Below are 41419 nucleotides of genomic sequence, written 5' to 3'. Positions count from 1 at the left end.
GGGCGCGGCGGGGCGACCGGGGCGGGACGGGGCGCAGGCTCGGCCGCCTTTTCGCGCGGCGGCGCGGCCGGGCGGGGCGGGGCTTCGGCGCGCACCGGCTTGGGGGCCGGGGCGGCGGGCGCTTCGCCCTTTTCATTGGCCTTGACCGGGGAGGGGCGGGCCTTCAGCCCGAGGCGGTGCGCCTTGCCGATGACCGCGTTGCGGCTGACGCCGCCGAGCTCATCCGCGATCTGGCTGGCGGTGGCGCCGCCTTCCCACATCTTGGTCAGCTTTTCGATGCGTTCGTCGGTCCAGCTCATACGTCCAATGTTCTTCCCGCTGTCACGCCCGCCCGCGGATGCGGCGGCGCTTGCCATGAGGCCGTGGTGCCGATAGTCGCCACCGGATGGCCGATCAACCCCAGCTTGCCGTTAACGCCGCGCCGGACAATGCCGGCGGGCGCCACCTAGAATTCCCGGCGCAAGGCGTGCCGGTGATCCACCGGATCAACCGGCTGGGGCTGTGGACGCTCTATATCAAGGAAGTGCGCCGCTTTTTCAAGGTCCAGACCCAGACGATCTGGGCCCCGGCGGTGACCACGCTGCTTTATCTGATGATTTTTACCGTGGCGCTGGGCGGCGGCAACCGGCTGGTGCTGGGCGTGCCTTTCGCCGCCTTCGTCTCGCCCGGGCTGATCGCCATGGGAATCATGAACGGCGCTTTCGCCAATTCGAGCTTCTATTTTCTTTCGGGCAAGATCCAGGGGACGATCGTCGACTACCTCATGCCGCCGCTCTCCGAGCTGGAACTGATGATCGCGCTGATCGGCGCGGCGATCACCCGCGGCGTACTGGTCGGGCTGGCACTGACCGGGGCGATCCTGCTCTGGCCGGGGACGAACCTGGGCATGGCGCACGGCTGGGCGATCGCCTGGTTCGGGCTGATGGGCGCGGCCTTGCTTGCCCTGGTCGGGCTGATTTCGTCGATGTGGGCGGTAAAGTTCGACCATAACGCGGCCGTCACGAACTTCGTCATCACCCCGCTCACCATGCTGTCCGGCACGTTCTACGTGATCGACAACCTGGCGCCGGTGTTCCAGTCGATCAGCCGGCTCAACCCGTTCTTCTACGTGATCTCGGGCTTCCGCTTCGGCTTTCTGGGCGAGAGCGACATCGGCGATACCAACATGGCCGTGCTGCACGGCGCCATCGCGCTGGGCCTGCTCAACCTCGTGCTGGGCGGCGTGACCTACGCCCTGCTCAAGCGTGGCTGGAAGCTGAAGAGCTGAAACCGGGCTGGCCGGGACGGTTCTAGTGAGTCAGGCCGCGGCGCAGGCGATAGCGGCCGGCCTTGAAGTCGTCGAACAACTGGCTGACCGAGGGATGCTCGACCGGACCGCTTTCGCCGTCGGCGAGCAGGTTCTGCTGGCTGACATAGGCGATGTAGCTGTTCTCCCCGTTCTCGGCGAGGAGGTGGTAATAGGGCTGGTTGCGTTCGGGGCGCAATTCGGCCGGGATCGCCTCGTACCATTCCTCGCTGTTGGCGAAGACGGGATCGATATCGAAGACGACGCCGCGAAAATCGTATTCCCGGTGGCGCACGATATCGCCGATGGCGAAGCGCGCGTTGACACGGCGCGGGGCTTCGACCAGGCGCCCCGCCTGGGGTGAGAAGAAGCTGGCGCGTTCGATCGGGTCCATATGTGCAATATAGGCGCCCGCTGCCCTGCGGCAAGGCGCGGCGGCCCGGCTTCCCCGCCTTTTTGCAGGCGATGTGCAATGGGGGCTTGGCAAGCCTCGCTGCATCGGCTACCGGCGCGCTTCCTTCGACCGGATGGCCCTCGCGGGTCACTCAAGGACGCTTCGCGGAGAGGTGGCAGAGAGGTCGAATGCGCCGCACTCGAAATGCGGTGTACGGGCAACCGTACCGTGGGTTCGAATCCCACCCTCTCCGCCACGCAGTCTGTCTCTGACGACTGACCTCGCCCACTTGGCCTCAAATCCCCGCAATTCCGCGCGCCTTGGCGGTGCATTCCGTACCGGGAGAATCCCGGTTGCCAGCAAATCTGGCAATTTTGGCCGGTCGTTCTCTGCGGCCTTGGCCCGCAGTACCGTTTGGCAAAATTGCCCATGATGGCCCCCTCAGACCGGCCGTGTTCCGGGGCACGGCGCACGCCCCGGATTCCCAGCAAACGTTCGATCTACTGGGAATTTTTCCCCCGCACTGGGAATCCGGCGCCCACCCGGCGCTCCCACAGCGTTGGTTTTGGGGGCTTTCCGGGCAAATTCCCAGCAGACGCTTGCTGGGAATTTGCTGGGTGCTGCTGGGAATCCGGCGCCAGCGGTATCGCAGGTCTGGGAAGTCACTGCTGGGCCCTCCCAAGGCATGGAGGCAATTTTCGTTTTCTCGGGCTGAAGGCCCTGCTATAAGGCGGGCACCAGGCAGCACCTGAGCGCCTGCAAACTTGCCGTGGCAAGTTTGCGCATAGCTCCAGGGGCATTCTGCCACCGGCCGCATCCGCGTCTGGTGTCGCATAATGTCACCTTCGGAGCTTCATCATGCAAACGCCCCAGATCCGTCGCCGCGAGCGCATCAGCCCGGCTGCGATCACGCCCGCTGCCACCAGCGCGCAGCCCGACAACAAGCCCCATAGCGAGACGCGGCCTTCGCTCGCGCCGGTGCGCACGCGCTGGCGGCCGGGCAGTGCTGTGTCTCCTCCCATCACCGATGCGGTCCCGTCGCCTGCCGATGAGCCGGTGATCGTTGTGCAGGTCCCGGCTCCCACCTGCCGCCCACGCCGCGAGCGCTACACTGCCACTCCGGTGGTCCCGGCCGGCAGCGAGGTGCTGCCGCTCACCAATCGCCCCGATGAGAGTCTCGCGGTCGAGGTCACCTACCGCACGATCGAAGAGGTGAAACCGCCCAGGCGCCAGCTGCGGACCCACAGCCCCAAGCAGGTCGAACAGATCATATCCTCGATCCGGCGCTTGGGGTTCATCAACCCGATCATCGTCGATGCCGAGGGCACCATCATCTGCGGGGTCGGGCGCTATCTCGCCGCGCGTGAGATGGGGCTCAGCCGCCTGCCGACAATCATGGTCGACCACCTCAGCGAGGCCGAACGCAGGGCCTATGCCATTGCTGACAACAAGCTGGTCCTGAACGACACCTGGGACGAAAAGCTGCTCGCGGTCGAGATCAGGGAACTGATGGTCGAGGACATCGACCTGCCGATCGAGCTGACCCAGTTCGACATGATCGAGATCGACGCCCTGCTGCACGAGAAGGCACAGAACGACGATGCCCCGCCCGAGCCCGACGATGGCCCCCCGATCAGCCGGCTGGGCGATCTGTTCGATCTGGGTGGCCACCGGCTGCTGTGCGGGGATTCGCGCGAGGAGGAGAGCTACCAGATCCTGCTCGGCGAAGAACGGGCGCGCTGCGTATATTCAGATAATCCATATAATATCAAGATCTTGGGCAATGTCAGCGGGCTCGGCAAGGTCAAGCATTCCGACTTCGTGATGGCCTCGGGCGAGATGTCGCGCGAGGAGTTCACCGCCTTCCTGACCTCGGTCTTCACGCTGTGCGCGCGCTACAGCGTCGATGGGGCGATTCAATTCCAATGGATGGATCACAGGCACATGCGGGAGATGCTTGACGCCGGGGATGCGGCCTACGGCGAACTGAAGACGCTTGTCGTATGGGACAAGCAGGTGCCGGGGATGGGGTCCTTCTATCGCAACCAGTTTGAACTGGTGTTCGTCTACAAGGTTGGCAAGGCCCCGCACCGCAACAACTTCGGGCTTGGCCAGTGGGGGCGCAACCGCAGCTCGATCTGGTCTTATCCCGGCGCTAACGCCATGCGCCGCGGCCGCCTCAACGATCTGGCGCTGCATCCAACCGTCAAAAATTTACCGATGACGATAGACGCCATCCGCGACGTGACCCACCGCGGGGAGATTGTGCTCGATCCCTTCTCGGGCGCGGCCACCACCATCCTGGCGTGCGAGAAGTCGGGGCGGATCGGCCGGGCCATCGAACTTGATCCCAAGTATGTGGATGTCGGAATAATGCGGTGGCAGAAGGCGACTGGCAAGCAGGCCGTGCATGTGGCGACCGGCCTGACCTTCACCGAACTCGCGCTCGCCCGCATGGCCGGGAGCGACGAGGATGGCGGCGACCTGCCCGATGAGAAGGACAAAGAGGCCAGCGGCGATGACGACGCCGTCAGCCTGGACGATCCCGACGACGAGGACCCCGACGAGTGATCCCGGCGGCCGCGCTCTCCGCCAGCGGGAGCGCGGTCGGTTCGTCTGTGTCCCGTTTCTTCCATCTTCCTGTCAGGACGTTGTGCCATGACCCAGAAGTCCGCCTCTTCCGATCAACCCGTCCGGCCGCCGGTGCGCCAGCGGGTCCGTCCCGTCCCTTCGGCCCCGGCGACCGAGCCCCGCCAGACGCCCCGCCAGCCCGTGCCCCCGAAAGGGAGCGGACAGACGCCTGCCGCATCGGGCAATGCCGCCAGCGATGAGGCAGTCGGCTACTGCAACCCGCCGAGGCACAGCCGGTTCAAGCCCGGCTTCGACGCGCGCCGTCCCCGGGGGCGCAAGCCGGGCTCGAAAAACAAGGCGAGTGCCATCGTCGCGATGATGGAGAGCCCGACCGTGCTGCGCACGCCCGAGGGCGGGATCAAGACCGTCTCGACCGCCGAGGCCCTGGCCCGCAAGCTGCGCGAGCTGGGTCTGACCGGCCAGTTGCCGGCGATCGCCAAGGCGTTCGAACTCTACCACAAGGCCTTGCCCCCGGCCGCGGTGGAGCCGGGTGCCTCGGGTGGGCCTTCGGTGCAGAGTCCTGACGAGATCTCGGCCGCCGACCAGGCCATCCTCGCCGCGTTCGAGGCGGAGATTGCGGCCCGCATCAGCAAGGGAGAAAAGAAGTGAGCGCGGCGCTGAAGCTCCGCGCCGATGCGCTGTGCCGCGCGCGCATGTTCCCGTTCCTGATGCGGGCCTTTGCGTTCATGCATCCCGATGAACCACCGCTCGAAGCGGCCTGGTACCTCAAGGCGATGTGCCACTGGCTCGAACGCGCCGATGCGGGCGAGCTGCCGCGCTCCATGATCTGGATCCAGCCGAGAACGCTCAAGTCGTTCACCGTGGCGATCGCCTTCCCTTGCTGGTTGCTCGGCCGTAACCCCGGAGCGAGGATCATGGTGGCGACCTATGGTGAGGCGCTCAGCGCCGAGCACGCCGAGGCCCGGCGCCGCATCATGCTGAGCCCGTGGTACCAGGCGCTGTTCCCCGGAACCCGCCTTGCGCCGAGCGGCAACAGCGGTGGCAAGCTCACTACGACCCGCGGCGGGGCGGTGCGGGCGGTCTCGGTCGGCGGGCCGGTAACCGGGCGCGGGGCCGATGTCATCATTCTCGATGACTGCATGAAGGCTGACGCGCGGACCAGCGAGCCGGCGCGCAACGAGGTCAAGACCTGGTTCTCGACCACGCTGACCTCACGGCTCAACGACAAGCGCGCCGGGGTCATTCTCTCGATCCAGCAGCGGATCTGCGAGGATGACCTGCCGGCCCTGCTCGCGGAGAAGGACTATGTCTGCCTCAACCTGCCGGCGCGGGCCGAGTGCGATCTGGAGGTCGGGATCGGGCCCGGCCTCGTCCATCGCTGGAAGCGCGGCGAACTGCTCGATCCGGTTCGCTTCCCGGCCGAGGTCCTCGAGCAGGAGCGGCTTAACCTCGGTCCCCAGGACTACGCCGCCCAGTATTTGCAGAACCCGGTGGCGCCGGGCGGAAACCTGCTCAGGATGGAGCAACTGCGCCGGTTCGGACAGCCAATCGAACGCTGCCGGTTTGACCGGGTGATCCAGAGCTGGGATCCCGCGGCCACGGCCCTTCCGACCAGCGATTTCTCGGTCTGCACGACCTGGGGCATGGTCGCGGGGCGGTACTTCCTGCTCGATATCCTGCGCTCGCGTCTCGAGTACCCCGAGCTCAAGCGCGCTGTGATCGCGCAGCGGGCCAGGTGGCGGGCCGATCACGTCATCATCGAACATTCGAGTAACGGTCTGGCCCTGGTCCAGCAACTCGCGGCCGAGGGACCGTTCCGTCCGGTCGCCTGGCCGCCGCCGGGTATCAAGCAACTCGACAAGGCCGAGCGGCTGCTGGCCCAGACCGGGCAGATCGAGGAAGGCAGGGTCTGGCTCCCGGCCAGCCTCGACGGGCTCGACACCTTTCTGTCCGAGCTGCGGGCCTTTCCCAACGGGAAGTATGACGACCAGGTCGACAGCATGACCCAGATGCTCGAGTGGTCGTTCTGGCACTGGCGCACCCTGCTGGAACAGCGCAACGCCAAGGGACGGCTCAAGGACAAGGTCCGGGGGCCGCGGCCGCCGCTGCCGGAACTCCCCGACTGGATCGTGTGAGCGCTGCGCCGATCGCTGCGGTCAGGGTGGTCATTCGGCGCCGGCTCGTTCGGCGGCAGTCCAGCGGCCGAACGAGAACGAGGCGAGGGCGGTGTCGGGCAGGGGTTCGAGCTGGTACGAGGTGATCCCGTCGCCGGGATAGGTGCGGAACTCGGCCCGGCGGAACCGGGTTGCCAGCGCCTCCACATGAACCTTCTCCATCACCGCCTTGATGTTGCGGTTGGCCGCGAACAGGTAGCCGGTGAAGCGCAGGGTCGCGTTGCCCGGGCCGGTGGCCTCGACCGTGATGTCGTTCTCCCACAGCTTCCCGGAAAGGGCCTTGGCGTGGATCACACGCAGGCGCGGAAAGGCCTTGGCCTGCAGTGCGGCGGTCTCGCGGCGCCAGGCTTCGCGGTGGGCCTGCACCGCGGCGTCTTCGGCGAACCTGTTGCCTTCGGTGTAGAGATCGCCATCGGTTCCTATCGCCTGAACCGAGACCTGCCAGGTCGTCTCAGGCTGGTCCTCGTGATAGATCATCCCGGTCTCCCTGCTCTCCTCCAGCGCGGCGTCGAGTGCCTCGATATAGGACCTTACGGCCTTCTCCCTCGCGGCACGCCCGGCGAGGATGGCGGCCATTTGCCCGCTGGTGGGCTGCGCCAATGGCGCCGGGCTTGGCCCGGAGGTCGGGGCCGCCGGTCCCGCCACCACCCTGGTCTTGGCCGGGTGCATCCCCGCAGGCAGATTTGCCGCGACGATAAGGAGCAGCCCGGCCCAGCCGAACCCGGCAGCCCGCGCCGCCGGGCTGTGGCCCTTGCGCAGCAGGAACCAGATGAAGATGCCGGGCAGCAGGGCGATGCCGGCGAGCAGGGCCGGGCTGACCTTGCGCGGCGGTACGTCGGGCGAGCCGGGCACGGGGCCCCCGGCCGGGATAGCGGATGCGCGGGGTGCGGCGGCGTCGGGCTGGGTCATGGGTGAGCCTTCCGTGTCGACGATCAGTAACGACACGAACGCTTCGCGGCCGCCGCAAGTCAAGTGCAAATGACACTGATCGTCTGTAGATCAATCGGCGACAGCGGGCTCTCTATCCGCGGGTGGAGATCTGTGTTCGCCTTGGCCGCAATGTCCGGCGCCTGCGGGAAGCGCAGGGCTGGAGCCAGGAAGACTATGCCGACCGCGCCGGCATCCACCGCACCTATGTCAGCGACATCGAGCGCGGGCGGCGTAACCCCACGATCACTGTGGTCGAGAAGCTCGCCGTTCCGTTTGCGGTGCCGGCCGGAGACCTGCTCGCCTGAGGTGAACCCCGAGAAAGCTGCGTCTGGACTTCACGGCGGTGTCACGGCACGCCGTGCCTCATGGACGAACGCGTTGATCAGGCCGGGATCTTGCTGGCGATCGTGGCCGGTATCCTCGAGGATGCCAGTGCGCTTGCGGCCAGTGCCGACACGGTGAGGGATCCCGCCGGCCTCGATGCGATCCAGCGGGCGTTGGTCGATGCCGGGACGCTGATGGCGGCGGTGCGGGTGCTGGTCAGGGATGCGGCGTTAGCGGCGTAATTCAGGTGCCGGGATAAAGGACCGCGAATGGCCGGTCATCGCTGGCCATGTCCGTCATCGCCTGCTCGATGTTTTTGGCAAGGCGCTGCAGGGCGGCGCGCGCGCCGGCCGGGTTCCGCGTGCAGATCGCGTCGATGATCGCGAGCCAGTAAGGCAGCGATACCCGAGCTCTTCCCGGCCGGTAGGTCTGCCGGAACCGGTGCCGGGCATTGCGGGCGCGCAAGCGGTTCAGTTCGTCGGTGGCAACCGGAAGGTCGGCAATGGCAGTATAGAGCTGAAATACGGCCCCGGTGCATTCCGCGTATCCGACGGCATCGCCGCCCTCGGCCCGTTGCTTGAGGTCTTGGGCCAACTGGCGCATGCGTTCGACGTCCGTGTCGGTGATCCGTTCGGCAGCTCGGCTGACGCAGAGGCTTTCGATGGCCATGCGCACCTCGAGGAGCTGCAGCGCTTCCGCCAGTTCGACGACCCGCACGCGTGCTCCCTTGTTGGGAACGAGCTCGACCAGACCGTCCCGATCAAGTTCCCTGAGGGCAGCTCGGACCGTGCCGCGGCTCGCGTGAAGCAGTTCGCACAGTTCGATCTCCACCAGCCGCTGCCCGGGCACGAGGTCGCCGCGCACGATCCTTTCGGTGACAGCCTTCACGACGTCATCCTGGCCGACCGGCTTTTGTCTGTTCTGCGTCAATGTCGCGGTGCTCACACAAGGTCCCGGTTGAAGATCGTGGAAGGGGGATCCCTTGGGCCAACCTACGTCGCCGGGTAGGCCGATGGAACAGAAATTAATCGGATTGTCCAAAAATTCGAGACAATCCGTTGAGGTGGTGATCGCTTTTTTCGGCGGTCAGAGTTTGGCTTGCCTGGGCCGGGATGCCCAACCAGATTCATGTGGGCGAGGGCTTCGACCAACGCGTTGGAAGCGCGGAGGCTGTCTGCGATGATTTTGCGCGTCCACCATATTGTCAGTCGATATTCTGCGGGGCAGGAATGTCGGCGGTCATGCCAAGTGCCCGAAGAGGCGCGTGGCACCTGGTATGGCTTTGGATCGGGTTGTTGGGCGAGTTGGTCGCCGAAGCCAGTGCCATACGCTACCGCGTTGAAGGCAGCGGCGCCGGGCGGGCCCGGCGTCGCAGCGGGTCAGCCGTTGAGCCGGTCCTTCACCGCCTTGGCCGGGCTGAAGGCGAGCTTGCGCGAAGCCGCGATTTGCATGGGCTCGCCCGTCGCGGGGTTGCGCCCCTCGCGCGCTGCGCTTTCCTTGACCTTGAACTTGCCAAAGGAATTCAGGGAGATTTCTTCGCCCTTGGCGGCTGCCTCGGTGATCACGGCAAACACCGCGTCCACGACCTTGCGGGCGTCGGCCTTGGTGAGGCCAGCGGCAGAAGCAACGGTGTCGGCGAGATCGGACGTGTTCATGTGCGTGGTGCTCCAGTAATTGCGCGGCCTGACTAAGGCGCCGTACCGGCAGCGTCCAGCGGGATGCGGCGGAGATCCACGAGACTGTTCGGTCGGACCGTGGTTATCCCCTCCGTCAGACCGGATCTGCGACCAGGTCCACGGTGCGGCGCAGCTGGGCGCTGTCCAGGCCGGCCTGTATCACGGTCATAACCTGGATTGCATCCTCGGCCGGCACCGGATTGGCGCCTTCGCCATGGATCGCGGCGACCAGCTGGCGCCAGAACAGGCCATAGTCGCCATTGCGATTGGCGATATATTCTGGCTTATCAGAATTTTGGCCCGAGGTCAGGCGGCCGTGGTCCGGATCGTGACCCCAGACCGCGCCGCCAGGAATGGCACCACCCACGATGGCAGGCTCCTGCGGATCGATCCCATGCTTGAGCCAGGTCCCCGTTGTGCCGTGAACCGCGAAACGCAGCCGGTGATCGGCGGCGAGCTTGCTCGAATGAAGCGTTACCCGCATCGCCTCATAGTGGAGGATGACCTCGAACCAGTCCGGTGCCGGTGCCCCGTCGCGCAGGACCGCCAGGTCCGCGGTCACCGCAGTGGGCATTCCGAACAGGACCAGCGCCTGGTCAACCAGATGGGGGCCGAGATCGAGCCACGAGCCGCCGGCCCGCGCCTCCTTCCAGGTGGCACCCGGTTCGGGACGCCAACGGTCGAACCGGCTCTCGAAATGGACAATTCGTCCTAACCGCCCGCTGGCGATCAGGTCCTGCAGCGTGAGGAAGTCGGCATCCCAGCGGCGGTTGTGATGGATGGTAAGCATCTTCCCGCTGCGTTCCGCCGCCTCGACCACCCGCCGCGCGTCGGCGAGGCTGGTCGCAAACGGCTTGTCGACCACCACGTGCTTGCCGGCGGCCAGCGCCGCCAGGGCATGCCCGGCATGGAGCTCATCCGGACTGGCGACGACAACCAGATCGATATCGGGCCGCGTGAGGAGCTCATCGACGTGCGGCACGACCGCGACCTCGGGATGATCGTGGTGGACCTTGGCTGGATCACGGGACACCACTGCGCGCAGGCGCATGCCCGCGGTGCGCGTGATGAAGGCTGCGTGGAATACCTTGCCGCCGAGGCCGTAGCCGATCAGTCCTACCCCGATCTCTTGCATGGAATCCTTCGTCAAGTCTTCAATCGCGCGAGGCCCGCCCCAAACCACCCCAATTCTGACTGTCGCATTCGGAGACGCGTCCAACAAGGGTGCGGCGCTGTCGCATTCATGCAATCGCCACCGCTATGTTCAATCCTATACAGCCGCCGCGAACCGAAGGGCTCAGGGCACCTGGTGCCACGAGTTCCTTTTCTTCAAGGTGGCGAGGCAGCGCATGGCGCGGCCGTTGCCGCCCATTTTTGCCAACGCGGCGGTGGTTTCCTCGTGCTTTTGCGCTGCAATGTTGGGCTGTCTGGAAAGGCCGGTTCTGAACTGGGCAAGGCCGAAGCTACCCCTCGTTCACTGCTCGATCTAGAGCAATGGAACGGCGGCTAGGTCGGACGATCCGGAGCATCAGGTTGCGGCCCTGATGAGGATAACGCCGATCTCTTGAGCCAGCTCGAGACGATCGCAGTCCCTGACCGGCCCAAGCTCAGCGTTACCAAGAAGATGCCGGGCATTGGTGGGGCGGCCCGGTTCGTGCCGCGCGACTTCAAGAAGCTATCGCTCGGCCAGCAGCAATCGGTGCTGCTCGCGCTGATGATGACCAGCGAGAGCCGTGCGCCGCTCATCGTCCATCAGCCCGAAGCGGTATTCGATTGGCCCGGCTCGGGTAAGCTCGGGTCGTGCTGCGGCTTAACCGTAACGGCCAGCTCGGTCCGCGACGTCACATCGCGCTGGATGATCAGGGGACTCTGGGCAGTGGCCAGGCTGGCGATCGAGCGCCTCGTGCGATCGATCGGGTCGGTATAGACGGAGAGGGTCCACGCAGCGGCAGAGGTGGCAATGAGCGTGAGCATGGCCGCACCTAAACGGAAAGGGCCGCTCCTTTCGAAGCGGCCCCCTGACCGACCCTCTTTTTCGCTGGCTGCCGCTGGACGCTCGCCTTTCGGCACTGGTCGCTGGGTTTGCGCGGGTGGGAGAGAGATCCCCAATTGCGGTCGAGCAATATGTCGCATCGAATCGACCGCGGGTCAAGCCCGCGCCGTTCGCTACGGGCAGAATACGGTCGGGTAAGCCCGGCATCACCTTGGCCTCGCGCCGGACAAGGTTCGCCGGATTTAGCCACCTTTCTCTCAGATTGTTAAGGTGAGCCGCCGCAGCACCAATCGCGTCGGTGGCGAGATTGGAAGCTCTCGCCAAAGCACACACGCACGTCTACAGCCGCTCTCGATCGTCCATTTCTGTTCCGGCCAAGCTTCGAAAATGCGCGTCTGAGTGAAGACCCGCGGCATCACCGGTAGGTTGGCATTCTTCCGAATTGAGTTGGTGGCGACAAAGCCGGCGCGGCGCGTCGCGGCTGAATGTCTGAAAAGTTGGGCGGTCCGGAATGACTGCTTACAGCCGTGAAAACGGGATAGCTGACATACAAATCCGTCAGCGTCGATTTCCGGGGACGACCCAAGCCGGTCACTCAGATCAGTTGCCGTGAACGTCGGCTTCAGACAGTAGCGGCCGATGGAACGGCGCGAAGCAGACTGTCCACAAGGTGCCCGACGCTCGTGCCCTTCCACAAAACCCTGCCTGCACCTATATCGTGGGCTAGTTAAATTGGGGGTATGCGTGACTGATTTTTCTCTGCCGGGTCCGGCAGAATCGACCCTTTATCTCACAGTCGATTCAGCCCATCCACTTTTCATCGTCGGTCGCAACGGGACGGGCAAGTCTGCTCTCATGCACCGCCTCCGGCAGAAGCCCGAATTAAATACCATCTACCTGCCCGGGAGCAGGACAGCCCTGTTCGACGGTGAAAGCCTATCACTTACACCCAAGAGCCGAAGGGATCTCGCGGACAATCTGCCAGCATGGGACAATTCAGCAAAAGCGCGGTGGAAGAACTTTTCCGGCAATCAACGAAACGAAAAGGCGATCCACGACCTGACGGCGGCTGAACATCAATATATCAACGATTGCGCAAAGACGATCGCGAGGAATTCGGATTCCTCCGAAACGGCTGGCGCGATTGCGAAACTTCAATCGAAAGAGTCCCCGCTCGACAGGGTCAACCAGGTCCTCCAACAGGCAAACATACCCGTTCAGATGCTCATCGCCGACAACGAGCTCAAGGCGACGTCGGGCGATAACATATTCAGTTATGCGCGCATGTCCGATGGAGAGCGCATTGCGCTCATCCTAATCGCGGAGGTGATCGCGGCAAAGCCGGGCGTGGTTTTCCTAATCGACGAGCCGGAATTGCACCTTCATCGCTCAATCGTCGTCCCACTGATCGCGACGCTCATCAAGTCGCGTCTCGACTGCGAGTTCGTTATCAGTACCCACGAGCTGGATCTACCAACGTCCTTCGCAAAGTCGCGCGTGTGCATTGTGCGCTCGGTTGCCTGGCAAACCAGCGGGGAGGTGAAGCATTGGGACTTCGACGTAGTTGAACAGACGGACCGCCTTCCCGAGGGGCTCGTCACCGATATCCTCGGTTCACGGCGTCGCGTTCTTTTCACCGAAGGTGCCGCCACCAGCCTCGATACCCCGATGTACTCAGTTCTGTTTCCGAAGGCCTCGATTAGGCCCAAAGGCAGCTGCAAGGATGTGCAGCATGCAGTAATCGGTATCCAATCGACAACCGGCCTGCATCACACCGAAGCCTTTGGCCTAATCGACAATGACGGCATGACCGAGCAGGCCATCATCGATTTCCAAGCGGGGAGCATCTATCCTCTCCCGTTCTTCTCGGTGGAGTCGCTTTACTATGACGCGGATGTCTTGGCAGCGGTCGTCAAGAGGCAGGCCGCCACGTACGAGTCGGATGAGGAGAAGCAAGCCGATCTGATGGCGGGCTTTCTTGCCGATATTGTTGTTGAGGGAATCGGCGCAGCTGCCAAGCAAGGGACGGCAGAGCATTTGGCTGGGCGGCTCGCCGAGCGGCGAGTGCGAGACGCACTTCTGGCCCAGATGCCGAAGCGAGACGAACTCGTCGCGGCGGCTTCGTCGACCATCCAGATCAGCGGACAATCCGCCTATCCGGCAGAACTCGTGCGTTTCCAGACAATGCTAGCCGAGCAGGACATCTATGGCATCATAGCGCGCTACCCCGTCCGACATTCGGGCATCCTCGGCGCCATAGCGAAGGCGCTCAAGTTCCAAGGTCGTGCCGACTATGAGGCGGCGGCTGTCGCCCGAGTGACTTCGGATGAGGCGTTGCGCAAAGTGCTGCTCCTGAAGCTTGCTCCTTTGTCGACCATCATCAACGCATAGACGCCGCCGACTGGACCCTGACCTGAAGGCGCGATTAGCGGTAGGGTGAGCGGCCGCTATCCCTGATCGACTATCCGGAAGCTAACCCTATTGAGGCGTCCCAGCTGCGGTCGCAATTCTCGCCCCGCGCACCGTTCGCTGTGATTCAGGTTTTCAGCATTCAGACACACAATCTTTCCGCCCACCAAGAAGGAGCAATACGAATGCCAAAGGGAACCGAAGCCGATATCAACGAGGCTCTGAAGGGTTACTATGAGGCGGCCTGCAAGTTATCCAAAGTGACTCCAGTTTCGGCGCCGACCTGCCAACGTCTTTCTCAACCCGACGCGCAAGGGTTTAGCTGGACAGCTACCGGAAAGCCGGGCGATACGCTCGAAGAATCGCTCAAGGCGATCGTAGAGGCGCGTGTTGCCGGCTGGGATTTGATTTAGGCCTAGACATAGAGGAGAGGGCGTTCGCGCGTTCACGAATGACCGGTTTCGGTAACTAGTTGGTCGCTCCCAGCAGCTGCAGCGATCGGCAGGAAAGTCCCACTTGTCACTCTGGCGCGCCGCGAGCGACGAGATCCAACGACCGGTTACATCGCCCTGATCCGGCACCGTGAATGTCGACAATGTCAGCGGTTCCCGAGGCCACCAAGCGGTAGCGCGCCCAGTCAGTCTTAAGTCAGTCACCTCCGTGACGGATCTCCTTCAGCGGTACGGCGCCTTGGACCGACGGAAGCTCAGGCCAGTACCATACCTTGCAAACGCGACGGTCGTTGATATGCCTCGAGCATGGATAGAAGGGGGGTCACTGCAACACTTTGCGCGACTGTGGCTGGCGGAGGATTCGCGGCCATGATCGGCGCAACCGCCTTGCCTTCTGGCTCCCCGTATTTTGTGACGCTGATCGATTTCGGCATGGCGGGCGTGTTAGTAGGGGGCGGGGGGCTTGGGATCATGCTCCTCACAGCGGGTGGTGCAAGCGCCAGAGAAATCCAAGGTCCATTTAGGGATGACCAACCGTCGCCTGATTTGGGCAGCAAGGAGCGGGCGCTCTGGGCGCTTCGAAGAGCGCGAGAAAACGCCATCCGGGCGCGCAAACGCTGGTTCAGCTTTGAAAATCACCATCGCGCTTTCAGCGAGATGAGAGCCGCTATACTCGGCGTGAAGAAGGAGTTCGGCGTCGGAGGCTTGCTGTCTCTTTCGAAGGGTTCCGACGATCCGAGTTACAGAGATTTGCTGGGCGCATACATCTCATACGTAGATAGCTACCTACCGTTATTGGAGAGCGACCAAGTTGATGCAGCGCGCCAAATAGCAAACGGCTTCAGTTGGAGTCGTGGCTGGGATTAACCACTGTTCGTTCATGCCGAAGCACCTGGTTTGATGAATGAAGGGCGGGTTTTGGGGAACCCTTTCGAAGCGTCAAACGGCGGCTCTGTCGAGGGGCGTCGCCGGCGTTTGCCGCCCCAGGTTTCACATCAAGAAGGCTCAACCCGTCGTTGTGCATTTGCGAAATGCTGACGGATCAGGCATTGCGTCGCCCATGAACGGGGACATCGCCAGCATCATCCAGGCCGTGGTGCAACGCGCGCCGCAATGGCTGCGCCACGACATGTCGTCGAAGGACGAGGCCGTACGCCTCCGGGCCGAAGAGGCGATGGCGGCGATGATCGCCGATGCGCTGACCAAGGCGCAGGCGGCCTGATGGTCTGCCGCTAACGACGGCGGCCCATTGTTCGAACCGGCTGCGCGGCTATCTGGCCGCTGCGGTCTTACCCGGCAGAAACCGCCGTTCCTGATCTGCCCAGTCCGCGTCAATCGCCCCGGGCGCAAGCAGGGCTGCCGCATCGATCTCGGCGCGCAGGCGGCCGTCGAGCGCCGCGGCCGTGACCTCTGGCGAGAGGAAGGCAAGGCGCACGACCCGGGTCATGTAGGAGGCGGTGACGTCTTCGCGCGCGGCCAGCGTGGTGATGTCAGTCTCGCCCCGACAGAGAATGCCCCACCAGCGGTGCGCCCGGGCGAGTAGGCCTTCGAGGGTGGTCGCGCGCTCTGGCCCGGTGGCGAAAGCGCTGTCGTCCTGCACCAGCCGCACCACATGCCCGGTTCGGGTCACGCGGACCGGCACGGTGTGGATGATGTCGGGGGCAGGGGAGGAACCTGAAACGGGCGGTGAGTTCAGCAGATCGGCGAGGGCGTCCACCTTAACCGCCAGTTCGATCCGGTCGGGATGGATCCCGACCCGGTCGAGCACGGCGGCAACGGCCGCCGTCCGGCGCAGCCGCAGGTCGGCGGCGAGGACCTCGCAGCGCCGCACCGCCTGACCCAGTACGGCGGGCTCGATGAGCAGGCCCGCCCGCTCGGCCAGATCGAGTGGATCGTCGAGCAGGACGGCGAGTTCGCGGCAGACCACCTCCTCGATCTCGCGGGACGGGATGCGGAAGGTGGGGGTATCTGCCTGACCCTCGCTGCGCTGGAGGCTGCGGCTGACATAGTAGCGGTAACGGGTGGCTGCGGTCGGCGCGCTGCCCGCGCCGCGCTTCGAGGCGTGGCTGGCGAGGAGCGGCTCGCCTGAACCATCGAAGATCCGCCCGGCCAGCAGGCTCGCGGTGGGCACGCGCGAGGTGCGGGTGCCCTGCCGGTGGGCGGTGAGCAGCCGCTGGGCCTCGTCCCATTGCTCGCGGCCGATCAGGGGCGGGTGGTTGCCGGGATAGGTCCGCTCCTTGTGCGGGATCTCGCCGACGTAGATCGGATTGCGCAGGATCGCATAGAGCTGTCCCCGCGAGAACCGCTGCCCGCCATAGGCACGGCCCGATGTGGTCTGACGCAGGGGCGAGCGGATGTCTGCGGCCACCAACTGGTCGGCCACAAGGCGGACCGAGCCGAGTTCGAGGTAGCGCCGGTAGATGTCGCGGATGATTGCGGCGTGGTCCTCGACCACTGCGAGGGTGCGGCCATCGGGGCGGTAGCCGAGCGGCGGGGTCCCGCCCATCCACATGCCTCTGGCCTTGGAGGCCGCGAGCTTGTCGCGGATCCGCTCGGCGGTGACCTCGCGCTCGAACTGGGCGAAGGACAAGAGCATGTTGAGGGTGAGGCGCCCCATGGAGGTCGTGGTGTTGAACGACTGGGTGACCGAGACGAAGCTGGTCCCGGCCTTGTCGAAGGCTTCGACCAGCTTGGCAAAGTCGAGCAGCGAGCGGGTCAGGCGGTCGACCTTGTAGACCACGATGATGTCGACCTTGCCGTCGGCCACGTCGCCGAGCAGACGCTGCAGGGCAGGGCGCTCGAGTGTCCCGCCCGAGAGCCCGCCATCGTCGTAACGCTCGGCCACCGGGCTCCAGCCTTCGCTGGCCTGGCTGAGAATATAGGCGGCGCAGGCCTCGCGCTGGGCGTCGAGCGAGTTGAAATCCTGCTCCAGACCCTCCTCGCTCGACTTGCGGGTGTAGATCGCGCAGCGCACGGTTTTCATGCGGCGGCCCTCCGGGAACCAGTCTTGCGGCCTTCCGGAGCCGCAGCGGTGCGCAGGCCGAAGAAGGCCGGACCGGACCAGCGGGTGCCGGTCACCGCGCGGGCAACCGCGCTGAGCGAATCCCACGTCCGTTCGCGCCATCGGATTGTGCCATCCTCGCTTACCGTGACGACGATCAGTTCGCCGTTCCACTCGCGCACCAGCTTCATGCCGGGGCGGATCTCGCGGGTCTGGTTGCGGCCGTTTGCCCGCTGTTCCAGCCGCTGGCGGATGCGGCGGGGCAGGCCGCCCGAGGCCCTCGCCTGGATTTCCCAGGCGAGGGCGAGGCGCAGGAGGCGGTTGCTGACCCTCGGGACCGGCCGGCCGGTGACCTCCAGCCAGCGCCGGGCAAGCCCGGCGCCATCGAGATCATCGAGCGCGGCGAGGTTCGGCGCGGGCTGGCGCTGTACCATCAGGCGAGACCCGTCACGCGGTAGCAGGTCGCGCCGTCGCGCTTGGACTTCTCGAGCGCGTGGCCCTTCTTCCTGAGGCCGGTCAGGGCGGCGCGGGTCGTGTGTGGCAGCCAGTCGGTGGCCTCGACCATCTCGGTCAGGGTGGCGCCGTCTTCGCGGCGCAGCAGGGCGAGCACCTTGCTGATCTTGCTCTCCCCGGAAGCGGGGGCTCCAGGTGCCGGAGCGTCGGTGGCGGGGGCGTTGTTCGGGGCAGGGCTCTGCGGCTCGCGGGCCATTCGGCGGGGCATGGGTGGCTCTCCTTCAGCGGAGCAGCACCGCGCTGCTCCCACCACCCAAAGCCCCGGGGGTCAGGTCCCGGAGCGTGGCCACGGCGTCTCGCGCTGCCGTCAACACCAATGCGTGGAACAAGCCCGAAGTCGAGCGAATTGTGCGGGTAAGTTTATGGAATTATGCTGATTTTCGATTGGTCGGCGGGTGATGGGGCGGTTTCGTATAATGGGTGTTATCCGCGTCGTACTGTGGGTTCGATGACTGGCAGCACCCTTGGCTCCCATGGCGCCGGCCGACAATTAATCTTTCGGAGTCACCTAGGCTGGCTCGTGGCTCGCGGGCCCCAACCTACATTGTCATTATCGCCAATAGGGAAAGGTGCAGGACAGAGGGGGCCAGCAGGCAACCCAGCCCGGTGTGGAAGGTAGCAGTGAGCGCCCCGTAGGGTACTAGCCGCCTGTCCGTTGCGGCGAGGCCGCCGGTGACGCCGCTGACCGTGCCCATCAGGCCGCCGAAGATCATTGCGCTGCGCGGGTTGTTGAGGCCGATGAAGCGGGCGACCATCGGCGTGACGACCATTACCAGCACCGCCTTAAGGACCCCGGTGGCGATGGAGATGGCAATTACGTCCGAACTCGCACCAAGCGCTGCGCCGGTTACGGGCCCGACGATATAGGTTATCGCCCCGGCGCCGATGGTGCTGATCGCCACGGGGTCGGTATAGCCGGCCACCCACGCGGCACTGGCCCCGACGATGAACGGCAGCACGGTTCCGATCAGCAAGGCCAAGAACCCCAGCAGGCCGGCCTGTCGGGCATGGGCAACATCGACCTCGAAGGCCGTGGCCGTGATCGCGAAGTCGCGCAGCATTGCCCCGCCCAGCAAGCCGATACCGGCCAGGATAGGCAGGTCGGCCACGCCTTTCTCCCCGCCAGTGACGGTTCCGGCAAAGAATGCGCCGGCCAATCCGATGATGATGGCGATGGCAGACCCGTGGATACGGCCTGCGGTCAGATGGCGCGACAGGGCGTTCGCCGCGAGCATGACGCAGCCCACGCAGGCGAACGCTGTCAGCAAGCCGTTGGCGGACAGAACGCGTAGCGCGATAGAGCCAAGCTGCTCGATCATTCCGCCACCTCGCCGGTTGCAGGCAACTCGCCCGTGGAGGGCCGAAAGCTGGCGGCGCGGCCGATCAGCCCCACGCACGCGAAGCACAGGGCCGTCGTGACGATCGCGACGATGATGACCAGCGGTCCGCCGCGAACCGCTGCGGCGACGTTCTGCTGCGCCGCCATCGCCACGACGATCGGAATGTAAAGCGCCCCCCACAGTTCCACGCCGAGCCGGATTCCGCCGCTCAGCAGACCGCGCCGGAGCAGCCAGATCCGTCCCGCGATCAGCAGGATCATTGCGATGCCGACGCCCCCTACGTTCGCCTTCACGCCCAGCACAGTTCCCAGTGCATCTCCGGCAATCGCGCCCACCAAGGTGCACGCGGCGAGCAGGGCCACGCCGACGATGACCGATCTGCGGTCGCCGGGCGGCAGGTGTTCCTCTTTTGGATTATGCATTGTTTCCCCTCCAGCTTATGGTTCTCGGGTTGCTTCGGATCAGAGGGGCGACGGTTCGTGGCGGGCCACTTAGCCAGCTGAAATAGACAGGCCGGACGCCATTGATCTATTTCCCCCTCGTCTCTTTTTTTCTGATCTGTGTGTCAGCGGTCCTTGAGATAGTTTTCCAATGCGCCGGCCGCGCTCAGCATGTGGGCGCGCATGCGCCGGGCTGCCGTTTCGCCGTCCCCTTCGTTGATCGCCTGGAGCACTTCATCGTGTTCACCGCGAGAACGCGGGAGGCGTCCCTGTTGACGGAGCTGGACACGCCTGAAGGCCGAGAGGCGCGCCCGAACCGACAGCGCCTGCTCTTCCAGGAAAGTGTTGTGCGTGGCCTTGTAAAGCGCCTCGTGAAACTCGCGATTGAGACGATCGTAGCCGTCAACATCCCCGGCTGCGACCGCCACGTCAGTCGCCTCGTGGATGCGAAGCAGCGCGCTGCGTTCCAGCGGAGTCATCCGGTATGTGGCCAGGCGCACGCAGACGGATTCGATTTCCGCCATCGCCTCGAACATTTCCATTATCCGGACTGGCGTGAGCCGGGCAACCAGGGTGCGCCTGCCGACAATTTCCACCAACGCACTGGTCTGAAGTTGACGCAGGGCTTCGCGAACCGGCGTGCGGGAGGCGCCGTATTGGGTCGCCAATTGTTGTTCATCAAGATTGCTGCCGGGAGCCAGCTGGCCGGTCGCGATCGCATCGATCAGGCTGTCGCGGATGCGCTCGGACAGAAGGGGGCGGCGCCCCCCCGCTTCGTCGCTCGATGTTTGTCCATCCATCAAGAGTCTCCTCCTGCCGACTTGCCTCGGCCTGCTTCGGTGTATACATAAACTCGAATTGATGCGCTAGCAGTATGCTGATCTAAGAAAAGTTAGGTCGTGTGCACACTTTGTTGGGAGCCGATTGATGGTCCGCACGTCACTGTCGCAACTGCTGCAAGGTTTTTCCAGCCGTGGGCGAGACCTGCTCGGCCGATATCTGCCCTTCGCGGCCCATCCGGCCCCGCCTGCGCGCTCGCCGGTGGAAACGCTGCTCGGACTTGCGCGTGACCTGCTGTCGACGCGCGGCGAAGCCTCTGGCGTGGCGATCGCCAGCGACCTGCTGGCGTTGTATGCGGAGATCGACGGGGGCGAGCGCGCGGCATTTTTCGAGCGGCTGGCCGATGACTTCAATCCCGATCCCGAGCGCCTGGCCGCAGCATGGGGGCGCTATGCTGCGGAGGGGTGGTCCATGCTGCCGGAGCTTGCCACCGCCGTCGAGGCGCCGCGCCAGCGCCTGTTCCGCCTGCTCAACCTCGGCAAGGGTGGGACCGCGGCACTGGTACGCATGCGGGAAGATCTGCTCTCGATCCGGGGGCAGGACTGGGCGCGCCGGGTGGACGCGGACCTGTCGCACCTGCTGGCCTCTTGGTTCAATCGAGGCTTTCTTACCTTGCAGGCGATCAACTGGTCATCGCCGGCAAGCCTGCTGGAGCGCGTGATCCGGTATGAGGCGGTGCATGACATTCGGGACTGGGCCGAATTGCGCAGCCGGCTTGATCCTCCGGACAGGCGCTGCTTCGCCTTCTTTCATCCGGCCATGCCCGACGAACCGCTGATCTTTGTGGAGGTTGCGCTCACCAAAGGCATTCCCGAAAGCATTCAGGACGTACTCGCCCCGGACAGGGTGCCGTTGCGAGCGGACGAGGCGGACACCGCGGTCTTCTATTCCATCAGCAATTGCCAGCCCGGCCTGCGCGGCATTTCCTTCGGTCACTTCCTGATCAAGCAAGTGGCCACCGACATCAGGCGGGTCTTGCCCGGACTGGATTGTTTCGTGACCCTGTCGCCAATTCCGGGCTTTGTCAGCTGGCTGAAAGACACGAAGCCGGATCTCGCGGCAGCGGTTTTGGCCGAGGGCAAGAGCGACGAGGTTCGAATGGACCTGCTGCAGGCCGGGGTGGACTATTTCCTGGAGGCGAAAAGCGCCGATGGTCGGCCGGTCGATCCGGTAGCCCGCTTTCATCTTGGCAACGGCGCGCGCCTGGAACGTCTCAACTGGATGGGCGACAGTTCGCCCAAGGGCATCCGGCAAAGCGCCGGGATGATGGTCAACTACCTCTACGATCTCGCGGCAATCGAGGAATTGCACGAAGCATACTCAAATCAGGGACAGATCACGATCGGCAAGCACTTCCGGCACCTGATGGAGCGACTTGGGGCTGGAACGCGCAAACAGATGGAACTGCAGCATGACTAACCTTTATGACCGCCTGAGCGTGAACTTTCCGGCGGATGGCGATGCGCCCTTCGCATTTCTCCCTGATGGCGCGGTGGTCAGTTACGGTGAGGTCGAAACGGCCTCGGCGCGCTATGCCAATGCGCTTGTCTCCCTTGGGGTGCAGGCCGGGGACCGGGTGGCGGTGCAGGTGGAAAAATCCATCGAAATGCTGCTGCTCTATCTTGGATGTCTCCGTTCAGGCGCCGTGTTTCTGCCCCTGAATACGGCCTATACCGCCGGCGAACTGGACTATTTTGTGGCCGATGCCGAGCCGGCCCTGTTCGTCTGCGATCCTGCCCGCCGTGACGCTATCAAGGCGCTTCCGGCGGCGCGCGGCCTGTCCCACGTGGAGACGCTGGACGGTGCGCGCGGCGGATCGCTGGCTCAGTTGGCTCGCAGTGCCCCGGCGGTGTTCGCCGCGGTTGACCGGGGCGATGACGACCTTGCCGCAATCCTCTACACCTCCGGCACCACAGGCCGGGCCAAAGGCGCCATGCTCAGTCATGACAATCTGGCGTCGAATGCCTTTACCCTGCGCGACGTGTGGCAGTTCTCGAGTCAGGACGTGCTTCTCCATGCGCTTCCCATCTTCCATACCCACGGCCTGTTCGTTGCCACGAACGTGACCCTGGCTGCTGGTGCATCGATCATCTTCCTGCCCGCATTCGATGTTGGTGACGTTATCCGGGCCTTGCCCCGGGCCACGGTCATGATGGGTGTTCCCACGTTCTACATCCGCCTGCTCCAGCAGCCGGGTTTCGTGCGCGAGCTGGTATCGCACATGCGCCTGTTCGTTTCGGGTTCGGCGCCCCTTTCAGCGGACATTCACCGCGAATTTCGGGAGCGAACGGGCCACGCAATCCTCGAGCGCTATGGGATGACCGAGACCAACATGAATACCTCCAACCCCTACATCGGCGATCGCATTGCCGGTACGGTCGGATTGCCGCTTCCTGGCGTTGACGTGCGCATCGCCAATCCCCAAACGGGCGAGGAACTGCCGCTGGGCGAAGTCGGCGTGATCGAAGTGCGCGGGCCGAACGTGTTCAAGGGCTATTGGCGCATGCCCGACAAGACGGCCACCGAGTTCAGGAACGGCCATTTCATAACCGGCGATCTCGGCAGAATGGATGACCGAGGCTATGTGTCCATCGTTGGCCGGGAAAAGGATCTGATCATCGCGGGCGGATTCAACATTTATCCGGCGGAAGTGGAGAATGCCATCGATGCGCTGCCGGCAGTGCATGAAGTGGCCGTAATCGGCGTTCCGGACAGCGATCTCGGCGAACGGATCGTGGCGGTGATTGTGCCGCGCGAGAAGGGCTTTGCCGATGCCGAGGCGATCACGACGGCACTGTCCGACACGATTGCCCGCTTCAAGCAGCCCCGTCGAATTGTGTTTGTCGACGAGCTGCCGAAGAACGCGATGGGCAAGGTGCAGAAGGCGGTGTTGCGGGAACGGTACTCTGGCGCGTTCCAGCACTGATGGGCCCTGGCCGCGGAGCGGTTCCGTCGGCTAGGCATATTGATTTCATTAGCGAGGCCTGACGAGTTCATGAAACCGAATATCCTCCTTCTCGAGCCGCTCGTCGCCGAAATCGAGCGGGAACTTGAGGCGCGTTACACCGTCCATCGCGCGTTCGATCCGGCAAGCCGGCGCGCTTTGCCCGCGCCTGTTGCGCAGACGATCCGCGGGATTGTGACCGGCGGGGGCACCGGTGCCGATAACGACCTCGTCGACACGCTGGCCGGGCTGGAGATTATCGCGATCAGCGGCATCGGTCTGGACGCAGTGGATCTGGATCGCGCGCGATCCAGAGGGGTACGCGTGACGACCACGCCCGATCTCCTGACCGATGACGTGGCCGATCTTGCCATCGGCCTGCTGATTGCCGCCGCCCGCGGGTTATGCGCAGGTGACCGCTACGTTCGTGACGGGGCATGGCTGCGGCGGGAAGCCTTGCCGCTGGCCAACACCGTCAGCCGCAAGAAGATCGGGATTTTCGGCCTTGGCCGGGTAGGCCGGGCCATCGCACAGCGGGCAACCGGCTTTGGCATGGACATAGGCTATCACGACCTTGGGGCTATGGCCGACGTTCCCTATACTTTCATGGCCGATCTCGTGGAAATGGCGCGCTGGTGCGACTTCTTCGTCGTCGCCTCCGCAGGGGGGGCTGGTTCGCGCGGCATCGTCAATGCCGAGGTGCTGCAGGCAATCGGGCCGTACGGCTGCCTGATCAACGTGGCTCGCGGCAGCATCGTTGATGAACCGGCATTGGTTGAGGCGCTGACGAGCGGACGACTGGGCGGTGCGGGGCTGGATGTGTTCGCCGATGAACCCAACGTGCCGAGCGAGCTCATCGGGCTGGGCAGCGTCGTCCTCCAGCCCCATCGCGCCAGCGCGACGATCGAGACACGGGTCGCCATGGGGCGCCTGCTGATCGCCAACCTCGATGCCCATTTCGCAGGCGAGCAACTTCTCACCGCGGTCTTGTGACGGAGGGCATGCAGCCCTCCGTCAGGCGCGGCTAGGCTAGCTGCGCCTCGGCGGAAAGTTCGGCGGCGATGGCGTCCAGTGCGCGGGCTGCGGCGCCGTCGATCCTGTCCAGCGGGGCGCGGCAGACCGGAGTCGCGATAATTTTCATCCGGTAGAGCAAGTACTTGAGCGATGGGAATACCCCGTGGGTGACCAACGCATCGAGTACGGCATTGCATCGGCCCTGCATTTCAAGCGCCCCGGCATTGTCGCCCGCTCTGAAGCGCCGCAGCAGTTCGACATAGCGAGCCCCCATGATGTTGTAAGTGCTGCCAACCCCTCCGTTTGCACCCGAGGCAATGCCGGCCAGCAGCATCTCGTCGAATCCGTTGAGCAGGAGCTTTTCCGGGTGAAGGCGGTGCAACTGTTCCATCTGATACATGTCGATGGAGGTCTGCTTCATCCCGACCACGCCGGGAATTGCGAGGAGGGCTTCAAGGTCACCAAGGGAGAACTGGACGCCGCTCAGCTTCGGTATGTTGTATACGATGACTGGAAGACCGTCGGCCGCTTCCGCGATGTCCTGATAGTAGGACAGGATCCCCGCTTTGGAATGCTGGAAGTAGATCGGGGGAATGGCCGAGACGGCGTGGTATCCGGCCGAAGCGCAGAGCTTGGCAAGGCGCTGAGCTTCCCGCGTGCCGACTGATCCCACCTGTCCGATCAGCACGCCCCGGCCTTGGGCTGCTTCGGCAGCGAGATGGAGAACCTGCTCGCGTTCCTCGGTCGATTGCAGCAGCGCTTCGCCAGTCGATCCGCCGACATAGAGGCCGTCGATGCCCTGGCCCAAGATGAAATCGATCAGGCGCTCGAGGCAGGCCGGGGCAATGGCGCCATCCGCGTCATAGGGCGTGGCGAGTGCGGCGTGCAGGCCGGCGAGGGCGGGGGGGTAGCGCTTTTCGCGGGTCATTGCTCAGGCCTTCCCATGCCTGGACGCGGTCTCGTCGTGCTCGCGAATGAAATCCATGTTCAACTTCAGGCCCAGTCCGGGCAGATCGGGGACGTGCATCAAGCCGCCGATCGGCACGGGCGCATTGTCGAACACCTTGGCGGTCAGGTCCTCGAAAATGAGAAGCCGTTCCAGAAAGACGACGTTCGGGACGGCGGCGCCGAGTTGCAGATGGATGTTCTCCATCGCGTGGGGCGCGAACTTGAGGTTCCACGCCTGGGTCAGCGCGGCGCACTTGATCATCTCGGTATATCCACCGGCACGGGCGGCATCGACCTGGACGATGTCGGCGGCTTCGTTGAGCAGCAGATCCCGCACGCCGAATTTGAGGTATTCATGCTCGCCAGTGCCCAGCGGAATGTCAGTCCCCTTCCGGAAACGCGCAAGGCCCGGCATGTCGTCGGCGAAAACCGGTTCCTCGAACAGGGCGATGTCATATTCCCGGATGCGATTGGCCAACTGGACGGCACTCGCGGCATCGAAGGAATTGTTGGCGTCCACCATGAGCGTGACGTCGGGCCCCACGGCTTCGCGCACTTTTCGGACGCGCTCCGCATCCCGGCGCAGGTTGCGGCCGCCATCGTACCCGACCTTGAATTTGACGGTGTTGTAGCCGCGCGCCACCATGGCTTGCATTTCCGCGACGAGTTCATCGTCCGAGTATGAAGTCCATCCGCCGCTCGCATAGACCGGAACCGCCGTTCTGCCTCCCCCCAGGAGCTTGTAGATCGGCAGGCCTGTGATCTTGCCCTTGAGATCCCACAAGGCGATGTCGATTGCGCTGAGCGCGCAATACATCAATCCCTTTCGGGCGACGCCGCGAAGATAATGGAAGAACTCGTTCCAGATGACTTCGGTATCGAACGGATCGCGTCCGATCAGCTTGGGCGTCATGTTGCGTCTGATCAGCTCGGCGGTCGCCTCGCCGCCGACTTCATGATAAGTGATGCCAATCCCTTCCAACCCCTGATCCGTCAGGATTCGGACGACGAGAAAGCCGATGGTTTCGACCTTTCGCGTCGCGTCGGCGAAGCCTGCCGCGATCGGCGTGGAAACGAGGTGAACCTGAACGTCTTTGATAGTATGCTGCATTTTGAAGAAACCTCAGTCTGCAATTGCCGGTGCATTTCGCTGGCATGTCGGGCGTGACGTTGACGGGTTCAGGTCCCGGCAGCGCAGGTGCGGGCCGCTGAACGCGTGGTCATGTCACGGGGCTCGGTATCCAAGGGACGAATTCCGCCTCGCCGTAATTGAGGCGCTCGCTGGCCGTTTGAACGCCGCTCGCAGTCTCGATCAGTGCTTCAAAGATTTCGCGGCCCTTCGCTTCCATCGACACGCCGTCGTCGAGCAGATCGCCGCAATTGATGTCCATGTCTTCCCGCATGTTTTCATAGAGGCGGGTGTTGGTGGCCAGTTTGAGCGATGGCACGGGCTTGCAGCCGAACGTCGATCCGCGCCCGGTCGTGAAGGCGATAAGGTTGGCGCCTGCCGCGACCTGCCCGGTGGCGGACACCGGGTCAAAACCGGGCGAATCCATGAATACGAAGCCATGCTCGCGGATGGGTTCGGCATATTCGTAGACGGCCCGCAGCGGCGATCCCCCGCCTTTCGCAACCGCTCCGAGCGACTTTTCGAGAATGGTGGTTATTCCGCCCGCGATGTTGCCGGCGGAGGGGTTGTCGTTGAGCGTCCCGCCATGCCGGGCCGCATAGGTGGTCCACCAGGAAATCCGGTGCCGGAGCGCCTCGGCCACGGCATCGGTTTCGGCGCGCGCCAGCAGAAGATGTTCGGCGCCATAGATTTCCGGAGTCTCACTGAGGATGGCGGTACCGCCATTCGCCACGAGCAGGTCCGCGGCTACGCCCAGCGCCGGGTTTGCGGTGATGCCGGAGAACGCGTCCGAGCCGCCGCATTGCAATCCGAGCGTCAGGTGCGAGACGGGCAGCGGCTCGCGCCTGACGTTTCGCGCTTCGTCCAGAAATGCCTGAACCTTGCCGATACCGGCATTGATTGTCTGTGAGGTGCCGCCGGAAGATTGAATTTCGAGCGCCTGGATGCGCTGGCTTTCGCCGCCGACCAGCGCCAGCAACTCGGACATTTCGTTCGACTCGCAGCCGAGGCCGACCATCAGGACGCCGGCGAAATTGGGGTGGTTGGCATATCCGGCCAAAGTGCGTCGCAGCAGCCTGATGCCATCGCTGTCGCGGCCCATGGCGCAGCCGTGTGGGTGCGTGAGGGCGACGACGCCGTCCACGCCAGGCCACTGAGCCAGCGCATCCCCGCGAAACCGGTCGGCGATGGCCCGGGCAACAGTGCCGGAACAATTCACGGTCGTGAGAATGCCGATGAAGTTGCGCGTTGCGACCGAGCCATCCGCGCGCCGAATGCCGGAGAACGTGCGGGCTACCCCCGTGACGGATGGGCCGGCAGTGGTCTTGCCGCGACCGGCCTTGTGGACGGCGGTCGGCATCCTGGCGTTGTGCACGTGAACGTGCTGCCCCGGCGCAATCGCGATGGTGCTTTCAGCAATGACGCTCGAATACTTGATTACCGCGCTGCCTTCGGGGATCGGCTCCAAAGCAACTTTGTGTCCAACCGGAACGGCTTCGATGACCGTCGTCCCGAGGACGTTGTCGCCGGGTACGAGGGGGCGAAGCGCGAGGGCCACATTGTCGTCTGGACGCAGCCGCAGGACCGCAGATGGCTTGATCAGGTCATTCATTTCCGCTCACCTGTTCGCGTTGATCTTTTGCCCGGTCGAGGCGAGGTGGCTTGCTGCGGACGACGGTGCCGCAACAATGGCGCCGGGTGACAGGGCACCCGCCGAGACCAGGTCCGTCCACAGCGAAGAAGGGACTGGCCGCCGGAACAGTTCCGCGTTGTGGCGAACTTCATCAGGCGTTTGTCCGCCGGGTATGACCGACAGAATGGCAGGGTGCATGAGTGCAAAGTGCAATGCCGCGTGAGGAAGGCTGACGCCGTTGCGAACACAGATATCTGCGATCACCTGCGTACGTTGGCGAATTCCTTCGGAGGCGGCGGCATAGTCGTACCGGGCGCCGTCCACGGGACCGGTTGCGAGGATCCCGCTGTTGAACGGGCCGCCGGCTACCACGCCAACGCCGCGTCCCTGGCAATCCGCGAGCAGGCCTTGGGCGCTCTGGTCCAGCAGGGTGAAGCGTCCCGCGAGCAGGAAGATGTCCGGGTCGGCCTGTTCTAGCAGGCGCGCACAGGGTTCTACTTCGTTGACCCCTGCGCCAATGGCGGTGACTGCTCCGGTCTTGCGCAGCTCGTCCAGCGCCTTCCAGCCGCCCTGATCGAAAAGCTCCCCGAAGCGAGCCTCATACCCGGCCCGTCCGTGGCATTTTGCTTCGATGTCGTGAAGGTAGAGAATATCGACTCTGTCGAGCCCGAGTCGGCCCAGACTGGACTCCAGAGATCGCATGATGCCGTCGTAGGTATAGTCAAAGCGCACCCGGAGCTGCGGGGTGGCAACATATATGCCCGAGTCCTCTTCGCCGGCGCGGCAGGGTTCGAGAATGCGTCCGACCTTCGTTGAAACCACGAATGATTCTCGGGGCAGCGAACGCAGTGTTCTTCCCAGGCGCATCTCGGACAGGCCGTGCCCGTAGAGCGGCGCGGTGTCGAAGTAGCGCAGGCCTTCGTCCCACGCGGCGCGGACCGTGGCGTCGGCCTCCGCTTCGGGCAGAGGGCGATGCATGTTCCCGAGCGGCGCGGCGCCGAATCCCATCGCTGAAAACGTGATCGTCCGCCCAGCGTTCGAGGTCATGGTGCGAATGGGAAGCATCATGCTTCTTGAGCCGATTCGAGGGCGGCAAACTGTGCCTCAACCGCGATTTCGACCGCATTGAGGTGGGCCCTCATCGCAGCGCCAGCCAGTTCGGCATTTCGCGTCTTTACGGCTTCGACGATCCATCGATGCTCGGCCAGTGTGGATTCAGGCCGCTCGCCGATGGGCAGGACAAGCCGCCGCATCCGGTCAAGCGGAGCCCGGGCTGCATCGAGCAGTTTGACGAGGCGCGGGCTGGCAACTTCGTTGAACAGCGCTTCGTGCATGGCTTCGTCGAGTTCGTAGAAGCGCTCCAGATCGTTCACCTTGAGCGACTGGGTCTGGGCGTCGAGGTTAGCTTCGAGCATGGCGATCAATTCGTCAGACGCCCTTTGGGCGATGCGCCGTACGGCTTCGATCTCCAGTCCCGACCGAACGAACAGGCCTTCGCGGACATCCTCGGGCCTGATCGGTGCAACGAAGCTGCCGTGCTGCGGATAGACATCGACCAGCCCCTCCTCGGTAAGGCGGGCGATTGCCTCGTTCACCGGGCCGCGCGACACGCCGAACTCCTCGGCAATGTCTTCCTTTCGGATGGCTTGCCCCGGGGCAATTTCGAGATCGCGGATGCGCCTCCTGAGCGTGCGATAGACGCGATCGCCCTTCGGCAGGTCTGGCTGGTTCAATGTGCTCAACGTCATAATGGCCTATTGGACTAAAATGTTAGGTTCAGTCAATATGGCTTGAAAATTCCTATAAGCACGTCTAACAGGCCCCTCTAACATGTTAGCTGGAGGCGGCGTGCTCAAGGGAATTGCACCGATAGTCGGGCCTGAATTGCTCGCGGCGCTTCGTGCCATGGGGCACGGCGACGAGATCGCGATCGTCGATGCGAACTTCCCCGCGGCGAGCACTGCGGCCCGCCTCGTGCGGCTGGACGGCGTCGATGTGGTGAGTGCTTTGGCTGCCGTTGTTTCCCTTTTGCCGCTCGACGATTTCGGCCCCGAAGCCGCATGGCGCATGCAGGTGGTGGATGAGCCCGACCTGATCCTGCCGATCCACCGCGAGTTTGCCGACACGCTCGCGGTCGAGGGGTACACTGCTCCGCTGGGTCGACTTGAGCGGACGGAATTCTACGGCCGCGCCGCGCGGGCCTTTGTCGTCGTGTCCACCTCGGAGGCCCGGCTCTACGGCAACGTCCTTCTGCGCAAGGGCGTGATCCGTCCGGACGGGCAGGCAGGCTCGTGAAGATCGATTCCCATCAGCACTTCTGGGCCATCGGACGCGGAGACTACGGCTGGATCGAGCCGTCATCTGTCGCGCTGTGGCGTGACTATCTTCCCGATGATCTCGAGCCGCTGATCAAGCAGGCAGGCGTTTCGCGGACCATCCTCGTCCAGGCTGCGCCGACCGATGCGGAAACTGCGTTCCTCATCGAGCTGGCCCGGATCACGCCGTTCGTTGCCGGCGTGGTCGGCTGGGCGGACTTCGACGCGTCGTCCGCTCCCCAGCGTATAGCGGCTTTGGCCGAAGCGCCCACCTTGGTCGGTCTGCGTCCCATGGTTCAGGACATTGCCGATCCTGAATGGCTTGCGCGCCCCTCGCTTGATGCCGCCTTTGCGGCATTGGTCGAGGCTGACCTGGCGCTCGATGCCCTGGTTCGGCCGATCCATTTGCCTGCCTTGGAAAAGCGCCTTTCGCGTACACCCGGATTGCGGGTGGTCATCGACCATGGAGCGAAGCCGCATATCGCCTCGGGCGAGATCGCCATATGGCGTGAAGCCATGTCCCATATTGCCCGGGAAACCAACGTCCGCTGCAAGCTGTCCGGTTTTGCGACGGAGGCCGGGGCGGACTGGGGCGAGGGCGTTCTTCGGCCCTATTCGGACAGCCTTCTGGAGGCGTTCGGGCCGCAGCGCCTGCTCTGGGGTAGCGACTGGCCGGTTCTCAACAGCGTCGGCAGCTACGCGCGCTGGGTCGAGGCAACGGACCGCCTGCTGGCAGACCTGGGTGCCGATGACCGCGAGTGGATTTGGTTCCGCGCGGCTACAGAATTTTACCAATTAGGAGCACAGGCGTGAGCTGGGATGATTGTTTACCCGCCGACTGGCGAATGGCGACCTTGGTTGGCCGTATGCAATTTCCGGCAGGGCCCACGCCGGTCGCGGTGCGTGGCGGCGAACTGTTCGACCTGTCGGCTGCCGGCACGGTATCGGAGCTGCTCAACTTGTGGCCGGACGTTCCGGAGGGCGTTGCCCTTGGGCCGCTTGACGCCTTCGCGATTGATGAGGCTCCGCTGCTTGCGCCGATCGACCTGCAGTGCATCAAGGCGGCTGGTGTCACCTTTGCCGTGTCGGCGGTGGAGCGAGTGATCGAGGAGCGGGCGAGGGGCGACGCACGCTTGGCCGAGACGATCCGCGGCGGATTGCAGGATCGGGTGGGAGCCGACATCCGCGCGGTCGTGCCGGGATCCGAGGCCGCCGCGCGCCTGAAGGATGCTTTGATAGCGGACGGGCTGTGGTCGCAATATCTCGAAGTGGCGATAGGTCCCGACGCTGAGATCTTTACCAAGGCTCCGGTGCTGTCAGCCGTGGGGCATGGAGCGCAGATCGGCATCCGGTCGGATTCCGCATGGAACAACCCCGAACCGGAAGTGGTGATGGTGGTGGACCGTCAGGGGCGCGCGCTTGGCGCGACGCTCGGCAACGACGTCAACCTACGTGACTTCGAGGGACGAAGCGCCCTGCTGTTGGGTAAGGCGAAGGACAACAACGCCTCGTGCGCGCTGGGCCCATTTATCCGGATGTTCGATCGCGACTTCACGATCGACGACGTGCGCAAGGCGCAGGTGGATCTGGTGATCGACGGGCCGGACGGCTTTCGGCTCGACGGCCACAGCTCGATGGACCAGATCAGCCGCGATCCGCTGGAACTGGTCCGTCAGGCGAGATCCGAACACCAGTACCCCGATGGCTTCGTATTGTTCTGCGGCACGCTGTTCGCGCCGACCCAGGACCGCGACGTGCCGGGCCAGGGCTTCACCCACAAGGCAGGGGACATGGTCCGCATCGCGAGTGCGCGCCTGGGCGCGCTCGAGAACGAAGTCACGACATCCGCAGCAGCCGCGCCCTGGACCTTCGGGATCGCTGACCTGCTGCGCAACCTGGATGCGCGCGCAATACGGCTGCGCGCTTCCGACTGTCAGCCGGTTGCATAGCCCGGCCGATGAAACCCCGTTCGCTCTTCATCCAACCCCACCATCAATAATAATCACGGGAGAGATGCCACAATGAGGCGCATTGCAATCCAGCCGACCCTGCTCTCGCAGGTTTCCAGCGTCGCCCTGTTCGTTTCACTGACGCCGGGCATCGCCCAGGCCCAACAGGCCACGGCACCAACGACCAGTGAACAGGCCGCGCCAGCTTCCGACGAAATCACGGGGCCCGTGGCGAGCGACATCGTGGTGACGGCCAGCCGCGTCAACCGCCAGGGCTATTCCGCGCCGACACCCACGGTCGTCGTCGGCGGGGCCCAGCTTGAGCAGAAGGCGGCCACCAACATCGGTCAGTATCTGCTGACCGAAGTCCCGGCGTTTCGTCCGACCACGCAGCCGACCAGCAATGGTGCCAACCAGCGCTCCAACGGATCAAACTATCTCGATCTGCGCGGGCTTGGAACGTCGCGCACCCTGGTCCTTGTGGACGGCAACCGCTTTGTCCCCGAGATGGCGGCAGGCCTGGCAGGTTACAACGTCAACCTGAACCAGATCCCCGCGCTTTTGGTGGATCGCGTTGAAGTCGTCACCGGCGGCGCATCGGCCCAATGGGGCTCCGACGCGGTCGCGGGGGTCGTGAACATCCTCCTGAAAAAGAATTTCAATGGCTTTCAGGCCGAAGCCCAGGGCGGAACGTCCACGCACGGCGATAACCGGTCGTTGCGCTTCGGTTTCCTCGCCGGCAAGGACTTCGCCGATGGGCGCGTGAACCTCACCGTGTCGGCTGACTACGAAAAGAACTACGGCGTGGGCGACGTCAATACGCGCGATTGGGGGCGCAGCCATGTTTACCTGATACCTAACCCCTGTCCGGGCGCTGTCGCGGTTTCGGCGACCTGTCCGGCCGGTGGCAACGGGCTGGCATCGCGCCTCATCCTTCCGGATGTCCAGTTCTCGACCGCCACCCCCGGTGGCATCATCAACAGCACGGTTCTGAAGGGCACCAACTTCGGGCCTGGGGGCACGACCAGCCCGTTTTCCTACGGCCAGTACGTTGGCCCGACCTACATGATCGGCGGCGGGCAGCCCGGCGTCTATTTTCCGGCGGTGCAGCAGATTGCCGCTCCGTTCCGCCGCATGGTGCTCTATGGGCGCGGCAGCGTGAAGCTCTCCGATTTCATCACCGCCCACGGTGAACTCAGCTATTCGAAGTCGGACGGCGGCGGCCAATCCGTCCCCTATGTCAGTTCGCTGACCATCCGTAAGGACAATGCCTATCTGTCGGACTCGATCAAGAACCAGATGACCGACGCGGGGCTGACATCGTTCACCTTCGGTCGCTACAACACTGAATTGGCTACGTTTGGTCACCTCGAGAACCAGACCACCCGCTGGGTGCTTGGGCTTGACGGCGCCTTTGCTGGAGGTGGTGACTGGAAGTGGAACGCCAATGTCGGCCACGGCGTGAACAACTACAAGCAGGCCGTCGACAACAACACAATCGTCGCCCGTTACGGCTTCGCGGCTGACGCGGTGCTCAACAACGGGCAGATTGTTTGCCGGGCAACGATCGCTGGATCCTCATTCAATGCTGCGGCGGCAGGCTGCGTGCCCATGAACGTGTTCGGCACCGGCGCCATCACCGATGCCGCCCGGGCCTATGTAGCGGGTGTTTCGATGGGGGCCATCGACTACCGGCAGACCTTTTTCAACGCGAGCCTTTCAGGCAAGCCGTTCGAAACGTGGGCGGGCCCTGTGTCGGTCGCGACCGGCGTGGAATATCGCTATGAATCCGAGTCCGCGTGGTCCGATCCGATTGCGCAGGCTAATGGCTACCAAGGCAACAACAGCGCCACTTTCTCGGGCGTTTATGAGGTCAAGGAAGCCTTCGTGGAAACGGTGGTGCCGCTGCTCAAGGACTCGCCGCTTGGCGAATCCCTCGAGATCAACGGTGCGGCACGTTATGCCGACTACAAGGGGGCGGCCGGCGGCCAGGTTACGTGGAAGGCGGGGCTCACCTACAATCCCTTTGCAGGTATGCTGCTTCGCGCCGCGCGCTCCCGCGACATCCGCGCCCCGAACATTTTTGAGCGATCCGTGCCGCCCAGCGGCCGCAGCGCGACCATTCAATATGGTTCGGCGGTGCGCTCGTTGCTGGTCCTGTCATCCGGCAACCCCAACCTGAAGCCGGAGAAGGCAGATACGACGACCTTCGGCTTTTCTTACCAGCCGCCGTTTGTTCCGGGCCTGGCGTTCTCGGTCGACCATTTCAAGATCGGGACCAAGGGCCTTATAACGACCCTCGCTGGACAGGATGTCGCCGATTTCTGCCGGGTCACGGCCGAACCGCTGTATTGCGGCCTGATTACCTTTGACACAGGCGGGTTGCCGACGGCGATCTCGACGCCCTTCCTCAATCTTGCCAGTGTGAGGATCAGCGGCTTGGACTTCCAGGCGAGCTATCGTTTCCCGCTTTCCCGCGTGGCGGACGGGTTGGGCGGCTCGCTTCAGCTGAGCTTTGCTGGCACCTACACGCGTCATGCGCAGGTCAATTCCGGCCTGCTCAATGCCCCGACGATCGACCGCTCCGGCGAACTTGGTCCGCGCAACCAGTTCGCGGTGCCCCGGTTCCGCTCCACCACGTCCTTGACCTATTCGGATGAGCGCCTGTCACTCGGCCTGTCCGCGCGCCAGGTCTCGGGCGGGAAGTACGACGTCACCTACACGGCGGCGGACATCAACAACAACGATGTCGAGGGGAGGACCTATTTCGACCTTTCCGCGAGGTTCAAGGTCGCGCCGGGCATTACCCTGTTCGGGGTCGTGACCAACCTGCTCGACACCGATCCGCCGGCCGCGCCGACGGACAACGCGTCGCCGACCAACGCAGTGTATTTCGACACCATTGGCCGTGTGATCAAGGGCGGCATCCGTGTCGAAATGTGAAATCAGTGCCGCCTCGAAAGGCGGTCCGAGGAGAGGTGATGTTGCTATGAAACGAAAGATCAGTTGGCTGTTCGGCGCTGTCGGGGCAGTGCTTGCCTGTGCGGCCTCGGCCAATACCCCCGAGAAGACCGCCGAGTTTCTCGCGCCGGCCGACCGGGTCGTGGCGATCAAGGCGGGGCGCCTTTACGATCCCAAGGGAGGTCAACTCCTCGCCAACCAGGTCGTGATCATCAGGGGAGACCGGATAGAAAACGTCGGGACCAACCTGCCGGTCCCGGCAAATGCAAAGGTGATCGACCTCGGCAATGCGACGGTCATGCCCGGCATGATCGACGCGCACGTCCACACCAACGTTGACGCGTCCCCGACTACCAGCCTCTCGCAACGCGTCATATGGATGACCGTGAGCGCTCAACACGATCTGGACGCTGGTTTTACGACAATCCTCGATCTGGACTCGCGCGGAGGTTTTGACACGGTCGAGCTGCGCGACATGATCAATGCGGGTCATGTCCTGGGGCCGCGCATGCAGGTCGTGGGGCAGGCGCTCAATTTCCGGAATTCGAACTACGTCAGGGAGGGCTACGGAGAGCGCTGGTACGCTGGACGCACCGAGAACAAGGATATCAACGGGCCGTGGCTGGCCCGCGCCGCAGTGCGCGAGGCGAAGAACCACGGGGTCGATTACGTCAAGGTCTACGCAACTTCGGACTATGTCGGGCCGAACTACATGTGGCGTGATGGCAAGTTCCAGTACGTGTTCTCGATTTCGACCGAGGAGGTCCAGGCGATCGTCGACGAGGCGCACCGTCTCGGCCTCAAGGTCGCTTGTCACAGCTACAGCGGAAACGGCAAGGATCCTTGCCTTCTCGCCGGCGTCGACAATCCCAACCATCTGCTTGAGCTCGACGCCGCTGGGGTGAAGCTGATCCAGCAGTTCAAGACCGTCTTCACGCCGACGATCGATGACCTGACGCACCTCGATCCTCTTGACCTGCAAGCGAGCGGGGGCGCGGGCTCACGCCTGGCCCTGGGCGAGGCCGCCGTGCGGCGGGCTCGTGCCGCCGGACTGGAAATCGCGTTCGGAAGCGGCGCCACTTCGCCGCCGGGCGGCGAGATCCCGCACGGCAAGCAGGGTAACCAATTTGCCTATCTGGTCAAATGGGGGATGACCCCGGCCGAGGCGCTGCGGACCACCTATGTCGGCGCGGTTCACGTGCTGAACTACGACATGGAGCGCCACATTGGGAGCCTGGAAAAGGGAAAATACGCTGATGTCATCGCGGTATCCGGCGATCCATTGGCGGACATCACCGAGATGGAACGGGTGAAGTTCGTCATGAAAGGCGGCATGGTCGTCAAGGATGCGATCAGCCGGCAGAGGTAATCCGCCTCTCGGCGGCGCGCGGCCCTGAACCGCACGCCGCCGGGTACGCGGTAAGTATGGTCTAGATAGGATGGCCTTCGGAAAGGTCGGCGCAGCGGCCTCTTGTCATCCGCCGTGCGCCGCGTCCGACAGCAATCGCCACCTGATGTGTGGGAGAAATATTCGTGAACCAAGCGCAAGCTGCCGCGATCGCCGCGGAGGCCAAGAAAAGAGTTGAGGCCCAGGAAGGCGCTGGCTCCACCAAAGCCGGCTGGCTCATGATCGTCGCGCTGCTCCTTGAATCCTGGGACAGCTATTCGATGGCCTTCATCCTCCCCTACATAAACACGGACCTCAATCCGAGCGCGATGATGCTCGGATTTGCCGCTGCCGGGGTTCACATCGGGGGCCTGATCGGCGCGCTGCTGGGCGGCTGGGCAACGGATCGCTTCGGCCGTCGGCGGATATTCCTCGCCTCCATGATCATGTTTATCGTCTGCGCCCTCGCGCAAGGGCTGGCACCAAACATGCTGACCCTGGCAATCATCCGCACGATTGGCGGCATCCCCATCGGATGCGACGTCGCCAACGGCTTCACCTACATGATGGAAGTCCTGCCCAAGGGAAAACGCGAGACGATGGCGAACCGGTGGCAGTGCATGTACGCCATCGGCACGATGCTGTCGGTGATCCTTGTGACCATTCTGCAGTTCATCAATCTCGAGGCGAACCTGCTGTGGCGCTTCGTTCTCATGTTCCCGGCCATTCCCGGCATCATTCTGCTGTTGATGCGGACCGAGTTGCCCGAAACCCCGGCGTGGTTGCTTGATCGCGGCAAGTTCCGCGAAGCCAAGGCGGCATCGCGCGTGCTTTACGGCGATCTGCTGGACGACCTGCCCGATACCAACGTGCCGATGCGCTCGCCCACGATCGGGGAAGCGTTCAGGGACGTCTGGGGTGATCGCCGCCGCCGCAACGTGACGATCGTCGGCATGGTTTCAAACGCCACTCAGCCGGCCGAATGGTATGCCTTTGGCTTCTACATCCCGCTCATCCTGGTGAGCTTCGGCTTCACGACCCAGCTCGAGAACAACCTGTTCCTGATCGGGCTGAGCGGCCTGGCGGCCCTGTCCGGCTTCGTCGGGCCGGTCATTCTCCACCGCATCGGTCACAAGGGCCTGCTCCAGGCAGGCAACTTCCTGACCGCGTCGGGCCTGTTCGTCGCCTCTTATGGCATCTATCAGGCGCAGACACTGATCGTTGCCCTGGGCGCAGCGATCGTGGTCTGGGGGCATTACTGGGGCGCGCAGAGCGGTCAGACGATTGTCACCGTGGTCGCCAAGCCAAAGTATCGCGGCGTCTCTTCCGGGTTTGCCTATGCGGTGACCAAGACCTCGGCGTTTCTCCTGACGATGGCGGCGCCGGCGATGTTTACTTTGCTTGGGGTTCCCAAGGCGGCGATGCTGACGGCCATTTTCCCGCTCATCACGCTGTTCCTGGCAACCTTCGTGCTCAAGGAAGTCTATGGTCACACGGAACAGGAACTGCCTGTACGCGCCGACAACCAGTCGTCCTCGCCGAGTGCCGGCCTTGACGTCGGGGGCCGGGCCGTTGCCGCAGGGGAATAAGTCTTGCGAAAAAGAAGTGAGCGTGCCGGTAAATGCCTTCCGATAATCCGCCGCCGCGCACAGCCCAGTGCCCCGTGCCTGGAATGTGCAGTCGAGGCGCCTTTTATGCGGCCATAGCGATAATGGCCGGGAAGAGGATCTACATGCCCTTGATTTGGAGTTGTGCCTCACCACGGCGGGCGGGAGCTCGCCGTGGTTGAGCCTGCCTCATTCGGCTTGGTCGGAACCGGCACTTGGGCTGCGCAGGTTCACGCTCCGGCCTTGGCGGATTGCCCGAATGTCCGCCTGGTCGGAGTCTACGGCCGGGATCCTGGCCGGACCGCAGCCGTGGCAGAGCCGCACGGTGCTCAAGCCTTCGACGATTTCGACCGCTTCCTGGACGGTGTGGACGCCGTCGCATTCGCTGTCGCACCGCAGGTCCAGTCCGCTCTTGCACGACGTGCCGCGGAGGCGGGCAAGATGCTGCTGCTGGAAAAGCCGCTGGCGACCTCGCTTGCGGAGGGGTGTGAGCTGGTGGCAACGATTGATCGGGCGGACGTGGCGGCACGCGTGTTCCTGCCTGGGCTCCATAGCGCCGAGGTGCGCCAATTGATCGCATCGGCGCGAGCCTTGCAGCCGCAGACGGCCACTGCCAGTTTCAATTCTCGGGCCTTGGTACCCGGCGGCCGTTTCGCAGACTCCCCCTGGCGTTCCGAGCCTTTCGGGCCTCTGTTGGACGTTGCTCCGCATATGCTCGCCGTGCTGGTTTCCGTGCTCGGTCCCGTTGTTTGCGCGGCGGCAACTAGAACAGGGAAAGCCGCTTTCCAGTGTAGTCTCGATCACGCCGGCGGGGGCCGCTCCAGCTTCAGCCTGGATTTGCTAGACGAGACGCGCACGGGGCCTTGCGAGCTTTACAGCTTTGGCGCTGCTGATCATGTGCTTGAGGGCGGCCCCTTCCAGCATGACTGGTTGGCCTGCTACCGGGAAGCCGTCCGCAGCCTGACTGGGGGAGACGCATCGGCCTATGGGCAGGTTGCCGACGTCCGCTTCGGGCAGGAACTGGTTGCGATTGTCGACGCGGCGTGCGCTAGCATCGCCACTGGTGGCAGTGTCAAAAGAACTGCACCTGCTGGCAAGGTGAGGCGATTGGGGTAGGGCGCGGCCATGCCGCGTCCTCAAGAACCAGCCAATCCATTTCGCTATTTTCACTCGTAGCCGGAGGTAATCCGGCTCGTGGTGATGCACTATGTGCGGTTCCCGTTGAGCCTGCGGAAGTCGAGGATCTGCTGTTCGAGCGCGGCATTTACCTCTGTCATGAGACGGTGCGGCTGTGGCGGAATTGTTTCGGTCCGTTGTTCGCGGCCGACATCCGCCGCCAGCGCATCAGCCGGATGCGCGGTTTCCGGCATGGTGCGGGCACATCGACGAGGTCTACGTGAAGATCAATGGCGCGATGAGCTATCTCTGGCGCGCCGTCGTTCACGAGGATGAGATCCTGGAATCTATTGTCACCAAAAAATGAGATAAATCAGCGGCTTTGCAGCACTTGAAGAACGCGCTGAAGCGTTACGGCATGGCCGAGGCCAAAGCCACCGATGGGCTGCGATACTGCCCGCTGCCACGCGTCATTTGGGAATATCCATTTTTCGCTGATCAGATCGGCTAGGTCGAGTTCTTTGTTTGGGGCCAGGCTATGGCCGGCCCAGCAAAGCGCGAGCGGATCTATCCGGCCATCTGACAGGCTGATGAAATGCTCAACGGTATCAATATCGTCAGCTTTTCACTTGCCGAACGACGGCGCCGCACTTGGTGGAGACCCGCATCCGGGTGACTGAATCGCCCAGTGCCGATCTGCCGGGTTTGATCGAAGTGTATGCGGAAGGTTGTTGTTCAAAACATTCTAAAAGGAAACAATAAAAGCCTTGCTAAGGTAAAGAATGGAACGATAGAAAAGATGGTGCTGCCACAAAGGCGTGCTGGGAATATAATTCATTCGATTTGCGAATGATCGAATGGGAGGAAGGGGTGTGATGAAAGGTTCTCTGGGCTCTGTTTCGTTTATGGCGCTGTCGGTGGCGCTGATGCCGGTCGCGTCGGCCAGTGCGCAAACTGCGCAAACGACGCCGCAAGCCGCCAGCGATGCCGACGATATGGCGCCGGGTGAAATCGTGGTGACCGCGCAGAAGCGCGCCGAGCGCTTGGTCGACGTGCCTGTGACCGTCACCGCCGTTTCGGCGGACGTCCTGCGCCAGCGCCAGATCAACGACACCCGTTCACTGACCGACGCAGTGCCCTCGCTTACCTTCACCGAGGGCGGCAAGGCTGCCAACAATAGCTTCCGCATTCGCGGCGTCGGCACGGCCCTGTTCAATTTCGGCGCCGAATCCTCGGTCTCGACCGTGATCGACGGCGTCGTCCTCGGCCGCGGCGCCCAGGGCTTCTCCGAACTGTCCGACGTGGAGCGGATCGAGGTTCTTGAAGGGCCGCAGGGTACCCTGTTCGGCAAGAATGCCGACGCGGGCCTGATCAACGTCGTTACCGCGCGGCCCTCCCACCAGCTTTCGGCAAATGGCGAAGTGACCGTTGCCGAAGGCGAGGAATACCGCGCCAAAGGCACGATCTCGGGGCCGCTTTCCGACACGCTGCGCGCCAGCATCAGCGGCAATTACAGCTATGTCGGCGGCAACCTGTTCAGCAGCGTTTCGCCGGGCGACCGGATCGGTACGGTCAAGAGCCGTGGTGTTCGCGGCAAGCTTGACTGGGACATGACCGAGAACCTCAACTGGCTGGCCATCGCGAGCTACTACAAGACGCAGTCGGGTTGCTGTTCCAGCGTGATCCAGCAGTTCGACAACTCGGTCCAGATCGCAGCGCTGGTCGTGCCGTTCACGGCCAATACCGAGAACCGTCTCGTCCAGATGTACAAGCCATCGTTTGACGACAGCCGCCAGTTCATCGGTTCGCTGGAAGGCAATCTCAAGCTGGGTGACTTCACCATCACCTCGATCACGTCGTACCAGAACTACCGGTTCGATGCGAACCCGTTCCCGGTGATCCCCGACGCCCTGCCGCCGCTCTACGTCGCGGCAACTCCGCAGCTGGTCACGCCCTACGGCTCGACGACCCAGACCACGATCAATGGTGCGGGCGGGCGAAGCAAGACCCTGAGCGCGGGCGGCCCCGGCTCGGTCACGCAGTTCGCTCAGGA

38 protein-coding genes, 1 tRNA gene and 2 pseudogenes (1 of these 41 running past the window's edge) are annotated in these 41419 nt (G+C 63.8%); 24 read left to right on the top strand and 17 right to left on the bottom strand.

Annotated features, from left to right (window positions below; all coding sequences use genetic code 11):
- Nucleotides 1-299 (bottom strand): GcrA family cell cycle regulator (locus tag H7F51_RS14675; RefSeq protein WP_221774163.1); only part of this gene is annotated, 299 nt, incomplete at its 3' end.
- Nucleotides 300-385: 86 nt separating this feature from the next.
- Here H7F51_RS14675 and H7F51_RS14670 point away from each other — a divergent pair.
- Nucleotides 386-1267 (top strand): ABC transporter permease, encoded by an 882-nt coding sequence (locus H7F51_RS14670; protein WP_185665049.1) that lies wholly within the window; start codon nt 386-388, stop codon nt 1265-1267.
- Between the two features lie 22 nt (nt 1268-1289).
- Here H7F51_RS14670 and hspQ read toward each other — a convergent pair whose 3' ends face one another.
- Nucleotides 1290-1670 (bottom strand): heat shock protein HspQ, encoded by a 381-nt coding sequence (gene hspQ, locus H7F51_RS14665; RefSeq protein ID WP_185665065.1) that lies wholly within the window; start codon nt 1668-1670, stop codon nt 1290-1292.
- A 175-nt stretch (nt 1671-1845) separates the two neighbouring features.
- Between hspQ and H7F51_RS14660 the strand changes: the two genes are divergently transcribed.
- From H7F51_RS14660 to terL, 4 genes are all read left to right on the top strand, one after another.
- Nucleotides 1846-1935: transfer RNA gene (locus tag H7F51_RS14660), tRNA-Ser, on the top strand.
- Between the two features lie 602 nt (nt 1936-2537).
- Nucleotides 2538-4250: a site-specific DNA-methyltransferase gene (locus H7F51_RS14655; RefSeq protein WP_185665048.1), complete on the top strand. Its 1713-nt coding sequence runs from the start codon at nt 2538-2540 to the stop codon at nt 4248-4250.
- A gap of 87 nt (nt 4251-4337) precedes the next feature.
- Nucleotides 4338-4919 (top strand): DUF5681 domain-containing protein, encoded by a 582-nt coding sequence (locus H7F51_RS14650; RefSeq protein WP_185665047.1) that lies wholly within the window; start codon nt 4338-4340, stop codon nt 4917-4919.
- Entirely contained in the window at nt 4916-6406 is a 1491-nt protein-coding gene (gene terL / locus H7F51_RS18925; RefSeq protein WP_185665046.1) for a phage terminase large subunit, read from the top strand. Before H7F51_RS14650 ends, terL begins: the two co-directional genes overlap by 4 nt.
- Before the next feature lie 30 nt (nt 6407-6436).
- On the opposite strand, the gene H7F51_RS14640 is transcribed toward terL, so the two are convergent.
- Entirely contained in the window at nt 6437-7354 is a 918-nt protein-coding gene (locus H7F51_RS14640; RefSeq protein WP_185665045.1) for a hypothetical protein, read from the bottom strand.
- 122 nt (nt 7355-7476) lie between these two features.
- Here H7F51_RS14640 and H7F51_RS14635 point away from each other — a divergent pair, with 122 nt between their 5' ends.
- Both H7F51_RS14635 and H7F51_RS14630 read left to right on the top strand, forming a co-directional pair.
- Complete coding sequence (locus H7F51_RS14635) at nt 7477-7680, top strand: helix-turn-helix domain-containing protein (RefSeq protein ID WP_185665044.1); 204 nt, start codon at nt 7477-7479, stop codon at nt 7678-7680.
- 60 nt (nt 7681-7740) lie between these two features.
- On the top strand, nt 7741-7941 hold the full coding sequence (locus tag H7F51_RS14630) for a hypothetical protein (protein WP_185665043.1): 201 nt from the start codon (nt 7741-7743) through the stop codon (nt 7939-7941).
- A 1-nt stretch (nt 7942) separates the two neighbouring features.
- Here the strand turns inward: H7F51_RS14630 and H7F51_RS14625 are convergent, their stop codons facing one another.
- The 3 genes from H7F51_RS14625 to H7F51_RS14615 form a co-directional block, all read right to left on the bottom strand.
- Nucleotides 7943-8644, bottom strand: a complete 702-nt coding sequence (locus H7F51_RS14625; protein WP_185665042.1) for an FCD domain-containing protein — start codon at nt 8642-8644, stop codon at nt 7943-7945.
- A gap of 434 nt (nt 8645-9078) precedes the next feature.
- Nucleotides 9079-9354 carry an HU family DNA-binding protein gene (locus H7F51_RS14620; RefSeq protein WP_185665041.1) on the bottom strand — a complete coding sequence of 92 codons (276 nt, stop codon included), beginning with the start codon at nt 9352-9354 and terminating at the stop codon, nt 9079-9081.
- A gap of 115 nt (nt 9355-9469) precedes the next feature.
- Entirely contained in the window at nt 9470-10510 is a 1041-nt protein-coding gene (locus H7F51_RS14615) for an oxidoreductase (RefSeq protein ID WP_185665040.1), read from the bottom strand.
- Between the two features lie 423 nt (nt 10511-10933).
- Here H7F51_RS14615 and H7F51_RS18920 point away from each other — a divergent pair.
- From H7F51_RS18920 to H7F51_RS14590, 5 genes and pseudogenes are all read left to right on the top strand, one after another.
- Nucleotides 10934-11149 (top strand): annotated as a pseudogene (locus H7F51_RS18920) (hypothetical protein); the annotation flags it as partial.
- 963 nt (nt 11150-12112) lie between these two features.
- Complete coding sequence (locus H7F51_RS14605; RefSeq protein ID WP_185665039.1) at nt 12113-13759, top strand: AAA family ATPase; 1647 nt, start codon at nt 12113-12115, stop codon at nt 13757-13759.
- Nucleotides 13760-13962: 203 nt separating this feature from the next.
- Nucleotides 13963-14190 carry a hypothetical protein gene (locus tag H7F51_RS14600; protein ID WP_185665038.1) on the top strand — a complete coding sequence of 76 codons (228 nt, stop codon included), beginning with the start codon at nt 13963-13965 and terminating at the stop codon, nt 14188-14190.
- Nucleotides 14191-14598: 408 nt separating this feature from the next.
- A complete protein-coding gene (locus H7F51_RS14595; RefSeq protein ID WP_185665037.1) occupies nt 14599-15096 on the top strand; it encodes a hypothetical protein in 498 nt (165 codons plus the stop codon).
- 193 nt (nt 15097-15289) lie between these two features.
- Nucleotides 15290-15451 carry a hypothetical protein gene (locus tag H7F51_RS14590; protein WP_185665036.1) on the top strand — a complete coding sequence of 54 codons (162 nt, stop codon included), beginning with the start codon at nt 15290-15292 and terminating at the stop codon, nt 15449-15451.
- Nucleotides 15452-15499: 48 nt separating this feature from the next.
- On the opposite strand, the gene H7F51_RS14585 is transcribed toward H7F51_RS14590, so the two are convergent.
- The 6 genes from H7F51_RS14585 to H7F51_RS14560 all read right to left on the bottom strand — a co-directional run bounded on the left by H7F51_RS14585 (nt 15500) and on the right by H7F51_RS14560 (nt 20323).
- Entirely contained in the window at nt 15500-17212 is a 1713-nt protein-coding gene (locus tag H7F51_RS14585) for a recombinase family protein (protein ID WP_185665035.1), read from the bottom strand.
- Nucleotides 17209-17664, bottom strand: a complete 456-nt coding sequence (locus H7F51_RS14580; protein ID WP_185665034.1) for a DUF2924 domain-containing protein — start codon at nt 17662-17664, stop codon at nt 17209-17211. The genes H7F51_RS14585 and H7F51_RS14580 overlap by 4 nt, the downstream gene beginning before the upstream one ends.
- Entirely contained in the window at nt 17664-17951 is a 288-nt protein-coding gene (locus H7F51_RS14575; protein ID WP_185665033.1) for a DUF3489 domain-containing protein, read from the bottom strand. Before H7F51_RS14575 ends, H7F51_RS14580 begins: the two co-directional genes overlap by 1 nt.
- Before the next feature lie 331 nt (nt 17952-18282).
- On the bottom strand, nt 18283-19062 hold the full coding sequence (gene madM / locus H7F51_RS14570) for a malonate transporter subunit MadM (protein WP_185665032.1): 780 nt from the start codon (nt 19060-19062) through the stop codon (nt 18283-18285).
- On the bottom strand, nt 19059-19505 hold the full coding sequence (gene madL, locus H7F51_RS14565) for a malonate transporter subunit MadL (RefSeq protein ID WP_185665031.1): 447 nt from the start codon (nt 19503-19505) through the stop codon (nt 19059-19061). Before madL ends, madM begins: the two co-directional genes overlap by 4 nt.
- Before the next feature lie 143 nt (nt 19506-19648).
- Nucleotides 19649-20323, bottom strand: coding sequence for a GntR family transcriptional regulator (locus H7F51_RS14560; RefSeq protein WP_185665030.1), 675 nt, complete (start codon nt 20321-20323; stop codon nt 19649-19651).
- 127 nt (nt 20324-20450) lie between these two features.
- Between H7F51_RS14560 and H7F51_RS14555 the strand changes: the two genes are divergently transcribed.
- The 3 genes from H7F51_RS14555 to H7F51_RS14545 all read left to right on the top strand — a co-directional run bounded on the left by H7F51_RS14555 (nt 20451) and on the right by H7F51_RS14545 (nt 24300).
- On the top strand, nt 20451-21782 hold the full coding sequence (locus H7F51_RS14555) for a malonyl-CoA decarboxylase (protein ID WP_185665029.1): 1332 nt from the start codon (nt 20451-20453) through the stop codon (nt 21780-21782).
- Nucleotides 21775-23289 carry a malonate--CoA ligase gene (locus tag H7F51_RS14550; RefSeq protein WP_185665028.1) on the top strand — a complete coding sequence of 505 codons (1515 nt, stop codon included), beginning with the start codon at nt 21775-21777 and terminating at the stop codon, nt 23287-23289. Before H7F51_RS14555 ends, H7F51_RS14550 begins: the two co-directional genes overlap by 8 nt.
- A 69-nt stretch (nt 23290-23358) precedes the next feature.
- Entirely contained in the window at nt 23359-24300 is a 942-nt protein-coding gene (locus H7F51_RS14545; RefSeq protein ID WP_185665027.1) for a 2-hydroxyacid dehydrogenase, read from the top strand.
- Between the two features lie 31 nt (nt 24301-24331).
- Here the strand turns inward: H7F51_RS14545 and H7F51_RS14540 are convergent, their stop codons facing one another.
- From H7F51_RS14540 to H7F51_RS14520, 5 genes are all read right to left on the bottom strand, one after another.
- Complete coding sequence (locus tag H7F51_RS14540; RefSeq protein ID WP_185665026.1) at nt 24332-25249, bottom strand: N-acetylneuraminate lyase; 918 nt, start codon at nt 25247-25249, stop codon at nt 24332-24334.
- 3 nt (nt 25250-25252) lie between these two features.
- Complete coding sequence (locus tag H7F51_RS14535) at nt 25253-26380, bottom strand: mandelate racemase/muconate lactonizing enzyme family protein (RefSeq protein WP_185665025.1); 1128 nt, start codon at nt 26378-26380, stop codon at nt 25253-25255.
- 109 nt (nt 26381-26489) lie between these two features.
- Nucleotides 26490-28010, bottom strand: coding sequence for a UxaA family hydrolase (locus H7F51_RS14530; protein ID WP_185665024.1), 1521 nt, complete (start codon nt 28008-28010; stop codon nt 26490-26492).
- Nucleotides 28011-28016: 6 nt separating this feature from the next.
- Entirely contained in the window at nt 28017-29099 is a 1083-nt protein-coding gene (locus H7F51_RS14525; RefSeq protein ID WP_221774160.1) for an aldo/keto reductase, read from the bottom strand.
- Complete coding sequence (locus H7F51_RS14520) at nt 29096-29773, bottom strand: GntR family transcriptional regulator (protein ID WP_185665023.1); 678 nt, start codon at nt 29771-29773, stop codon at nt 29096-29098. Before H7F51_RS14520 ends, H7F51_RS14525 begins: the two co-directional genes overlap by 4 nt.
- 106 nt (nt 29774-29879) lie before the next feature.
- On the opposite strand from H7F51_RS14520, the gene H7F51_RS14515 reads away from it, so the two are divergent.
- The 9 genes and pseudogenes from H7F51_RS14515 to H7F51_RS14475 all read left to right on the top strand — a co-directional run.
- The gene (locus H7F51_RS14515) at nt 29880-30326 is read left to right on the top strand and encodes an RbsD/FucU domain-containing protein (RefSeq protein ID WP_185665022.1); all 447 of its coding nucleotides are present in this window, start codon (nt 29880-29882) and stop codon (nt 30324-30326) included.
- Complete coding sequence (locus H7F51_RS14510) at nt 30323-31159, top strand: amidohydrolase family protein (protein WP_185665021.1); 837 nt, start codon at nt 30323-30325, stop codon at nt 31157-31159. The genes H7F51_RS14515 and H7F51_RS14510 overlap by 4 nt, the downstream gene beginning before the upstream one ends.
- Before the next feature lie 32 nt (nt 31160-31191).
- Nucleotides 31192-32295: a fumarylacetoacetate hydrolase family protein gene (locus tag H7F51_RS14505; protein ID WP_185665063.1), complete on the top strand. Its 1104-nt coding sequence runs from the start codon at nt 31192-31194 to the stop codon at nt 32293-32295.
- 72 nt (nt 32296-32367) lie between these two features.
- Entirely contained in the window at nt 32368-35238 is a 2871-nt protein-coding gene (locus tag H7F51_RS14500) for a TonB-dependent receptor plug domain-containing protein (RefSeq protein ID WP_185665020.1), read from the top strand.
- A gap of 46 nt (nt 35239-35284) precedes the next feature.
- Nucleotides 35285-36625, top strand: a complete 1341-nt coding sequence (locus tag H7F51_RS14495; RefSeq protein WP_185665019.1) for an amidohydrolase family protein — start codon at nt 35285-35287, stop codon at nt 36623-36625.
- Nucleotides 36626-36789: 164 nt separating this feature from the next.
- Entirely contained in the window at nt 36790-38232 is a 1443-nt protein-coding gene (locus H7F51_RS14490) for an MFS transporter (protein WP_221774159.1), read from the top strand.
- Nucleotides 38233-38394: 162 nt separating this feature from the next.
- The gene (locus H7F51_RS14485) at nt 38395-39366 is read left to right on the top strand and encodes a Gfo/Idh/MocA family protein (RefSeq protein ID WP_343061301.1); all 972 of its coding nucleotides are present in this window, start codon (nt 38395-38397) and stop codon (nt 39364-39366) included.
- A gap of 69 nt (nt 39367-39435) precedes the next feature.
- Nucleotides 39436-39846 (top strand): annotated as a pseudogene (locus H7F51_RS18980) (DDE-type integrase/transposase/recombinase); the annotation flags it as partial.
- Nucleotides 39847-40241: 395 nt separating this feature from the next.
- Nucleotides 40242-41419: the 5' portion of a TonB-dependent receptor gene (locus H7F51_RS14475; RefSeq protein ID WP_185665017.1), read on the top strand. It continues 1339 nt past the right edge of the window; the window shows 1178 of its 2517 coding nt (coding positions 1-1178); the start codon lies at nt 40242-40244; its stop codon lies beyond the right edge, outside the window.

Origin of the sequence: Novosphingobium flavum, assembly GCF_014230315.1 — a bacterium.
Classification (GTDB): Bacteria; Pseudomonadota; Alphaproteobacteria; order Sphingomonadales; family Sphingomonadaceae; genus Novosphingobium; species Novosphingobium flavum.
This window is presented reverse-complemented; position numbering and strand designations above follow the sequence as displayed.

What these genes read in the sequence shown, in the direction of transcription:
- H7F51_RS14670 (WP_185665049.1), top strand. Translation starts at nt 386, where the DNA reads ATGGCCGATCAACCCCAGCTTGCCGTTAACGCCGCGCCGGACAATGCC.
- H7F51_RS14655 (WP_185665048.1), top strand. Translation starts at nt 2,538, where the DNA reads ATGCAAACGCCCCAGATCCGTCGCCGCGAGCGCATCAGCCCGGCTGCG.
- H7F51_RS14650 (WP_185665047.1), top strand. Translation starts at nt 4,338, where the DNA reads ATGACCCAGAAGTCCGCCTCTTCCGATCAACCCGTCCGGCCGCCGGTG.
- H7F51_RS14640 (WP_185665045.1), bottom strand. Translation starts at nt 7,354, where the DNA reads ATGACCCAGCCCGACGCCGCCGCACCCCGCGCATCCGCTATCCCGGCC.
- H7F51_RS14630 (WP_185665043.1), top strand. Translation starts at nt 7,741, where the DNA reads ATGGACGAACGCGTTGATCAGGCCGGGATCTTGCTGGCGATCGTGGCC.
- H7F51_RS14620 (WP_185665041.1), bottom strand. Translation starts at nt 9,354, where the DNA reads ATGAACACGTCCGATCTCGCCGACACCGTTGCTTCTGCCGCTGGCCTC.
- H7F51_RS14615 (WP_185665040.1), bottom strand. Translation starts at nt 10,510, where the DNA reads ATGCAAGAGATCGGGGTAGGACTGATCGGCTACGGCCTCGGCGGCAAG.
- H7F51_RS14600 (WP_185665038.1), top strand. Translation starts at nt 13,963, where the DNA reads ATGCCAAAGGGAACCGAAGCCGATATCAACGAGGCTCTGAAGGGTTAC.
- H7F51_RS14595 (WP_185665037.1), top strand. Translation starts at nt 14,599, where the DNA reads ATGATCGGCGCAACCGCCTTGCCTTCTGGCTCCCCGTATTTTGTGACG.
- H7F51_RS14590 (WP_185665036.1), top strand. Translation starts at nt 15,290, where the DNA reads ATGAACGGGGACATCGCCAGCATCATCCAGGCCGTGGTGCAACGCGCG.
- H7F51_RS14585 (WP_185665035.1), bottom strand. Translation starts at nt 17,212, where the DNA reads ATGAAAACCGTGCGCTGCGCGATCTACACCCGCAAGTCGAGCGAGGAG.
- H7F51_RS14580 (WP_185665034.1), bottom strand. Translation starts at nt 17,664, where the DNA reads ATGGTACAGCGCCAGCCCGCGCCGAACCTCGCCGCGCTCGATGATCTC.
- H7F51_RS14575 (WP_185665033.1), bottom strand. Translation starts at nt 17,951, where the DNA reads ATGCCCCGCCGAATGGCCCGCGAGCCGCAGAGCCCTGCCCCGAACAAC.
- madM (WP_185665032.1), bottom strand. Translation starts at nt 19,062, where the DNA reads ATGATCGAGCAGCTTGGCTCTATCGCGCTACGCGTTCTGTCCGCCAAC.
- madL (WP_185665031.1), bottom strand. Translation starts at nt 19,505, where the DNA reads ATGCATAATCCAAAAGAGGAACACCTGCCGCCCGGCGACCGCAGATCG.
- H7F51_RS14560 (WP_185665030.1), bottom strand. Translation starts at nt 20,323, where the DNA reads ATGGATGGACAAACATCGAGCGACGAAGCGGGGGGGCGCCGCCCCCTT.
- H7F51_RS14555 (WP_185665029.1), top strand. Translation starts at nt 20,451, where the DNA reads ATGGTCCGCACGTCACTGTCGCAACTGCTGCAAGGTTTTTCCAGCCGT.
- H7F51_RS14550 (WP_185665028.1), top strand. Translation starts at nt 21,775, where the DNA reads ATGACTAACCTTTATGACCGCCTGAGCGTGAACTTTCCGGCGGATGGC.
- H7F51_RS14545 (WP_185665027.1), top strand. Translation starts at nt 23,359, where the DNA reads ATGAAACCGAATATCCTCCTTCTCGAGCCGCTCGTCGCCGAAATCGAG.
- H7F51_RS14540 (WP_185665026.1), bottom strand. Translation starts at nt 25,249, where the DNA reads ATGACCCGCGAAAAGCGCTACCCCCCCGCCCTCGCCGGCCTGCACGCC.
- H7F51_RS14535 (WP_185665025.1), bottom strand. Translation starts at nt 26,380, where the DNA reads ATGCAGCATACTATCAAAGACGTTCAGGTTCACCTCGTTTCCACGCCG.
- H7F51_RS14530 (WP_185665024.1), bottom strand. Translation starts at nt 28,010, where the DNA reads ATGAATGACCTGATCAAGCCATCTGCGGTCCTGCGGCTGCGTCCAGAC.
- H7F51_RS14525 (WP_221774160.1), bottom strand. Translation starts at nt 29,099, where the DNA reads ATGATGCTTCCCATTCGCACCATGACCTCGAACGCTGGGCGGACGATC.
- H7F51_RS14505 (WP_185665063.1), top strand. Translation starts at nt 31,192, where the DNA reads ATGGCGACCTTGGTTGGCCGTATGCAATTTCCGGCAGGGCCCACGCCG.
- H7F51_RS14500 (WP_185665020.1), top strand. Translation starts at nt 32,368, where the DNA reads ATGAGGCGCATTGCAATCCAGCCGACCCTGCTCTCGCAGGTTTCCAGC.
- H7F51_RS14495 (WP_185665019.1), top strand. Translation starts at nt 35,285, where the DNA reads ATGAAACGAAAGATCAGTTGGCTGTTCGGCGCTGTCGGGGCAGTGCTT.